General features: G+C 60.7%; 54 protein-coding genes and 4 pseudogenes (1 of these 58 running past the window's edge). 14 read left to right on the forward strand and 44 right to left on the reverse strand.

Going from position 1 to position 56,492, the window contains the following annotated elements; translation table 11 throughout:
• Positions 1-60: 60 nt before the first annotated feature.
• Together NKJ67_RS19205 and NKJ67_RS19210 are read right to left on the reverse strand one after the other, a co-directional pair.
• The gene (locus NKJ67_RS19205; protein ID WP_352582421.1) at positions 61-252 is read right to left on the reverse strand and encodes a hypothetical protein; all 192 of its coding nucleotides are present in this window, start codon (positions 250-252) and stop codon (positions 61-63) included.
• 20 nt (positions 253-272) lie between these two features.
• The gene (locus tag NKJ67_RS19210; protein ID WP_352582423.1) at positions 273-638 is read right to left on the reverse strand and encodes an ATP-dependent DNA ligase; all 366 of its coding nucleotides are present in this window, start codon (positions 636-638) and stop codon (positions 273-275) included.
• Between the two features lie 392 nt (positions 639-1,030).
• On the opposite strand from NKJ67_RS19210, the gene NKJ67_RS19215 reads away from it, so the two are divergent.
• The 3 genes from NKJ67_RS19215 to NKJ67_RS19225 all read left to right on the forward strand — a co-directional run bounded on the left by NKJ67_RS19215 (position 1,031) and on the right by NKJ67_RS19225 (position 6,906).
• Positions 1,031-1,489: a (2Fe-2S)-binding protein gene (locus NKJ67_RS19215; protein WP_023689394.1), complete on the forward strand. Its 459-nt coding sequence runs from the start codon at positions 1,031-1,033 to the stop codon at positions 1,487-1,489.
• Positions 1,490-1,492: 3 nt separating this feature from the next.
• Entirely contained in the window at positions 1,493-3,703 is a 2,211-nt protein-coding gene (locus NKJ67_RS19220) for a xanthine dehydrogenase family protein molybdopterin-binding subunit (protein ID WP_352582425.1), read from the forward strand.
• 1,139 nt (positions 3,704-4,842) lie between these two features.
• A complete protein-coding gene (locus NKJ67_RS19225) occupies positions 4,843-6,906 on the forward strand; it encodes a carbamoyltransferase family protein (protein ID WP_352582458.1) in 2,064 nt (687 codons plus the stop codon).
• 115 nt (positions 6,907-7,021) lie between these two features.
• Here the strand turns inward: NKJ67_RS19225 and NKJ67_RS19230 are convergent.
• The 3 genes and pseudogenes from NKJ67_RS19230 to NKJ67_RS19240 all read right to left on the reverse strand — a co-directional run.
• Positions 7,022-7,684: pseudogene (locus tag NKJ67_RS19230) on the reverse strand (transposase); the annotation flags it as partial.
• 798 nt (positions 7,685-8,482) lie between these two features.
• Entirely contained in the window at positions 8,483-9,121 is a 639-nt protein-coding gene (locus NKJ67_RS19235) for an FMN-binding negative transcriptional regulator (RefSeq protein WP_023783766.1), read from the reverse strand.
• Positions 9,122-9,169: 48 nt separating this feature from the next.
• Positions 9,170-9,814 carry a helix-turn-helix domain-containing protein gene (locus NKJ67_RS19240; protein WP_352582427.1) on the reverse strand — a complete coding sequence of 215 codons (645 nt, stop codon included), beginning with the start codon at positions 9,812-9,814 and terminating at the stop codon, positions 9,170-9,172.
• Positions 9,815-9,903: 89 nt separating this feature from the next.
• Here NKJ67_RS19240 and NKJ67_RS19245 point away from each other — a divergent pair, with 89 nt between their 5' ends.
• Positions 9,904-11,049 carry a trans-sulfuration enzyme family protein gene (locus NKJ67_RS19245; RefSeq protein WP_023740430.1) on the forward strand — a complete coding sequence of 382 codons (1,146 nt, stop codon included), beginning with the start codon at positions 9,904-9,906 and terminating at the stop codon, positions 11,047-11,049.
• Between the two features lie 545 nt (positions 11,050-11,594).
• A complete protein-coding gene (locus NKJ67_RS19250) occupies positions 11,595-13,241 on the forward strand; it encodes an MFS transporter (protein ID WP_023809301.1) in 1,647 nt (548 codons plus the stop codon).
• Between the two features lie 753 nt (positions 13,242-13,994).
• On the opposite strand, the gene rlxS is transcribed toward NKJ67_RS19250, so the two are convergent.
• The 9 genes from rlxS to NKJ67_RS19295 form a co-directional block, all read right to left on the reverse strand.
• Positions 13,995-15,965 (reverse strand): relaxase/mobilization nuclease RlxS, encoded by a 1,971-nt coding sequence (gene rlxS / locus NKJ67_RS19255; RefSeq protein ID WP_352582430.1) that lies wholly within the window; start codon positions 15,963-15,965, stop codon positions 13,995-13,997.
• A gap of 187 nt (positions 15,966-16,152) precedes the next feature.
• A complete protein-coding gene (locus NKJ67_RS19260; protein ID WP_352546069.1) occupies positions 16,153-16,839 on the reverse strand; it encodes a lytic transglycosylase domain-containing protein in 687 nt (228 codons plus the stop codon).
• Positions 16,827-17,375: a S26 family signal peptidase gene (locus NKJ67_RS19265; RefSeq protein WP_352582432.1), complete on the reverse strand. Its 549-nt coding sequence runs from the start codon at positions 17,373-17,375 to the stop codon at positions 16,827-16,829. Before NKJ67_RS19265 ends, NKJ67_RS19260 begins: the two co-directional genes overlap by 13 nt.
• Entirely contained in the window at positions 17,372-17,641 is a 270-nt protein-coding gene (locus tag NKJ67_RS19270; RefSeq protein WP_023735797.1) for a helix-turn-helix transcriptional regulator, read from the reverse strand. Before NKJ67_RS19270 ends, NKJ67_RS19265 begins: the two co-directional genes overlap by 4 nt.
• A 169-nt stretch (positions 17,642-17,810) precedes the next feature.
• Positions 17,811-18,134, reverse strand: a complete 324-nt coding sequence (locus NKJ67_RS19275) for a DUF736 domain-containing protein (RefSeq protein ID WP_023762782.1) — start codon at positions 18,132-18,134, stop codon at positions 17,811-17,813.
• A gap of 461 nt (positions 18,135-18,595) precedes the next feature.
• The gene (locus NKJ67_RS19280) at positions 18,596-18,880 is read right to left on the reverse strand and encodes a hypothetical protein (protein ID WP_352582434.1); all 285 of its coding nucleotides are present in this window, start codon (positions 18,878-18,880) and stop codon (positions 18,596-18,598) included.
• A 157-nt stretch (positions 18,881-19,037) separates the two neighbouring features.
• A complete protein-coding gene (locus NKJ67_RS19285; RefSeq protein ID WP_155930546.1) occupies positions 19,038-19,232 on the reverse strand; it encodes a hypothetical protein in 195 nt (64 codons plus the stop codon).
• Positions 19,229-20,191 (reverse strand): ArdC family protein, encoded by a 963-nt coding sequence (locus NKJ67_RS19290; RefSeq protein WP_023766617.1) that lies wholly within the window; start codon positions 20,189-20,191, stop codon positions 19,229-19,231. Before NKJ67_RS19290 ends, NKJ67_RS19285 begins: the two co-directional genes overlap by 4 nt.
• Positions 20,192-20,728: 537 nt before the next feature.
• Complete coding sequence (locus NKJ67_RS19295) at positions 20,729-20,962, reverse strand: helix-turn-helix domain-containing protein (protein ID WP_023735803.1); 234 nt, start codon at positions 20,960-20,962, stop codon at positions 20,729-20,731.
• A gap of 104 nt (positions 20,963-21,066) precedes the next feature.
• Here NKJ67_RS19295 and NKJ67_RS19300 point away from each other — a divergent pair, with 104 nt between their 5' ends.
• Entirely contained in the window at positions 21,067-21,348 is a 282-nt protein-coding gene (locus NKJ67_RS19300) for a DNA -binding domain-containing protein (protein ID WP_081731037.1), read from the forward strand.
• 94 nt (positions 21,349-21,442) lie between these two features.
• On the opposite strand, the gene NKJ67_RS19305 is transcribed toward NKJ67_RS19300, so the two are convergent.
• The 15 genes from NKJ67_RS19305 to NKJ67_RS19375 form a co-directional block, all read right to left on the reverse strand.
• Positions 21,443-23,353 (reverse strand): putative bifunctional diguanylate cyclase/phosphodiesterase, encoded by a 1,911-nt coding sequence (locus NKJ67_RS19305; protein WP_023694859.1) that lies wholly within the window; start codon positions 23,351-23,353, stop codon positions 21,443-21,445.
• 293 nt (positions 23,354-23,646) lie between these two features.
• Positions 23,647-24,828: a 5-demethoxyubiquinol-8 5-hydroxylase UbiM gene (gene ubiM, locus NKJ67_RS19310; RefSeq protein WP_023766616.1), complete on the reverse strand. Its 1,182-nt coding sequence runs from the start codon at positions 24,826-24,828 to the stop codon at positions 23,647-23,649.
• A 418-nt stretch (positions 24,829-25,246) separates the two neighbouring features.
• On the reverse strand, positions 25,247-25,363 hold the full coding sequence (gene ccoS / locus NKJ67_RS19315) for a cbb3-type cytochrome oxidase assembly protein CcoS (RefSeq protein ID WP_084025756.1): 117 nt from the start codon (positions 25,361-25,363) through the stop codon (positions 25,247-25,249).
• Between the two features lie 169 nt (positions 25,364-25,532).
• On the reverse strand, positions 25,533-25,691 hold the full coding sequence (locus tag NKJ67_RS19320) for a BON domain-containing protein (protein WP_245273072.1): 159 nt from the start codon (positions 25,689-25,691) through the stop codon (positions 25,533-25,535).
• A 69-nt stretch (positions 25,692-25,760) separates the two neighbouring features.
• Positions 25,761-25,928 carry a CBS domain-containing protein gene (locus NKJ67_RS19325; protein WP_348625571.1) on the reverse strand — a complete coding sequence of 56 codons (168 nt, stop codon included), beginning with the start codon at positions 25,926-25,928 and terminating at the stop codon, positions 25,761-25,763.
• Positions 25,928-26,131, reverse strand: coding sequence for a CBS domain-containing protein (locus tag NKJ67_RS19330; RefSeq protein WP_352555406.1), 204 nt, complete (start codon positions 26,129-26,131; stop codon positions 25,928-25,930). Before NKJ67_RS19330 ends, NKJ67_RS19325 begins: the two co-directional genes overlap by 1 nt.
• A 138-nt stretch (positions 26,132-26,269) precedes the next feature.
• Positions 26,270-26,440 carry a cbb3-type cytochrome oxidase assembly protein CcoS gene (gene ccoS / locus NKJ67_RS19335; RefSeq protein ID WP_023762793.1) on the reverse strand — a complete coding sequence of 57 codons (171 nt, stop codon included), beginning with the start codon at positions 26,438-26,440 and terminating at the stop codon, positions 26,270-26,272.
• On the reverse strand, positions 26,437-28,725 hold the full coding sequence (locus NKJ67_RS19340) for a heavy metal translocating P-type ATPase (protein WP_352582437.1): 2,289 nt from the start codon (positions 28,723-28,725) through the stop codon (positions 26,437-26,439). Before NKJ67_RS19340 ends, ccoS (NKJ67_RS19335) begins: the two co-directional genes overlap by 4 nt.
• Positions 28,722-29,219: a FixH family protein gene (locus NKJ67_RS19345; protein ID WP_352582439.1), complete on the reverse strand. Its 498-nt coding sequence runs from the start codon at positions 29,217-29,219 to the stop codon at positions 28,722-28,724. The genes NKJ67_RS19340 and NKJ67_RS19345 overlap by 4 nt, the downstream gene beginning before the upstream one ends.
• Positions 29,216-30,775, reverse strand: a complete 1,560-nt coding sequence (ccoG, locus tag NKJ67_RS19350) for a cytochrome c oxidase accessory protein CcoG (protein ID WP_352582441.1) — start codon at positions 30,773-30,775, stop codon at positions 29,216-29,218. The genes NKJ67_RS19345 and ccoG overlap by 4 nt, the downstream gene beginning before the upstream one ends.
• A 129-nt stretch (positions 30,776-30,904) precedes the next feature.
• A complete protein-coding gene (gene ccoP, locus NKJ67_RS19355) occupies positions 30,905-31,768 on the reverse strand; it encodes a cytochrome-c oxidase, cbb3-type subunit III (protein ID WP_352555400.1) in 864 nt (287 codons plus the stop codon).
• Between the two features lie 2 nt (positions 31,769-31,770).
• Complete coding sequence (locus NKJ67_RS19360; RefSeq protein ID WP_352555398.1) at positions 31,771-31,920, reverse strand: cbb3-type cytochrome c oxidase subunit 3; 150 nt, start codon at positions 31,918-31,920, stop codon at positions 31,771-31,773.
• A gap of 11 nt (positions 31,921-31,931) precedes the next feature.
• Positions 31,932-32,663 (reverse strand): cytochrome-c oxidase, cbb3-type subunit II, encoded by a 732-nt coding sequence (gene ccoO, locus NKJ67_RS19365; protein ID WP_352582443.1) that lies wholly within the window; start codon positions 32,661-32,663, stop codon positions 31,932-31,934.
• An 11-nt stretch (positions 32,664-32,674) separates the two neighbouring features.
• On the reverse strand, positions 32,675-34,285 hold the full coding sequence (gene ccoN, locus NKJ67_RS19370; protein ID WP_352555394.1) for a cytochrome-c oxidase, cbb3-type subunit I: 1,611 nt from the start codon (positions 34,283-34,285) through the stop codon (positions 32,675-32,677).
• Between the two features lie 543 nt (positions 34,286-34,828).
• Positions 34,829-35,575 (reverse strand): Crp/Fnr family transcriptional regulator, encoded by a 747-nt coding sequence (locus tag NKJ67_RS19375; RefSeq protein WP_023766606.1) that lies wholly within the window; start codon positions 35,573-35,575, stop codon positions 34,829-34,831.
• Positions 35,576-35,729: 154 nt separating this feature from the next.
• Here NKJ67_RS19375 and hemN point away from each other — a divergent pair, with 154 nt between their 5' ends.
• Entirely contained in the window at positions 35,730-37,079 is a 1,350-nt protein-coding gene (gene hemN / locus NKJ67_RS19380) for an oxygen-independent coproporphyrinogen III oxidase (RefSeq protein ID WP_352582445.1), read from the forward strand.
• 335 nt (positions 37,080-37,414) lie between these two features.
• On the opposite strand, the gene queE is transcribed toward hemN, so the two are convergent.
• The 3 genes from queE to queC are packed head-to-tail and all read right to left on the reverse strand — an operon-like array spanning position 37,415 to position 39,200.
• Positions 37,415-38,149 carry a 7-carboxy-7-deazaguanine synthase QueE gene (gene queE, locus NKJ67_RS19385; RefSeq protein ID WP_023735817.1) on the reverse strand — a complete coding sequence of 245 codons (735 nt, stop codon included), beginning with the start codon at positions 38,147-38,149 and terminating at the stop codon, positions 37,415-37,417.
• Positions 38,146-38,502 carry a 6-carboxytetrahydropterin synthase QueD gene (gene queD / locus NKJ67_RS19390; RefSeq protein ID WP_023735818.1) on the reverse strand — a complete coding sequence of 119 codons (357 nt, stop codon included), beginning with the start codon at positions 38,500-38,502 and terminating at the stop codon, positions 38,146-38,148. Before queD ends, queE begins: the two co-directional genes overlap by 4 nt.
• The gene (queC, locus tag NKJ67_RS19395) at positions 38,502-39,200 is read right to left on the reverse strand and encodes a 7-cyano-7-deazaguanine synthase QueC (protein ID WP_023766604.1); all 699 of its coding nucleotides are present in this window, start codon (positions 39,198-39,200) and stop codon (positions 38,502-38,504) included. Before queC ends, queD begins: the two co-directional genes overlap by 1 nt.
• A 403-nt stretch (positions 39,201-39,603) precedes the next feature.
• Between queC and NKJ67_RS19400 the strand changes: the two genes are divergently transcribed.
• On the forward strand, positions 39,604-39,993 hold the full coding sequence (locus NKJ67_RS19400; protein WP_023735820.1) for a hypothetical protein: 390 nt from the start codon (positions 39,604-39,606) through the stop codon (positions 39,991-39,993).
• Between the two features lie 928 nt (positions 39,994-40,921).
• Here the strand turns inward: NKJ67_RS19400 and NKJ67_RS19405 are convergent.
• From NKJ67_RS19405 to bluB, 5 genes and pseudogenes are all read right to left on the reverse strand, one after another.
• Positions 40,922-41,176: a helix-turn-helix domain-containing protein gene (locus NKJ67_RS19405; RefSeq protein ID WP_023735822.1), complete on the reverse strand. Its 255-nt coding sequence runs from the start codon at positions 41,174-41,176 to the stop codon at positions 40,922-40,924.
• Between the two features lie 520 nt (positions 41,177-41,696).
• The gene (glmS, locus tag NKJ67_RS19410) at positions 41,697-43,517 is read right to left on the reverse strand and encodes a glutamine--fructose-6-phosphate transaminase (isomerizing) (RefSeq protein ID WP_023766603.1); all 1,821 of its coding nucleotides are present in this window, start codon (positions 43,515-43,517) and stop codon (positions 41,697-41,699) included.
• 282 nt (positions 43,518-43,799) lie between these two features.
• Positions 43,800-43,955 carry a hypothetical protein gene (locus NKJ67_RS19415; protein WP_023766602.1) on the reverse strand — a complete coding sequence of 52 codons (156 nt, stop codon included), beginning with the start codon at positions 43,953-43,955 and terminating at the stop codon, positions 43,800-43,802.
• Positions 43,939-44,115, reverse strand: a complete 177-nt coding sequence (locus NKJ67_RS19420; protein ID WP_023762808.1) for a class I SAM-dependent methyltransferase — start codon at positions 44,113-44,115, stop codon at positions 43,939-43,941. Before NKJ67_RS19420 ends, NKJ67_RS19415 begins: the two co-directional genes overlap by 17 nt.
• 315 nt (positions 44,116-44,430) lie before the next feature.
• A pseudogene (gene bluB / locus NKJ67_RS35165) lies at positions 44,431-45,051 on the reverse strand (5,6-dimethylbenzimidazole synthase).
• 730 nt (positions 45,052-45,781) lie between these two features.
• Between bluB and NKJ67_RS19435 the strand changes: the two are divergent.
• The 3 genes from NKJ67_RS19435 (at position 45,782) to NKJ67_RS19445 (ending at position 47,911) form a co-directional block, all read left to right on the forward strand.
• Positions 45,782-46,222, forward strand: a complete 441-nt coding sequence (locus NKJ67_RS19435; RefSeq protein WP_156934443.1) for a hypothetical protein — start codon at positions 45,782-45,784, stop codon at positions 46,220-46,222.
• Positions 46,219-46,677, forward strand: coding sequence for a hypothetical protein (locus NKJ67_RS19440; RefSeq protein WP_023766598.1), 459 nt, complete (start codon positions 46,219-46,221; stop codon positions 46,675-46,677). Before NKJ67_RS19435 ends, NKJ67_RS19440 begins: the two co-directional genes overlap by 4 nt.
• Before the next feature lie 454 nt (positions 46,678-47,131).
• Positions 47,132-47,911, forward strand: a complete 780-nt coding sequence (locus tag NKJ67_RS19445) for a Crp/Fnr family transcriptional regulator (RefSeq protein WP_352582447.1) — start codon at positions 47,132-47,134, stop codon at positions 47,909-47,911.
• Between the two features lie 491 nt (positions 47,912-48,402).
• Here NKJ67_RS19445 and NKJ67_RS19450 read toward each other — a convergent pair.
• The 7 genes and pseudogenes from NKJ67_RS19450 to panB all read right to left on the reverse strand — a co-directional run bounded on the left by NKJ67_RS19450 (position 48,403) and on the right by panB (position 53,643).
• A pseudogene (locus tag NKJ67_RS19450) lies at positions 48,403-49,365 on the reverse strand (hypothetical protein).
• 155 nt (positions 49,366-49,520) lie between these two features.
• Positions 49,521-49,931 (reverse strand): DUF2285 domain-containing protein, encoded by a 411-nt coding sequence (locus NKJ67_RS19455; RefSeq protein WP_023766596.1) that lies wholly within the window; start codon positions 49,929-49,931, stop codon positions 49,521-49,523.
• A gap of 58 nt (positions 49,932-49,989) precedes the next feature.
• Complete coding sequence (locus NKJ67_RS19460; protein ID WP_350314065.1) at positions 49,990-50,364, reverse strand: transcriptional regulator domain-containing protein; 375 nt, start codon at positions 50,362-50,364, stop codon at positions 49,990-49,992.
• Between the two features lie 22 nt (positions 50,365-50,386).
• Positions 50,387-51,019: an acyl-homoserine-lactone synthase gene (locus NKJ67_RS19465; protein ID WP_023766595.1), complete on the reverse strand. Its 633-nt coding sequence runs from the start codon at positions 51,017-51,019 to the stop codon at positions 50,387-50,389.
• 93 nt (positions 51,020-51,112) lie between these two features.
• Complete coding sequence (locus NKJ67_RS19470) at positions 51,113-51,838, reverse strand: LuxR family transcriptional regulator (RefSeq protein ID WP_023766594.1); 726 nt, start codon at positions 51,836-51,838, stop codon at positions 51,113-51,115.
• Between the two features lie 92 nt (positions 51,839-51,930).
• A complete protein-coding gene (gene panC, locus NKJ67_RS19475; RefSeq protein ID WP_023766593.1) occupies positions 51,931-52,785 on the reverse strand; it encodes a pantoate--beta-alanine ligase in 855 nt (284 codons plus the stop codon).
• Positions 52,782-53,643: pseudogene (gene panB / locus NKJ67_RS19480) on the reverse strand (3-methyl-2-oxobutanoate hydroxymethyltransferase). The gene panC and the pseudogene panB overlap by 4 nt, the downstream one beginning before the upstream one ends.
• A 173-nt stretch (positions 53,644-53,816) precedes the next feature.
• Between panB and NKJ67_RS19485 the strand changes: the two are divergent.
• The 3 genes from NKJ67_RS19485 to NKJ67_RS19495 form a co-directional block, all read left to right on the forward strand.
• The gene (locus tag NKJ67_RS19485; RefSeq protein WP_023735838.1) at positions 53,817-54,785 is read left to right on the forward strand and encodes an NUDIX hydrolase; all 969 of its coding nucleotides are present in this window, start codon (positions 53,817-53,819) and stop codon (positions 54,783-54,785) included.
• 67 nt (positions 54,786-54,852) lie between these two features.
• Positions 54,853-55,827, forward strand: coding sequence for a quinolinate synthase NadA (nadA, locus tag NKJ67_RS19490; RefSeq protein ID WP_023766591.1), 975 nt, complete (start codon positions 54,853-54,855; stop codon positions 55,825-55,827).
• On the forward strand, positions 55,824-56,492 hold the 5' end (the start) of the coding sequence (locus NKJ67_RS19495) for an L-aspartate oxidase (protein ID WP_023766590.1). Its footprint extends 873 nt past the window's final position; only the first 669 of its 1,542 coding nucleotides appear in the window; it begins with the start codon at positions 55,824-55,826; its stop codon lies beyond the right edge, outside the window. Before nadA ends, NKJ67_RS19495 begins: the two co-directional genes overlap by 4 nt.

Consider the following 56,492-nt stretch of genomic DNA (forward strand, 5'->3'; position numbering starts at 1 on the left):
CAATCGACTGCGGAGGTACAGACTGCGCAGGGCACTCCGCCCATGCCGCACCGTTCGCCTTCAAACTAGGAATCGGTGTTTACCCATTTGAATGGCATCGAGCCGGCGCTTTACTTCCGGCCCGGTGCGCGCATTGAAGCCGGTGCCAATGCCGCCGGCGAACACCAGATTTCCGTCCTCGACATTCGCCAGAGCACGCTTCCCGACCGCCGTAACTGTTGCCGGGTTCGCAGCCGATGACGATGAACTCATCACTCAGCACGCATTTTGTCTCACCCATTCTTGGCGCCGGCCGGATCGATATGGACTGACACGCAGCTTGGAGACGATGCCGTCGAGGCCGAACTGGCAGACTTGCGCGAGAATGTCGCTGCCGCCGCTGATCTCTCGTCGCTCAGAACGATGCCGTTTGGGCGGCGTCTCAGCAGGTTAACTAGCGCTTTGCGCCGATCGACGAGTGGCCGATCGCGAAGACCCTCGCCGTCGATCTTGAGCAGGTCGAAGCCGGCAAGCATGGTCCTGACGTCTCCCGCCGCGGCCAAGAGCCCGCTGAAGACTGGGAATGCGCGACAAGCCTTCTGGTCAACGACGAACGCCTCACCGTCTATTATCGCGTCCGAGGCGCCGAGCTCGGCCACCGCCCGGGACGATAGTCGGAAACCTGAGGGTCCAGTCGTGGAGGTTGCGGGTCGAGGTAGGCCCCCATCGATAGTCGTCCCATTTCATTTCGTGTAGCCAATCAGGGCCCTGCCGGACGCGGCCGACCAGCGGTCGATGTTCGCGACGACCCGAATGTCCAGTCTCGTGTAACCCAGCCTAAAGCGGCCTGTCCGCCCAAAAAATGACATTCAGTTGCCTCCAGCCTTTCGACACGACCCACTTCACGATCTCGTAACTCGCCAACCTAGCGGCTTGTTACTTGAGCTGCGCGTTCCTACGGTGTGGTCGCTAGGCCTCAGCAACAAGAGCTCGGTTGCCAGGCGGGCGGAGGCTCAACGAGATAGCCAGCTCAGGACAAGGAGAGCAAGCAATGGTCGCTTTTACCCTCAATGGCGAGGCGCGAACACTCGACGTCGATCCAGAGATGCCGCTGCTCTGGGCGGTCCGTGACGTCATCGGACTCACGGGAACGAAATTCGGTTGCGGGCTTGCCCAGTGCGGCGCTTGCACGGTTCACGTTAACGGCATGCCGACGCGCTCGTGCCAGACCGCAGTCGGCGACATCGAAGGAGCCTCGATCACCACCATTGAGGGTGTGTCGGGCAAGATAGGCGAAACGGTCCAGGCCGTGTGGGCCGAGTTCGACGTACCTCAATGCGGCTATTGCCAGTCTGGCCAGATCATGTCGGCCGTGGCCCTCCTTACAGAAACGCCTAAGCCGACGGACGATGATATTGATTCGGCGATGAGCGGCAACCTCTGCCGCTGCGCCACCTATCATCGCATCCGCGCGGCCATCCACGAGACCGCCAACCGGCTGGAGACTTGAGGCATGTCGCAGTTTCTCTCGAAGCATACTGCCGTGCGGCCCACGCGCCGCTGGTTCCTCGTCGGCGCGGGCGTCACCACCGGCGGCCTCGCAGTGGGCTACCGGCCAGTGCTGGCCGCGCCCGACATCGCACAAACGACCCCTGCAAAGGTTCAGGCGAACCCCTTCCAGACCTATGTCGAGATCACAAAGGAGAACCGAATCATCATCCACTCCTCGCAGTTCGAGATGGGACAAGGCTCCTATTTCGGCATCGCCACCCTGGTTATGGAAGAGCTCGACGGCGACTGGGCGCAGGTGGACGTGGTCGGCGGATATGGCAATACCGCGTTCTACGGCAATCTCGCCTGGGGCGGGGCCGCACAGGCAACTGGTGGCTCCACGTCGATGGGCTCGTCGTGGGAACGCTACCGCAAGGCGGGTGCTGCCGCACGGGCCTTGCTGGTGGCGGCCGCGGCGCAGCGGTGGGACGTGCCAGCCGGCGAGATCAAAGTCGCTTCCGGGGTCGTGTCGCACGCCTCAGGGATGCAGGCGCGCTACGGTGACCTGGCTGAAGCCGCAGCGGGAATGCCGGTTCCCGACGACGTGCCGCTAAAGCCGCGCGACAAGTGGGCCCAGATCGGATCGGACAGCCTCAAGCGCTACGATTCCGCCGGCAAGACCAACGGCGCGCAGACCTACACGATCGACCTCATGATGGAGGGACTCCAGACGGCCGTTATGATCCATCCGCCGAAGTTCGGCGCCGAGATCGAGAGCTTCGACGCAACCAAGGCCAAGGCACTCGACGGCATTGTCGATGTCGTCCAGACGCCGCGAGGCATTGCCGTGGTTGGCAGGGACACCTGGACGGCGCTGAAGGGCCGCGACCTCGTGGAGGTGACCTGGAACGAGGAGAAGGCCGAAGAGCGCGGCACGGCCGAGATCATGGCCGAATACAACAAGGCAGCAGACGATCTGGGCGCGGCCACCGCGCGCGACGACGGTAACACTCCCGCAGCGTTCGCCAGTGCTGAGAAAATCATCGAGGGGCACTACGAATTCCCCTATCTTGTCCATGCTTCGATCGAGCCACTCAACGCGGCCGCCCGAATCAACGAAGACGGCACCATCGACGTCTGGGGCGGACACCAGATGCCCGACCTTTATCAGGCGGCTGCCGCTCAGGTAGGCGGCACCACGCCGGACAAGGTGAGGCTGCACGTGATGAAGACCGGCGGCAGTTTCGGCCGCCGCGCGGTCTTGGATGCAGATGTCATTATCGAAGCTGTTTCCACAGCGCGTGCACTGGGACGCGGCAAGCCAGTGAAGGTGCAGTGGACCCGCGAGAATGACATGCGGGGTGGGCGGTACCGGCCGGCCTATGTGCACGCAGTCAAGGCGGGGCTCGACAAGAAAGGCAATGTCGTCGCTCTCCATGACCACATCGTGGGCCAATCGGTCTTGGGCGGTTCGACCTCTGCGGCGATGATCAAGAACGGCATCGATCCAACCTCCGTAGAGGGCGCCACCAACCTGCCCTATGCGATCCCGAACCTGAAGGTCGAGCTGACCACCACGGACGTGAATATCCCGGTGCTGTGGTGGCGTTCGGTAGGCTCCACCCACACCGCTTACGCGGTGGAAACCCTGATCGATGAGCTCGCCGCCGCTGCGAACCGTGATCCGGTCGACTTCCGCTTGTCAATGCTCGGTCACCATCCACGGCATGCCGCCGTGCTTAAAGTGGCTGCTGAGAAGGCAGGCTGGGACAAGCCTCTGCCGGAAGGCCGTTTCCGCGGCGTGGCCCTGCATGAAAGCCTCTCGACCTATGTCGCCGATGTGGTGGAGATCACCCTCAACGATGAAAATGGTTTCAAGGTCGACCGCGTCGTCTGCGCGGTAGATTGCGGCACCGCGATAAATCCTGACCAGATTCGCGCTCAGATGGAGGGCGGTATCGGCTTCGGGCTAGGCGCGATCCTCCAGGAGGAGCTGACCCTGAATGGCGGTGTCGTAGACCAAGAGAACTACGATACCTATACACCGCTCAGGATCGAGCAGATGCCGCGAGTCGAGGTGCACATTGTGCCGTCCGAGGAGCCGCCCACGGGAGTTGGTGAGCCAGGTGTGCCGCCGATCGGCCCGGCCGTCGCCAACGCGCTACGGGCGGCGACGGGCAAGACTATCCGCAAGCTGCCGATTATAAAGAACATGTCAGGAATGACACCATGAAACAGCCGCGATGAAGATCGCGCCCTTTTCGAACGCCTCCTGACAGGCGCTCATTTCCATGGGTCAAATTCCGGCGGCTGCCCGCTCCAATATCCGGTTTGGAGACGGCACCCCGTGTTCTGAACGACCACAGACGGGCCTTGGCGCCGGTTCCACTGAAGAACCGCTTTCGAGACGCAAATGCGTCCACTCCATGAAGAGCACAACCGTATAGCACCAGGAAGGCTAGCTACCTCCATCGCTTCGGAGACCCAGGAACCCTCAGAAAACCGAACCTCCCGAGCTCAGAGGCGCTCGTGATCACAATCGCGCTGGTGCGTGGATCATTGTTCAAGGGTTTGTCAATAGGCAGGCGAGATGGCCGATCGACATGATCTTCGCCCGATGCCCTACAAACACAATGCCAGCCGCTGTCACGGAGTCGCGAAGACGAAGGCAATGAGGGTCGACGCCGATACTCATCGTTTGGTTGACAGAGCGCTTGGAATGCCATGCGCTTCACATCGGAGTAGCCATCCGGGAAGCCTGAAGCGCTTTGAAAACGCATGTGCTGCGGCTGTTATTCATAGCGTGGATGACTTTGATCAAAACAATCGATTTCATCACTCTTCCGGAATCGTGCATGGACAAAAAAGAGCCTCACGCACCAATCACACGCTGCTCTATCGCGTGACGAAAGCTGCCTTAGGAATAATCCAAAGGAGAAAATCTTCGATGCGCCCTGACGTGCAGTGGAGGTCGTGCCGAGAAAGTGAGTTGCAACTGGCCGACAATGTCGGGCGGTGCGACCATGGTCGCTTCGGAGAATGAAATCGGGCCAGTTCACGGGGGCGGTACTGTTATTCGTCGACGGCCGCCCTTCCCAAGACAGGCGGCATCGCAAGTTGGTTCTGCCGATGAAAACGACATCGCCGGATACATGTCAGCAGCCGCTCAGGATTGGATGATCCAGCCAAGCTCTCGGCGTGATGGCACTGTAGGCGGCACAGTCGAAGCATCTCATTGATCCTTTATGAGGCTTTCTTCGATGCCGCTGATGCCTGACGGGCGGTCGCAGCTGCAGGCGACAACACGGCCTATTTAGTTGGAAACAGTCGAGGTAAGCCAATTTGGCTTCCCGTTACTATTTGGAGAAAGAAATGCTGTGCCTAGGAATCAGCGGCGGACTTGACCAAGTCCATGAAAACCGATTCGAGCGTCAGAACGCCTTTATGCACGATGGCGCCGCGGTGCTCGTCCGAGACGGAAAGGTGATAGCCGCCGTAGAAGAGGAACGCCTCAATCGAATCAAGCACTCGAACAAGCTGCCAAGTGGTTCGATTCAATACTGTCTCTCGACGGCCGGGGTTCAGCTCAGCGACATTGATCGTGTCGCGGTCTACGCCAGCGAGCCCTATGCCAACGCCATGCTTGAAGGTATGTCCGCTTCCCAACCGGACATTCTCTCCACTCCGTTGGATGCTAAAATGTTGGTGCAGAACCTGTTAGCGCGTGAGTTCGGCACTAAGTTGGACAGTTCGCGTATTTCATTCGTAGGTCATCATCAGGCGCACGCCGTGAGCGCCTTTGCAATGTCGGGCTTCGAACAAAGTCTCATTCTAGCGATTGATGGCTGTGGTGATTTCCTGTCGGGCCTTGTGGCGGTAGGGTCTGGCACAGAAATTACGCAAATCGAGGCTTTCCCGGAGGACAATTCTCTTGGGCTGTTTTATCTCGAGACGATCCGCTGTCTCGGCTACGGCATGTTCGACGAGTATAAGGTAATGGGACTCGCGCCCTATGGCGACCCCGCTCCCTATCGCGAGCTCTTCGAGCAGTTCTACGAGCTCTCCGCCAACGGTGGCTACCGTGTTCACCTCGACCGCATCGGTCCGGCGTTGCTCCGCAACATCGAGATCAGGCGAAAGGGAATGCCTTTCACCCAGCAGCATCGAGATGTGAGTGCGTCACTGCAGGAAGCGCTTGAGCGGATCGTGTTCCACATTCTCCGGCACCACCGTGAGGCCACCGGCATGAAGCGGTTGTGTCTGGCGGGAGGGGTAGCCCACAACTGCACGATGAACGGCAAGCTGCTGTATTCAGGGCTTTTCGAAGACATCTTCGTGCAACCCGCGTCTCACGACGCTGGCTGCGCATTGGGAGCTGCGCTGATAGTCTCTAACGAGATGGGCCGCCCCGCGCCGCGTGAGCGACTGCAGGAGGTCTATTGGGGTCCTGATCTCGGGAGCGACCGCGCCGTGGAACAGGAACTGAACGCATGGTCCGGACATCTCGAGGTTGAACGCTCTTATGACGTAGCGAGCAGTGCAGCCCACTGGATCACCAACGGCGCCGTGATCGGCTGGGTGCAGGGTCGTTCGGAGTTTGGGCCACGTGCGCTGGGCAACCGCAGCATTCTTGCCGACCCTCGGCCCGCTGCAAACAAGGACCGGATCAATGCCATGGTCAAGAAGCGCGAAGGCTATAGGCCTTTCGCACCATCTGTGCTGGAAGAGGATGCGAGCGAATTTTTCGACCTCCCGGACGGTAAACACGAATTTCCATTCATGAATTTCGTCGTTCGCGTGCGTGACTCAAAGCGCGCCTTGTTGGGTGCCATTACGCACGTCGACGGTACGGCTCGGCTGCAAACAGTATCGCGCGATGCCAACCCCGCTTACTGGGAGGTCATCAATGCGTTCAAGAAGCGGACAGGCACTCCAATTCTGCTCAATACGTCCTTTAACAACAATGCTGAACCGATCGTGGATACGGTTGCAGACGCGATTGCCACATTTTTGACGACAGAGCTGGATGGACTTGTGGTCGGGCCCTTCCTGGTAAAAAAACGGGCTGCAACGCTGCAGGATTGGACTGCGCTTTCGATTTCATTGCCTCCCTCAGTCTCCCTCCATCAAACCCGTGCTTACACAGCGCGAGATCATCAGGAGACTGTCTGCGAGATTATTCCGAACCACTCCAGCATTGACAGTGTGCGAATTTCAAACGACCTGTTTAATCTGCTGATGCGGATTGAGGGCGAAGCCGTGTTAAGCGATCACCTCAATATAATTGCGCCGGATCAAGCTGAGCATGAAGCTCTGATGGAGGACCTGCGAAGACTGTGGGAGCAGCGCCTGGTTCGGCTGCATCCCTCACAAGCTGCTCGGATGGATCATGGGTCCGATCAAACGCCGGACCAGCCTAATAGGCTATCAATGTGATAGAGATGCCGCTCAAGCTCGGCCAATCAATAGTGTTCATCGACCCCGCCTGCGAGCTCACCGCTGTGATTAGGGGGGTCGAGGTCGCCCTGGTCAGTATGCTTAGGAATGCTAGGGTCTGGCCTCGATATTGAGCGGACTTCTGTGTCGAGAGGTCCAGCCCGCAGAACTTTAGAAACTGGCGATGATGACCTAAGCGGCGAAGATCGCCGGCTTCGGCAATGACGGTCAATGCCTTGATCGGTCCGATGCCCGGGATTTGTCGCAGGAGCTGGTAATCCTGGCTGTGCCGCAGCAGATCGTCGGCCTGTGCTTCGATCTCATTGCGGTGCCGGATCAGGCTGCGTGCTTCGTCAATGACCATCCGGAACATGCGAATGGCAGGCGCATCAAGTGGCAGTGGCAGTCCGATCGATGGGCGCGCCGTCTCGAAAATGTCCATCAGAATCTGTGTCTTGCTGACCTTGCGGCCGACGGCATCCCAAGCTGCTGCCACAAACTCCTCCTTCGTCAGCGCCGTGATGCTTGCTGGGGTCGGAAAGGCATGGAGGAAGGCAAAGAACCGATCGCTGCGGCTGTTCCCCCGGAAGCGATCGATCTCGGGAAAATACAGCGGCTGGTAGTGTGTCAGCATGCGGTGCTGGATCTCGGTCTTGGCCCTGGCGATCGCTTCATGTGTCTTCGACAGTTCATGCACTTCGTTGATGCCGGCTCGCAGCGGATCATGGTAGACCTGCGTCGCCTGTATCCTGAGCATGTGTAGGATCACCTGGGCATCGATCTTCTTGCCGAATATGACGCCGAAGGCCTTAAGAAGCCCAGGCATCTGTTCGCTGACGAGAAGGTCACGTGCCGACAGCAGCACCCGCACGACACAGGTGCCGTGGCTCTTGATGCGAACCTGCTTAAACCATCCGGTCCGTCCGATCTGAGCAAGGCCCGCCGCTCGTGGCGGCCCGATTTGTCCGGCATCATCGAGAGGGCGGCGCTTGACACGATCGGAAGTCCGCGCTTCCTTAACTCGTTCCAGAGCCAGATCGCAAGCGGTCACGGCTCCATGCCGATCCGCTCCGTCTCCGCAGCTCCACAGTCCCGCCCGCATCTCCCAGTCGCGCCCGGGTAGCCATTGCGCTGCAAGGCGGGTCTGATCGCTACGGCGGCGCCGCCACCATCTCCATCAGTCGGTTCGGCGACAAAGCCAATCATCTCCCGTAAGAGAAGTGCTTTCGGGCAAGTTCCGCAGGTTCAAGGAGATCGTTGACGGGGCCGCACTTGGAGCTGCGTCGAGCGCATGGTCGAGCTTGCCGCCCAAGGTACGTGGCTTCGAAACGCGTGCGATTGCGCCTCATAAACCGCTGCGCGGCTGGTCGCGGACATACGAGGGGGCGCAGGCGCCTGAAACGAACCCGTCGGTCACGACGGAGCAATCCTGCCGCCTGACCAGGCGCGTGGAAAAGTATCACAACGGTGACCACAGCGTCGCTTCAGGCCGTCAAAAGCTATTGCCGTGCGTCAAGGCGGGCTAGGTGACCCGTCGGAAGCCGGCACCAGCGGCTTTGTCGGGACAAGACACATGCTATTGGGATTTGGCCGCCGCAGCCGCGAGCATCGCTTCTCCCATCGCAATGGCCCCTTGGGCACGCAGCATTTCACCAGGGTTCTGAATGTCGCGCAAGTCTTTGTTCTGGCTGAGTTTTGATTTTCCAACCAGGCCGGTGATCTCGATCTCCAGGGCGACGATTGCCTTAACCATCGTGTCGATGAAGTCCTTCGGCGCGTCGCCCATCTTCCACGGGGCAGGCTGCGAGGCTTCTTGCATATGAGTGAGCTTCGCCACGTTACGGCGTACATATCGCTCATCATCCCGGACAGTGATGCGTCCGTGGGCGTGGACGACGAGATAGTTCCACGTCGGCACCTGCTTGTGGAGTTCGTGCTTGCTTGGATACCAGTTCGGCGAGATGTAAGCGTCGGCCGCACGGAAGATTACGAGAACCTCATCGCCATTGGCGACTTCCTCCCAGACTGGGTTCTTGCGAGCGACATGGCAATTGAGAACGCCCTTGTCTCCCTTCGAGCGGTCAAGCTCGAAGGGGAGGTGGTTCGCGTCCAGTGTGCCTTTGCTTTGGGTGACGAGGATACCAAGCGGGTGTTTCTCGATAAGCTCGAACAGGGCGTTCTGATCAGGGACGGCAAAATGAGGCGGAACGTACAACGGTTTATCTCCTGTCGCGAATGGCGGTTGCTAGTAATCGGCGGAGCCTTACGGAACGGGCTCCTGAATCTTCGCTGCCGTCGACGAGTGCCCCGGATCTCGGTGTCCACCACGCTCAAGCACCGCCATCGAGAAATGGGCGGGCACATCAGATGCCGCCGCGTATGAGTGCGGTTGGTCAGTGACAAGCCGCGCACTCTCGCCTTCGCTTAAAATTACCACATGGGCACCTACCACAACGCTCAGGGCACCCTGACTGACCGAGATCAGCTCGCGCGTATCCAGACTATGAGCGTCCGCGGAAAACACGTCGCCCGGCATCATGACCCAGCTCCACAGTTCGAACATCGTGCGTCCCGAGGTCGACGAATGCAGTTGTGCAGAGCTTCCCTTGGCGCTCGTCCAAAGCCTCCTGGTCTCTGTCCGCTCGATGGGAAGGCACACCGTGGAAAGGTGCTCGTTCAACAAATCGGCCACGGAGAGCGAAAACGCCGCCGCCAATCGGCAAAGTATGCCGATACTGGGGTTCGCCCTACCCTGCTCCAGCGCGACCACGGTTCCCTTGGACAGGCCGCTTAGTTTAGCCAGTCGATCCAGGGTCAGGTTTTGGTCACGCCTCAAGTCTCGGATTCGGGCCGCTATCGCTTTGCCAAGCACCTGCTCGGAATCCATCGCTGTCGTAAGATCGGTCATTATATTGACTTAGGACCTCGGCTCACCTATTGCGGTCAGTATAATGACCGGGGCGAAATTGCAACTGCCCGTTAGGAAGGAAATAACCGATGCGTTTTGAGACGAAGGCGATCCACTGCGGCCGAGGGGTCGACGCGTCCACGGGGGCCGTATCCATGCCGCTGCACACCAGCACGACGTTCGAACGCGGTGTCAACGGGTCATTTCCGTCCGGCTTCGAATACACAAGGGATGGAAATCCTACACGCAATGCGTTCGAGGCGGCCATGGCGACGCTTGAGGGAGGGGAAGACGGCATCGCCTTCGCTTCGGGCATGGCCGCGATCGCTGCAGTTTTCGAGAGCCATCCGTCGGCGGGTCGGATCGTTCTGCCGGATGACATGTATTTCGGCATTCGTTCGCTGATCGAAGAGACCGACATTGGGTCTCGTTTCGACTTTGCCCCAGTCGACATGCGCGATTTGGACGCTTTGCGCGCCGCGGTGACATCGAAGCGGACTGGCCTCGTCTGGATCGAGACGCCGTCAAACCCGATGATCCGCGTTGTCGATATTGCGGCCATCTGCGCAATCGCGCACGAGGCAAACGCCTTGGCGGTGGTGGACAATACGTGGGCCACCCCAGTGCTTCAACTGCCACTCGAAATCGGGGCAGACGCGGTGATGCACTCGGCGACAAAGTACATTGGCGGCCACTCGGATTTGATGGCCGGTGTCGTCATTGTCCCAAATGCGTCACCCCTCGGTCGCCCATTGCGGATGGTCCAGAAACACAAGGGCAGCGTCGCAGCGCCCTTCGACTGTTGGCTGGCGTTGCGGGGCCTGCAGACATTGCCGGTCCGCATGCGCGCCCATTGCGAAGGCGCCCAGAAAGTGGCCGAGGCCCTGGCGTCTCATCCGCGCGTCGAAAAAGTGCTCTTTCCTGGTCTGCAAACTGATCCGGGACACGATCTTGCTACGCGGCAAATGAGCCATTACGGAGCGATGCTATCCTTCATCGTCGAGGGCGGAGCCGATGCTGCAATGGCCGTGGCCGGCCGCCTGAAGATTGTTGTCCGGGCGACAAGCCTTGGCGGGACGCATTCTCTGATTGAGCATCGCGCATCCGTTGAAGGTGCGAAGTCCAAAGCGCCAGGCGGATTGCTGCGAATTTCTGTAGGGCTTGAACATCCTCAGGACATTATCGATGACCTGATGCAGGCCCTAGGCGAAACCTGCAAAGCGGGAGTGCAATGACGGGTGCAAGAACTCTGGCGCCGCTTTATGTGGCGGCTGGCGCAGCCGACGATCGGCAGAACAATGTTCCTGCTGAGTAGAACGCACGTCCTCTGGTGAACCGCTACCGCCGTGTCGCATCGACTCGGGCGTGTGGTCGCATGGGTGATGAACGTCTTCGGGTTTCTGGACGATGGCCACGCGCCCGACCGGAAGCGGAAATACCCAGATTTGCCGTTGACCTCCTGCTGCTCGACCTCGTCGGAGATCGCGGTCAACAGATGGGATGGATGTGCTGGCACTACGGCAGTTTGACAAGCCGGCCATCGGGGCGCTAGCACCGTCCAAAGCCAAGAGTCGCAGGGCAGAACTGACCGCACCAAGCGGGCTGCGGGACCCATCAGCTAACGGCCAGGTTGGTACCTCAACGCGCATCAGCACCGTGGATGCCACATCGTCCTTGTTGCGAGCGCGATCTCGGAACTTCGTTGTGACGCAGTCAGTGCACAGAGCGCACCCTGTAAGCAAATGAGCGGAAGAACGACACCCAGTGGAGGTGAGAAGTGATGCGGCGTCAAGATCCTCCGCGCTTTGCGGCAAACACACTGATCCCTCTTCACAACCCGGTCTTTCGTTCTATCTGGACAGCCACGCAGATATCCAGCCTTGGCTGGCTGGTGCAGAGCGTGGCTATAAGCTGGCTCATGGCCACGATTTCAGCCTCCGATCTGATGGTTGCGCTCGTACAGGCTGCATCGACACTGCCCGCGTTCTTCTTGTCGATCCTTGCTGGAGCCATTGCAGACAGCTTCAGCCGCCGTGGCGTGATGCTTGCCGGACACTGCCTGATCGCACTGGCATCCACGGCGCTGGCACTCTCTGTGGGACTGGGCTTTGCTAGTCCATGGCTGATCCTGGGACTGAGTTTCTTGGCCGGATGCGGCTTTGCTTTGAACGATCCAGCCTGGCACGCCTCGGTCGGCGATATCCTGGAAAAGCGCGACATACCCGCTGCAGTGACGCTGATGTCGGTGGGGTACAACGTGGTTCGGAGCATAGGACCGGCGCTGGGCGGTGTAATCTTAGCTTTGCTGGGCCCCCTTACGGCTTTCGCCCTCGCTGCGCTAAGTGACCTGGTCCCGTTGAGCGCTGTTTTGCGCTCACAGTGGCAAGTTCGCTCTTCGCCTCTTCCGCGCGAGCGGATGACTACGGCCATTCATGATGGCATGCGATTCACGGCGATATCCTCAGAGATCAGAGTGGCGATCGTGCGTGCAACCCTGTTCGGGCTATCAAGCATCTCGATCCTTGCTTTGCTCCCCCTCCTGGTTCGCGACCAGCTGGCGGGAGGGCCAATTGTGTACGGCGTGCTATTGGCCGGCTTCGGCACAGGCGCCTTCATCGCCGGCATTGGCAGCAGCTACTTGAGACGCATCACGTCCCAGAACCGATTGATCACGCTCGCGTCCGTTGCTTGCGCAACGTGCTGCCTTTTGATGGCCCTCACATCGTCGGTGGCTGTGGCGGCGATCGCGCTTGCAATCGGTGGCGCTGGCTGGGTTGTCACCTGGACCGGAACCGACGTGTGTGTGCAGTTGGCAAGCCCAAGGTGGGTCGTTGGTCGCACCCTGTCCATCTATTACGCCCTGACCTACGGCGGCATGGCAGCGGGTAGCTGGATCTGGGGTGCTGTCGCGCAGTACTATTCGCTGACGTGGGCTTTGGAAGGTGCTGCAGCGGCACTGTTGCTGGTCGCGGCTGTGGGAAAGCTATTGCCGGTGCGGCTATGGGAGGAATCGGATCAAGCGGCCGTCGACTTCAGGCCACCAGAACTGGCCCTCCCTTTGAAGCCCAGGAGCGGTCCGATAGTGATTAAGATGGAGTACTCGATACTCGAGGAGAGTATCGATGAATTTCTGAGCTGCATGCGCGAAAGGCGGCGCGTTCAGAGCCGCGCCGGTGCGCGGGACTGGACCCTCCAGCGCGACCTTCAGAAGTCGACGCTTTGGACCGAGACATTCCGCACGCCGACATGGACGGACTATCTTCGTCTAAACCATCGACTAACGGTGAATGACAGGGACATAGGCGAGCGCCTTGCCGCTCTGCACATGGGTGATTCTCCGCCTCGCATCTCACTTTCAATCGAGCGGTCGACAAGCCCCGCCCCCGGCAGCCAAGTCCAGCCTGTGCCTTTTGTATCGCGCCCGTGAGAAAACCAAGACTTGTCTGGGCTTGGACACGGAACGAGCTACTCCTTAATTTGTTGAGCCTGCCCGGATTGCAAATCGTTCCGGCCGGTTAGGCGAGCATGAGGATTCGCGTGGCAATTATGTCCATCACGGGTCCCATGTTCAGCCCGAGACCCCCCTCTCTGCCGCCAGATCGGCTTGAGCACGGATTCAGGTCGCCTGTCCTTTGCATAGCGGCGGGCAACGAATAGCAAGGGGGCGGAGGGTATCCCCGTCTGCGAAGCGGGCAGAGGAGGAATCCGCAAAGCGGGTTGCTGGGGAGACGGGCCGCGCGCCTCTTTCCGCCTAGTTTTCTCCGTTACAAAGTCCCCCGGGACGGACTGCCAGTTCACGCCAGGGCCAACAGCATGGTTGCTCGCACGGGCGACCGCCGCGTCTGCCGGTCCTGCGAGTAGAATAAGATCGGGAAGTGCGCTTCATCCTCGATGCCAGAGCTCGCGTCGCCGTACCGCGGCCGCCAGAGCCCCTTGCGCTGTCACGAGTCAGCCCACCTTTCTAGCTGGCAGCCATCGGGAGCCGATCCGCAGCACCTGTCGGCGCGCCTTCCGTGTCAACGCAGAACATGATGCATATTCCCAGCGCTTTTTGACAGAGCGAACTACAAAATGCAGAACACAGACTCTCCGCCAAATGAATGCTGCGAGCAAGCAGCAGGCGGAGGAACTCCGTCTGCTGAGTATGTGTTTCAACGCGGACAAATAAATTATAGCCAGTTCACGAAACGCCGGGCCCGCTCCTCTGGCGTCCGATCGTCCAGGAAATCCCCTCGGCGCGCACCACGCCAGACACCTCCTTGCCGATATGATGCTCAAGCACCGGCCGCCAAGGGACCAGCGTGAACTCGCGCGATTTCTCGATGACACCGTATTTTCCGCCGGCGAGCTCGACGCAGCAGCGCAGCGTACCGTCTATTCGATTGCCATGCTGCGCTTCAGAATACGAGAGCCCGAGTTCGTCCGAGAGCTGACTGGCAACACGGTTCAGCTCTCGTTGGCGCAGCATCGAAAGCATGTTGGCGCGATAGATGACCCGATCCTGCGCATCATGGGCAAGACCTTGCGCGATCAGCCACTGCTGTCGGCGGGCCTGGACCTGACGTACTTCGCGACCGAAGCCAGAGTCGCGCAAGGACTCAGGGTGGGCTGATACCAGCTCCTGGTCGATCCAGGTGGCGCCGTCGAAGCCTACTTGGCTCTCCAGCGGCATTGATGAGAGCTTGTCGACGTAAACAGGCTGGGCCCTCGCTCGCTGGCGCTCGTAATCCGCGACGCGGTTGAGATGGTCGGGCGCGACTGTCCATGTGCCGTCCGGCTCGCGCTCGACGCCACCAGTCGCACGGCGGATCGCCTCCAGTCGCCGCACGTGCGTTTCGGCAAAGCGTTCGGTGGCCGAGGGGTCATGCTTGAGATGGATATCGATGCTGTAGCGCCCGTCGTTGACCGTGGCGATGCCGGCAATTGTGCGGTCGACTTTTCTTGGCCCGGTGTCCCTCGGCCTGACCCGCACTATGCAGCCCTCTGGTGTCGGTTGGGTGGCCTCGCCTTTGCCGATATCAAAATAGTGGCTTTTGCCGTCCACGCCGTCGACGACGAGGTAATGGCGGTCAGTGATTTCGTCGGCCAGCCCGCGCCCGACGACACGTCCGACCACGGTTTGAGCCGACCCGTCGCATCGATCGTGGATAAGATGGTCGGCGGCACTGCGGACGAGCCCCTTGCCGGTCAGCTCGCGATGGATGGTCTTGACGATGTCGCCGCGCGCGCCGATGCGGCGTAGCGTGGCTTCGAGCTCATCCTCCAAGCGCCAGCGCCCGGCAGGCATCTCCTCGGCGAGGCCCAACCGCTCGAGCTTGCGCAGGCGGCCCTGGTGCAGCGTCTGGCGAAAGGTGTCTCGGCTGGCCGGTGAGACACACCCCTCATCGTCGCGCATGCGCATCAGCTGCCGGTCGATGCTGGTGAAGCGTTCCTGATCCATCTCCTGGCGCAAGCGCTGCTCGATCTCGCGGTCGGTGCGCGGGCCAAGGTCGAGGCTAACCAGTTCGGCTGCGCGCTCGCGCAAGCCAGAGGAGATGTAGTCCCGCGCTATGACGAGGTTTTCGCCGTGATCATCCCTGCCGCGCACGATGATGTGGGTGTGAGGATGGCCGGTGTTGAAATGGTCGACGGCCACCCAGTCTAGCCTGGTGCCGAGGTCTTCTTCCATTTGCGCCATGAGGCGCCGGGTGAGCGGCTTCAGGTCATCATACTCGATACCGTCTTCAGGGGCGACGATGAAGCGGAACTGATGACGGTCACCGTTCGCGCGATCGAGAAAGGCCCTGCCGTCCGCGCGGTCATTGTCGGCAGCGTAGAGCTCGCCACGCTCGCCTTCCCGGGTGACGCCGTCGCGCTGGAGGTAGCGGAGGTGCGCACGAGCGCCGTCGACTCCCTTGCCGGCCAGCTTGACGATGCGTGCCTTGACGACTGCGCGTCGCTGCCGAAACGCCGCGTGGCGGTCGCGCGGTGTAAGAACTGCGGCAGCAGCCCCGCCGCGCCCCACCCGGCTTCCGATGAAGCGGCTGCCGCGTCCGCTCCTGCCGCCTGCTCGGTTGACCGCGGCCTGCACCTGGCCAGCGTAGCGTTTGCCCGCCTTCGAGCCGCGCGACCCAATTTTGCCGAGCTTCGGCGTGAATTCGTCATCCTGCATGCGGCCTCCGATGAACGAGCAGCAATTTCAGAGGCTTGCGCGCCAGACCCTCCTGGACCCGGGGGCAACCTCCTGGGAAAACGATGTGCAGACAAACACTTGGCCGCCTCCAGGAGGCGCTGCCTTTATCTTGCCTTCCGCGCACCTGCCCCCCTGGCCCCCGCCCGGACCACGGTAGCCGCTGCCCTCACCTGCGATCCGGCCGGCCTGATCTTGCTCGCTCCGATCCGAGCGGCACCAGGAGTTGGCCATTCGGGCCGGTCACGGAAACACCGTTTCGGAGAAAAAACAGCGACTGCCCGGACGGGATTCCCGGCGCGCTTTTGGAACGGGATTTGCCGGTGAGCGCGTCCATATCGGCGGCCGAAATGCCCGCCGCCTTGATCTCTTCCAGATACGAAACCGTCTCGCTGGGCAGCGGTCGCCCGCGCTGCAAATGCTGCTCGTAGCGCTCCGGCCCGGCGTTATAGGCTGCAAACAGGCCTGGAAATCCGAAGCGGTCATACATGGCGCGCAGATAGGCAGTGCCTGCCAGAATGTTGTCGCGAGGGTCGTGCGGGACGGCTCCCAGGCCAAGCTCTGCGCGCAACTCCTCGTAGGTGGCTGGCATCACCTGCATGAGGCCAATGGCGCCGGCGCTCGACGTGACCGGCCGCCCATTGAGCGTCGTCTGCCCCCGGCTTTCGGCATCCATGACGGCATAAATCCAGGTCTGTGGAATGCTGAAACGCCGGCTTGCTTCGGCTACGAAGGGCTGCCATCTTGCAAGCTGCGGACTATAGGAGATGACGACCGGCTTCGTGTTGGTCGCGGCGGAACAGGAGCATGGTGCGAGACACGCCATGCTCAGCATAAGGAGGGTCACTCGGTCCATAGCGGCACGAGCCTCCCGATGATGTTTTCGGTCGGCACCGGCCCGAAATAGCGGCTGTCGAACGAGCGATCTTTATCGCTGCCGAGCAGGAAAACCTCGTCGGCGGCGAGTTTTCGGCATGCATTCCACCAAGGCAGCGGACGGTGCTGCGTGTCGGTTGCAAGCCGGCGCGCGGCTATCTCGCCGCCGATGATGATGGCGTCGCTAAAGGTGCAGACATGCTCGCCGGGCAGCGCCGCAAGGCGCTTGACCAGCGGCACGTTGCTGGGCAGATAGAAGCGTTCGGCGGCGAGATCGGCGACCGGTCTTGGTGGGCGGACGAGTACGAGATCACCAAGAGCGGGCGATCCAGATGCGGCGCGATAGAGGCCCACCGGCGCACTCGCCGAGGCGTTCCAGACCAGCCAGGGCGATGGTTTGCCGAAGGCGGCGAAGCCAATCAGGCCAAGGCCGATTGTGGCAACGACGATCGTCTTGCGGGCTCGAATGCGCCGCAGCTGGCTGCCGATCAGACGGATGGTGGGACGCCGGCTCATGAGCGGCCTCCCTCACCGGCCGAGCCGGATTCGTGCGCGCCATCCTCGGGCGCGGTCTCCTGCGCGTGCCCCTTCGACCAGTCGTCGAGTTCGTCGATGTGATAGCGGACATAGCGGCCGTGCTTGCGGAATTGTGGGCCACCGCCTTTGAGGCGCATCTTCTCCAGCGTGCGCTGGGACAGCCCGATATAGAAGGCCGCCTGCGCGGTGTTGAGAAACGGACTGCCCTTCTTGGCGCGGGCTGCGCGTTCGTTTTCGTCGTCCATGATGATCCTCGGTTCGTTACGGGCAAGCGAGGCGAGGATCGGCGAGCGAGATCGTTTTGGGGACGGGCGAAGAGTGGGGGGCGAGTTTTCGCCGCCCCTTCGGCGGCCTCACGGGTCCTGAGAGAGGCCCTGCGCCGGTTGGCGGCGCAGGGCTTTGCGGGTCGGCCGGTCAGTCGACCGGGTTCCAGATGATGGCGTAAGTGTCGTCGTCATCCTGGCCGGCGGCGCGGCCCAGATTGGCGTAGAGCTTTCGCGGGCCAAACTCGGGGGCCGCAATCGACAGGCTCACATAGTCCTTGCCGGAGGTCTCGCCGGTGCGGATCCAGGCTGCACCCACTTCGACCCCTTGCGTCAGCACCCGGAAGTCGGGATGGGTGTCGGCGCTCTTTGCCTGATTGGGCACGATGTCGATGTCGGCGCGGACGCTGAGCGTCTTGAGCTGGCCCTTGTAGCCGCCGTTTTCCTGTTTGGTGACGTATCCGATTGCGGTCATTTTCAGTCTCCTCTTGGTGCTCGCAGGGGACCATTCCCCTGCGATGGCGGACCGTGATGGGCGCGTCCGGACCGCCGGAACCGGCACGGCCGCAGCGATAGCGGAGGACCCGAGCGGGGAGTTTTTTTGAAGCGAAGCGGCGCGAGGAAGCCGCCGCAGGCGGCGGGGAAAAAAGCTGCCGGCGAGGGTTTCGGGCGGGCCGGATCCGCCCATAGGTCGTCAAGCCAGGCGCAGGGGAATGGTCCCTGAGACACAATGGAGACAGGTTGCGCGATCGGGGGCACAATAAGCAGGCGGCAATATGCGGGGGGCCGGCGGCGCGGGCTCTCTCGGCAATCGGATTGGCAATTGGACCCACGCGCCTAGCGCCTCAGCAAGCAATCCGGGGCGGTGCGGGCTGCCGAAATGGGGGCGAATTGGCGTTGGAATTTATCGCACGCGGCACTGGCTCGGCAAGACGATCAATCGGAGCCGGCGCGGCCCGGAGCGGCGCGCGCGTCCTTAGCGGCAGTACTCGAGAAAACGCCGCTCGGGCCCTGATCGACTATTCGCCACGAACAGCGACTGCTTCCTTGCGCACAGATCGGCGAATAGGAAGGCCTCGCGGCTGGGTAGCTTTCGGCCGGGAATTTCACCCAGCGCGGCAGCCAGGCCTCAAGCTGAGGCGGCTTCTCGATGTTCTTGCCGCCGATCTCGGTGAGCATCGAATCGGCGATTTCCTCGTCGCGCAAGCGATCGAAAGGCATCGTCCGGTTGCCACCATATGCCCACGACGCGCACGAGATTATCGTCGCCGAGCGCCCACCTTGCGCGCGAACATGCCGGCGGCAGCAAGGGGTCGCGATTGCCGCTGGCCACCACCGGGCAGGCCAATAGCTTGTGCCGCATTTGCCGAATGCGGCGTCAGCCTTGCAGCCGGCAAGGATGGCAGTCACCGTCTCGTTGGCTGCGCGCTGCGACCCGGGGCGCACCTTGGCGATGCAGATCGGCATAGTTCTGCATCGGGGCGGGTGAGTCCCGGGCGCCGTCGGGAATGGGCATCTCCTCGCTATCCGGCGTCGGCTCGGTCGTGGCCAGTTGAGCATCGGGCATCGTCATGCCGCAGTCCCTTCTTGCGCCTCGCCTTCCGCATCGGCCTGAAGGCCAAGCAGGAAATCGGCGGCCTTCGAAGCGAGGCTGGCGGCACGGAAAATGGCGCGGTTGTCCTCGCGCAGCACCTTCAGCCATGAGCCGATGTAATCGGCGTGACGCACGGTCGGCTCGATGCCGAGATTGCTGCAGACGAAGGCGGCAGTGATTTCGGCGACCAATTCTTCACGCGCGTAAGCCTTGGAGCCGAAGGAGCCGGAGAGGTCGCGAGCAAGCCGCGTCGGGTGGCCGGTCCAGTGGCCAAGCTCGTGAAAGCAGGTCCGGTAATAGTCGATCTGCTGATGGAACGCCGGCTGCGGCGGCACCTGAATGTGGTCGCTGCCCGGCATGTAGAAAGCGCGATCGCCGCCGACCCTGAAATCCGCACCACTGGCGCGAATCAGCGTTTCGGCCTGCGGCGCGATCTCGCACTGAGGCAGCGGCTCGGCGGGGGCATGGAGGTGTTCCGGAAGATTGTCGCACTGCGCGACATTAAAGACGGTAAAGCGCTTCAGAAAAGGCACGGCCTGTGGTGCATCGCCCTCGTGGCGTGCGCGCTCCTTCTCGTCCTTGGGGACAAAGCGGTCGGCATGCACGATGGTCGTGCCGCGCTCGCCTTTCCTGACATTGCCGCCCAGGGCAAGCGCCTGCCGGAAGGTCAGCCAATTCTGGCTGGGATAGCTGCGCTCGATGACGGCGCCCCACAGGATGAGGATATTGATGCCGGAATAGCTGCGCCCCGTGGACGCATTCCTCGGCAGGCCGAGGCCTGCTTTTGCGCTGCCCCATGGCTTGACCCATGGCACGGTACCGCGCTCCAGCTCGGCAATGATGCGGTCGGTGATCTCCTGATAGAGGCTGGCGCCCGGGCGCCTGCCCTTGCCTGCGCCAGCCTCTCCGCTGGTGGTACGCTTGCTGTTTGCACGCATGTGTTATCCTCCGCTCACCAATCGCCGCGCCTTTCCCCGGAAGCGGGGTGGGCGGCGAGTCGCGACCGGAAGGGCCCGCCCAGTAGGCGGACCGCATCCGAAGGACCGGAACGAAGAGGAGGACCCTGAGCGGCACGCGAAGGGTTGCGGGCTGCCGCAGCGGGTCTAGAAGGGAGTGCCGCCCCCCCCGCGCCACCGGGAAAGGCCAACAGACAAACCGCGCCGCCCGCAAGGGCGGCGGCCGTCACAGCCCGAAGGGCTGCCCACGCCAAGGGGCGAAGCCGAATGGCCGAGACCGCCTGAGCTTGCCGAAGAAAAGCGGGCTCGGTTCACGAGCACCTGGTGCGCGTCGTCAGGCGCGCGGGCGCGCGCCAAGTTTTTTCGCACATGGTCAGGCGGCGCAGTTACGTCGAGAACCCAAAGGCACCGCCGCCGTGCGCGCGGCTTCCTCCGAAAACCAGCGCTCGCCTTTCAACAAATTGAGGCATTGTCCTAGACAATATTCCTGTCCGGATCATGATAGATGCGGCGCGCCCGCTAGGACCGGAGGCTGGACAGAATCTCGCACGGATCAGCGTCAATGGCCGCAGTTATGTCGAGAAACTCGATGACGTCGAGACGCCGCTCTGCGCCCTCGTACTTGGCCACGAAGGATTGGGGACGACCAAGCTTGTCAGCCAGCTGCTCCTGGGTCAGGCCTTTGGCCTTGCGCAGCGAAACCAGCTGGGCCAGAAACCGCTGGTGGCGGGGCGATCGAAGGGATTTGGGCATGGAGGCGAACCGGTCGGGTAAAGACCGGATCAGCGACTAATCCCGGTTTCGGATTATCCCATTTTGGGATATGCTGCGTGCGCTCACAGGCGAGGTTCGCAGGCATGAATGGACCAATGGGAACAGATGAGACTCGAAGCTCAACTTTGAGCGATGAAGTCCCCTGGTCGGAGAACCTCACGAGCTACGACAGGGAGCATTTCACAATCTACCTGCGGATCCTGGATGCCTGCGCCGACAATGCCAGCGAAAAGGAGATGGCCGAGCGCATTCTCGGCATCGACCCGTCCATTGACCCGGTCCGCGCCCGCAAAGCTCTTCGCAGCCATATCGACCGTGCGAACTGGATGGTGACGACCGGCTACAAGGAACTGTTCGCCGGCTGATGCACAACGCCCACTGCCACGTGTTTCGAGCAGGCAAGTCTCTGTAGCCAAATTCGGCAGCGCACGGCCGCGACGGCCGGCGCGGCGGGAGCGGTCACAACTGGTTCGCGTGCTGTTTGACTGCCACTTCCAGTGCTTGCATCAAAGGCACAGCCTTGGAGAAGAGGAAGCCTTGAGCGGTTCGGCAGCCAAGCTTGTGCAGGGTTTGCCGATCCGCCTCTGTTTCGACGCCCTCGGCCATGACCTCGATCCCGAGCATGTCACCGAGTTCGATGACCGATTTGACAAGCAGTCGGTCCTCTCGGGACTTGGCCAGGCCGCGAATGAAGCCCTGGTCTATTTTCACCTTGCGTATCCGACGGTCCTTGAGAGATGCCAAGGTAGAAAAGCCGGTGCCGAAGTCATCGAGCGCGATGGAAATACCGGCATGTGAAAGCCGTCCGAGCTTTTCATCCACTCTGTCCGGGTCCACCGGCGATTCTTCGGTAATCTCGATTTCGAACATCGTCGCAGGCAGGCCTCTTGCCGCCAGACCATCCAGAACCATGTCGTCGATATCGCCGGCTTCCAGTTCGCGAGGGGAAACATTCATCGCCACACGAATGTCACGACAGTCAGCTTTCACCAAGCCGTCGATAAAAGCACAACAGTCGGCGAATACGGTTTGCGTCAGCAGCTGAAGCATTCCGGTTTCGCGTGCGGCCGTGATGATTTCGGGTGGAGAGATGGCACCATGCGTCGGATGGGACCATCTCAGCAAGGCTTCAAAACCGACCACGGTCTCGGTTTCGAGTTTCACGATCGGCTGGAACCAAGGTTGCAATCTTCCCGTCTTTATCGCCGAATGAAGATCCCGTTCGATCGACTGGCGACGTTGCAGTTCCCTGTCGAGTTCGGCATCGAACAGGCAAAATTCGTTCCTGCCATGGCGCTTGGCCGTATACAGGGCGATATCCGCCCGCAACAACATTTCAGTCAGGCTCGGCGTCTGCGCCAAGTATATCCCTATCGATGCCCCGACCCGAACGGACGCGACCTCGATATAGGGGCGAGCAATTTTGGCTATGATATTGGAGGCGAGATCACTGGCAGAAAGCGAAGCTCTCGTTGAGGGAAAAACCAGCACGAATTCATCGCCGCCGATACGAGCGAGCGTTGAGCCTTCGGGTGCTTCCTGCTCTATGCGGCGGGCGATCATGACAAGCAGTTCATCACCGGTCCTGTGACCGTAGGTGTCGTTGACAGATTTGAAGCCGTCCAGATCAATCAGCATTGCCACGAAGGGGCCATCCGCGGTCTTGAACCGACCGATGGCGTGTTCAAGGCCCCGCCTGTTGAGAAGGGCGGTCAGATGGTCCTCCCTGGAGTTGCGCTCCATTTCCGACGCAAATCGCTCTGCCTCATGTCTCAGGCGGCTTGCTTCGCGGAAGCGCGCCTGCCCAACAAACGAAGCTCGGACCAAGCCGCCCATGAAGAGCAGAACGGTGAAAGCCAGAATGTAGCGTTCAAAATTGCCTTTCGCCAAAAGGCACGCCACCGTGATGAGGAGTGGAGGTGTGATGAAGCTGGTCGCCGCCGCGGCATACGAACTGCCATATGTAACCGCACCAGCTGAAATGCCCGCCAGTATGACCAGATGCATCGGTGCTTGTGGTGTTGTGTATCCAACAGTCAGCACGGCCGGGAAGGACCAGGCAAACCCTGCCAGAAGGGCAAGGACGCCAAACATGCGAAGGCGCGGCAAAACGCCAAGCAAATCCTGATGGCGCCCCGTTTCCTTTAGCTGAAAACGGGCGAGTGCAAGCCGGGCGGCATTTAGCGCATTGACGACCAGGAACCAGCTTGCAGCGGCAAAGCCGCCGCCAGAAAGGGCCTGCACCGCGCAAATCAGGCCTGACAGGATCGCGCTTATCGGCATCGACACGAAGAGCCCGGCCCTCAGGTCAGCAAGCTGATCCTGACGGATTTTGGCCTCCAGCGATTCTTCTTCCTTTAGGGGTGCCATGAATGGACCAGCTTGCTTGCGTCGTTGTTCGCGAGGACCAAACCTATGCAAGCCCACTGAAGGACGGGTTAACTACCCAGCGAGGGTAACCAGTGCGCTCACCATGCTGCGGGTCACACCTTTGGCTTAGCATTGCCGAATCATCAAGGCTTCGCCCGCGCGCGTGCCTTGATCCGAATCATGCCATGATCGGCAACGTCACCAGGAAGCAGCCGTGCCCGCGACGACGCGCGCCAGCAAGACAAGGAAGCCTCGCCGAGACAGCGTTCCAGAGCGGCAGCGCTCTGTGCGATTCACCGCCTGAGCATGGCCGAAATGCCATGGCGGACAAAGGGAAGATGTTGGGCAAAGCGGAGCGCAGCATGTCTTGCAAGCCGTGCCGCCGGGTGCTCGCTTGAGTAGAGACCGACAAGCATGTTGGTGGCATGATAGAGCGGCCCCGCCGACAGCCGCAGCCGGCTTTCGTATCTGCCGAGCATGTCGGGATCGGCAATGTCGCGGCGGGCGCGACATGCTGTCAGTATTTTATGAGCGAGTTGCTTCTGGCCGCTGAGGCCGATGTTAAAGCCATGCGCGGTCACCGGGTGCATGCCGATGGCAGCATCGCCGATCAGTGCCGCACTCGGAGCCGAGAACTTGTGCGCCCAGGTCGTGACCAGCGGATAGGCATGGCGGGTGCTTGCCAGGGTCATCTGCCCGAGGCGTCCTCGACACCTGTTCATCAATTCCATGCGGAACAATTCGTCATCGAGAGCAGACAGTCTGTCGGCCTCGCTTGAGCGCAAAGTCAGAAGCAGCGACGACACGCCTTCCATGAGCGGCAACATCGCTATGGTCTGATGGTGGTCGAACCATTCGACCGCGATCTGGTGATGGACGCGCTCGTGCCTCACTCGGCAAATCAGCATGGAGTGGCCAAGCGGATGGATGTTGGCGCCAATGCCGAGCAGGTCGCGCATCGGGGACAAACGCGAATCCGCTGCTACGAGCAGCCGAGCGGCCAATTGCCTGCCATCAGAAAGCGTTATGACCGCCTCGTCTTCGCTATTTGTTGCATTGACGACCGAGTTGCCGCACAGGAGCCGGGCATGATCCTGGAAGTGGACAATTTTGAACAGGGCATCGCGGATCCGACAATTTGGGACCAGAAATCCGAGTGGTTCCCCAGATCCGCTGGGAGCATCGAAGCTCAGGGCGAAAGGGCTGGATCCGTTGAGCACGCGCGCGCCATGAAGCGGTGATTTGTCCGATGCGGGGATGGCATCCCAGGCGCCGAGCTCGCGAAGGATTCTCACTGATGCGTGGGTCAGCGCGATCTCGCGACCGTCGAAAGCCGGATTCGCCAGGCTGTCGAGCGACTGCCGTTCAACCACTGCCACCTTGAGTCGGCTCCAGGCGAGCGATGCTGCGAAGGCAAGTCCGACCGGCCCAGCTCCGACGACAATGATGTCGAATTTGTCGACATAGCCGGCCATCAGCGTGCCGCCATAGCGGCTATCTTCGATACGAAGCGCTCTTGAAGCATCGCAATCACCCACGGTTTGCCGCTCATCTCCCCAACTCGATAGACATGCGTTCTCCGTTGGAAGCCTGGTCAATGAAACCATGCCGATGAAGAGATAACGCTGATCTGAATCAACCAGGCTCGACAAACCCGGCAGCGGCGGGTTCACGGTCGAGTGGTCGATTGCCGTGAAAACGTCTGCATGTCTGGGCATTCTGAATGGTCGGCTTCCCAATCGCGTGCCCCTCCTGGCCAAAGGTTCGGCAACGCATTGTGGCTGATCCGTTCTTCGCACGCGCGCCGATATCGTCATGACGCGGGCAATCGCCAGCAAAGATTCGGTCGACTGACGACCAGCATCCGCACAGTCGTTGGCGCCGCCAACCGGTTCAGCCTCGCGGCTCTTCCCGATCGATAAGGACCCGCTCGGCGGAGCCGTCGAGATCTTCGTATTGGCCGCTCTTCAAGATCCACAGGAAGCCCCGGTCCAAGCCCCACCAAAACAGGCAGCGGCCATCGCATTTCCGTCAGGACGGGCGTCTTGCTGCCGACAGCGTGCTCTCCGACCATAACGCGCTAGACGCCGAAGGAACTCGCCGACGGCCTCATGTCCAAATGATGTGGGAAGGGAGCAAACCAAAGGGACTCTGCTTGGCGTCCCCGCTTTTTTCGCAGCTATGAAACCATCACTGAGAACGGATCCGTACTGAGGAGGAGGCGGTCCTTGACTTGCCCGACGCCGGCAACCTTCTCAGCCGCAACGATCGCTGCCTTCCGCTGACGCTCGTCGACAATCGCCCCCTTCAGTTCGACAAGGCCGTCGCTGACCCTCACATCGATCAAGTCCCACCGCTCCAGGTTTGTGGCTGCAGTTCGGCAAGGATAGCCTTGCGGATCAGTTCGTCATCGGGTGGCGTGGTTCCCTGTTTCGGCATGGCGGATCAGGACAAGCAGCAAATCAGTTCGCGTGATGATGCCGACGACCCTTTCCCGATCGACAATCGGGACATTGTTGATGCGGTGTTGCATCATGAGGTCGACAGGAGGCGCCGAGATGAGGTGTGTGGTCATCACCTGATGGATGATCCGTCCATTCGAGCGCACACATAGTCATTGGCGGTTGTGCCCGGGCCAAGATCAAGCTCCAGCCATCGCGGACGCACACGCTGGGTTCCGAGTTCCTCTCGGCGCAAGAAGTCGCTTTTGCTTACAATGCCAACCAAGGTGCCGTCGCTGGTCGTTACCGGCAGGCAGCTGACTTTGCTTGAAAGCATGACCGCTTAGGCGATCGTCGCGTTCGCATGCGTCGTGATGACTGGCTTTGTCATTAAGGATTCGGCTTGCATCCTCACCCTCCTGATCTTTCGTCGGACGACGATAGGACATCCCGACCCGCGGCGCGTTGATCTGAGTCACTTGGAACGAGTGGCATTCTCCGCGCCGTCGTCGCTGTCGATGAGAATGCGCTCCGCCGCGCCATCGAGATCCTCGTACTGGCCGCTTCTCAACGCCCAAAGGAAGCCGGACAGGCCGAGTGCGCCAAGGAATAGCGCTACGGGGATGAGGTAGACGAGCGTCGTCATGACGATTGAGCCATGGCGCCGGCGCGCGCGGGCCTGTCTTGCCGCGCAATTGCGGACGACGCACCCGTTGCGAAGCCTTGCAGACGCATGGCATTTCCAACCACGAGCAATGACGAGGCTGACATGGCAATCGCGGCGATAAGAGGCGTGACATGCCCCAGTATGGCGATCGGCACGGCGATGGCATTGTAGACGATCGCGATCACGATGTTCTGGCGAATCAGGCTTCCCGCCTTGCGCGAGACATCCAGCGCGAGAGGCACTGCCAGAAGGCTTTCGCGCAGGAATACGAAATCGGCCGCGTTGCGGCCAATGTCGGCGGCGGTGGCAGGAGCGATCGAGACATGCGCAGCGCTCAGCGCAGGCGTGTCGTTGAGACCGTCGCCAACCATCAGAACCCTGTGTCCGTCTTTCGCCGCCGTCTCAATGCGTTCGACCTTGCCGGACGGCAGCAGGCACGGAATAAAATTGTCGATACCCAGCATTTTTGCAACTTCGCCGCAGGCGCCCGCGGTATCGCCCGACAGCATTTCCACCGACACCCCAGCATGGGTCAATTGCCCGATCGCCGCCCTGGCGTCGGCGCGCAGCGCGTCCTCAAAATCGAAGGTCGCGACAATGAACCCGTCTTTTGTCAGCACCGTTCCGCCATAGCCATGTCTGCCTTCGCCGCCGGTCCGGGCCTTCCATCCAGCCCATCCGCGCCGGCCCAGCCGCCAGGTGCTACCTGTCGCTGTGGCTTCGATCCCGAAACCCGGGTGCTCGGTGACGGCATCGAATTTGTGCTGCCCGCCAAGGCGGGCAAAACCGGCTATGGCCTTCGAAAACGGGTGACGCGAGTGCGCAGCCATGTCTCCCGCGATTGCCAGCATGGCCGGATCAATCGAGTCCGCATTGACCAGCCGGGGCTGGCCGAGGGTGAGCGTTCCGGTCTTGTCGAACACCGCTCTATCAATCGTCGCCAGGCGCTCCATGGCCGAACCGTCCTTGACCATGATGCCGTTCTCGAACAGGCGCCGCGCCGCGACCACCTGGACGATCGGTACGGCGAGGCCGAGCGCGCACGGGCATGTGATGATCAGAACGGCAATGGCGATGGTTATCGCCCGGTGCCAGTCACCGGTCGCCGCCATCCAGCCAAGGAACGTCGCGAAGGCTGTGAGATGAACCACCGGGGCATAGAGCGCTGAAACACGATCGGCGATCCGGCGATAATGCGCGCGGCCGCCCTCTGCGGACTCCATCAGCCGAACCATTTCCGCCAGAAACGAATCTTTCGCGGCGGCGGTCGCCTCGATCGTCAGCGGGCCGGTTAGGTTGAGGACACCGGCCTGCACGGCTTCGCCTGCCGCTACGTTTCGAGGCGTGCTCTCGCCGGAAACCAACGAGCAGTCCAGATCCGAGGCCCCTTGAATGATCTTGCCGTCGACGGGGATTCTCTCGCCGGCAGCGATCAACAGCAGCATGCCAAGTTCGATCTCGCCAACCGGCAGATAGTCGCGTGCACCATCGCCGCGCAGCACCAGGGCGCCACGTGCGGCCAACTGGGACAGGCCTTTCACGGCGGTCCGGGCACGTTCGCGCATGACGTGATCCAACGTGCGGCCGATCAGGAGGAAGAACAGCAGCGACACCGATGCGTCGAAATAGGCGTGGTCGCCATGGGTGATCGTCTCATAGAGGCTCATGGCGTATGCCAGCGACACCCCGACCGCGATCGGCACGTCCATGTTCATGCGACCGTGGCGCAACGCATTCCAGGCCGAGCGGAAGAAGATGCCGCCGGCGAAGGCTAGTGCAGGGATGGCGATAAGCGCCGAGACCCAGTGGAACAGGTCGCGGGTAGCGCCTTCAGCACCGGACCAGACAGAGACCGAAAGCAGCATGATGTTGCCCGCCGCAAAGCCGGCGACAGCAACGGCGCGGATCAGCTCCGAAAGCGTCTTGTCCTTGTTGTCGACCTCGGGGTCGAACAGATGCGCCTCGTACCCCAGCCGTCCCAGCGCGGCGACGAATGGTGGTACCTGGTTTCCACGCCAGCGGACCGCGACCCGCTTCGTCGACAGGTTGACACGAGCGCTCTCCACTTGATCGAGCTTTCCCAGTGCTGTCTCGATCGCCTGGATGCAGGCCGCGCAATGAACCGTGGGGACCGAAAGATCGGTCTGGCGGAGATCATCGCCAAGCGATCGGCTCGCCAGCCTGATCTCCTGGCTGGACGGCAGGACCGATCCGGCGTTGACCAGATCAAGCGCCATTTCGGCGCCCGGTGCACAACAACTCATTGCAGCGCTCCATTGGAAATCATGATCCTGCGGACGTCGCGATACGGTTTATCCAGGCCGGCATCGGCGTCGACTTCGACGATCCAGACACCATCCTTCGGCAAATGCTGGGCGGCGAATTCCTGACCCGAGGCGAGGACGAGCTTGATGGATTCATCCTCTTTTTCGTATGCGGGATGGCGAAACAGCACCTTGACGCCGTGCAAGGGAACCGGCTTGCCGGCGGCGTCGGTGAGGCCGTAGCGGACTTCGCCCCATGCAATGGTCAGCTTGCCGGTCCAGCCAAGGGCTGCCTGCGCGCGCCCCTCCTCGGCCTGCTTGTTGAATTGCTGGCTCGCCACATAGGTGTTTTCGACGACAAGGCCGGTCCAACTTGTGTTGGCGAGCGTGGCCATGGTCAGATTGACCGCGATGACCACACCGAAGAAGGCAAGGATGGTGAACAGCATGTGCCTGCCGGTGAATTCGCGGGTTTTTTGTGTTCTGGCGCTCATCTGGCAGTCTCCGGCGCGTTGAAGGTGGCGGTGTATTCGTCCGACTCGAAGCTCGCCTTGTCCTCGACACGGAACGTGAAGGTCTGCGCTGTGTCCTGGATTTGACCCGCTGGCTGGCGCACGAAGACCTTCAGCATTTTCAGGCGGTCGGGTTCGACCGGAATGGCGACAGAACGGCCTGCCGGGATGTCGTCGCCGACGACGCTCATCTCGGCGCCCTGCAAGCCCTGCATAGTGACAACAATGGTCCGCGGTTCGGGAATCATGTTGAGCAGCTTGACGGTGTAGCCGTTGCGGATCGAGCCGTCGGAGAGCGTGACGAATTGCGGATTGCGGTCGTGCAGCACGTTGACTTCGAGCCGATCGCGCGTCAGCAGCGAATAGAGCAGGCCGAGACCGATCAGCGACCACAAACCCATGTAGACATAAGTGCGTGGCCGGAAGATCTTGCTGACATGGAAATGCGCCACCTTGTCGGAGAACAGGCCACCAGCAGTCCTGACCAGCGACGGGTTGACTGAACTGGAGCCGCCCGCGGTCGCCAGCATCATGTTGGCGTTGTAATCGGAGAGCGTCGCGTAGGAAATCAGCCCACGCTCCCTGCCGAGCTTGTCCATGACGCCGTCGCAGGCGTCGATGCAGAGCGCGCAGGTGATGCATTCGAGCTGCTGGCCGTCGCGAATGTCGATCCCCATCGGGCAGACCGCGACACAGGCATTGCAGTCGACGCAGTCGCCGACGGACTGCCCTGCAGCTTGCACCTTCTTCGCATGACGCGAACGCGGTTCGCCGCGCCAGTCATTGTAGGTGACGGTGAGCGAACTTTCGTCGAGCATCGCTGCCTGGATGCGCGGCCATGGGCACATATAGGTGCAGACCTGCTCGCGCATCAGCCCGCCGAACGTGTAGGTCGTTGCCGTCAGCACGGCGACGGTGATGTAGGCGACGGGGGCTGCCGTGCCGGTGAAGAGTTCGCCAAGCAGGCTGGGCGCGTCACCGAAATAAAAGATCCACGCGCCGCCCGTCAGCGCGCCTATGATCAGCCAGATGGCGTGTTTCGACACCCGCAGCACGAGTTTGCGGCTGGTCCAGGGACCGGCGTCGAGCTTGATGCGCGCATTGCGGTCACCCTCGATGGCCCGCTCGACGACCAGGAACAGATCGACCCATACGGTCTGCGGGCACGTATAGCCGCACCAGGCACGGCCAACAGTCGACGTGATCAGGAAAAGACCGACGCCGGCCATGACCAGAAGGCCTGCCACATAATAGAATTCCTGCGGCCATATCTCGATGAAGAAGAAGTAGAAACGCCGGTTGGCGACATCGAGCAGCACGGCCTGGTCCGGCGCAAACGGGCCACGGTCCCAGCGCAGCCACGGGGTCAGATAGTAGATGCCGAGCGTGACCGCCATCACCAGCCATTTGAACTGGCGAAAGCTGCCCGAGGCCCGCTTCGGGAAGATCTTCTTGCGCGCAGCGTACATTGGCTGACGCACCTTGGCGGAGTTGGCCGGCGTGGGTTCGATCCTTTCTATTTGCGTGTTATCAAGCACGAGAAGCTCCAGTCACCAGCGACGATTTCGCCGGAAACCGACTCATCGGTTCTGGATGATGCCGAGGCCCGGCTTGCGCCGGGCCTCGTCGCTTGGCGGGAGGGGGAGGACGAGAATAGGCTTCTGCTCCTATTCTCCGCCGCCAAGCGAATGGATGTAGACCGACAGTTCCTTGACCTTGGTCTCGCCGAGGCGCGCGCCCCAGGCCGGCATCACGCCCTGTTTCGGCGCGGTGACCTGGGCGGTGATGGCCGCTTCGCCTGACCCGTAGAGCCAGATGGCGTCGGTCAGATCTGGAGCGCCGAGTTCCTTGTTGCCTTTTGCATTGTCGCCGTGACAGGCCACGCAATTTTCGGCAAAGACCTTGGCGCCGGGCGCGACCAACGATTGATCGCCGACAGTGCCGGACAGGCTGGCAACGTAGGTGCTGACCTGTTTGATCTGATCGGCGGTGATGATGTCGCCAAAGGCCGGCATTTCCGACAGGCGCGTAGCCGGGTCGGAGGCGAAGCGGATGCCATGAGCGATCGTCTGCTGGATCTGGTCCACCTCGCCGCCCCACAGCCAGTCGTCGTCATTTAGGTTCGGAAAGCCCTTGGACCCCTGGGCGCCGGAACCGTGGCACTGCACGCAATTGACCTTGAACGCGGCGGCGCCGGCAGCGACGGCGAATTCGCGCAGCGTGTCATCCGCAGCAATCTCCGAAACACTTTTCGACTCTATTGCGGCGACATATTTGCCCTTTGCCGCTTCGGCCGCGGACAACTCGTTCTTGACTTCGTTGCGGCTGGAATAGCCAAGTACGCCCTTTGTCGCGGAGTGCAACAGCGGCCATGCCGGGTAGGCAATTGTGTAACCGATCGCCCAGACGATGGTGATGTAGAAGGTGATGACCCACCAGTGCGGGAGCGGGTTGTTGAGCTCGCGAATGCCGTCCCACTCATGACCGGTCGTCGAGATGCCGGAAACCTCGTCAATGTGATCGCTGCTCATGATCAGTCCTCCTTCAGAGGAATTTGAGCTGCTTCGCCGGCTTGCCCGCGGCTGCCGGGACGAAGTGCAAAGGCAACGGATCCGATGAAGAAAAGAGCCATGGCAAGCAGGCCCCAGCTGTCGGCAAACTCCCGCATGAAATTGTACGTCATCGCCATTGTCCTCAGCGGTAGCCCGCGGTCTCATCGTAGTTCTTGAAATCGACAAGCGTGCCGAGCATCTGGAGATAGGAAACCAGGGCGTCCATTTCGGTGACTTGCTGCGGATCACCGTCGAAATCGCCGATCTTGGCCTTGGGGTAGCGGGCCTCGAGGCCGGATGTGTCGGCGTTGGGATCAGCCTGCGTCATCAAATCGGCATTGGCGTTAACGACCATGTCGTCGGAGTAGGGGACGCCGACGCGCCTGTTGGCAACCAGATGCGTCGAGAAATCCTTCACCGCGATCGGCCTATCCTTCAGAAAGCCATAGCTCGGCATGATGGATTCCGGCACCACGGAACGAGGGTCCGTGAGGTGCTCGACATGCCAAAGATTGGAGTAGCGATCGCCAACCCGAGCGAGGTCCGGTCCGGTGCGCTTCGATCCCCACTGGAAGGGATGATCATACATCGACTCGGCCGCCAGGCTGTAATGGCCGTAGCGCTCAACCTCGTCGCGGAACGGCCTGATCATCTGGCTATGGCAGAGATAGCATCCCTCACGCACATAGATGTTGCGCCCGACCAGTTCGAGCGGCGAGTAGGGCCGCATGCCTTCGACCTTCTCGATCGTGTTGTCGAGATAGAACAGCGGCGCGATCTCGACGATGCCGCCGATTGTCACGACCAGCAGCGACCCGAGGAGAAGAAGTGTAGCGTTCTTCTCGATGACCGCGTGTCTGTTCATCAACCTCATTTGCTGTCTCATCATCGCGCAAGCTGGAGGGCGGGAACGGAGCCGGGCATCGGATCCTCCTCGCGCCGGTAGCCAAGGATGGTCATGGCGATGTTCCAGGCCATGATCAGGGCGCCGGAAAGGTACATGGCTCCGCCGATGGCGCGCATCACATAGTAGGGGTGCATGGCGGCGACGGTTTCGGCGAAGGAATAGACGAGGAAGCCCTGCTCGTCGTATTCGCGCCACATCAGGCCCTGCATGATGCCCGATACCCACATCACCGACGCGTAGACAACGATGCCGAGCGTCGCCAGCCAGAAGTGCCAGGTCACGAGCCTGAGTGAATAGAGCCGTTCACGATTCCACAGCTTCGGCACCATGAAGTAGATTGCGCCGAACGAGATCATGCCAACCCAGCCGAGCGCGCCGGAATGGACGTGGCCAATGGTCCAGTCGGTGTAGTGCGACAGCGAGTTGACCGTCTTGATCGACATCATCGGACCCTCGAAGGTGGACATGCCGTAGAAGGCGATGGCCATCACCATCATGCGGATGATCGGATCGGTGCGGAGCTTGTCCCAGGCGCCCGACAGCGTCATCAGGCCATTGATCATGCCGCCCCATGACGGCATCCACAGCATGATCGAGAACACCATGCCGAGCGTCTGCGCCCAATCGGGCAAGGCGGTGTAGTGCAAATGATGGGGTCCAGCCCAGATGTAGAGAAAGATGATTGCCCAGAAATGGACGATCGACAGCCGGTAGGAATAGACCGGCCGGTTCGCCTGCTTGGGTACGAAATAATACATCATGCCGAGAAAGCCGGCGGTCAGAAAGAAACCCACGGCGTTGTGGCCATACCACCATTGCGTCAGAGCGTCCTGGACCCCGGAGAAAGCCGAATAGCTCTTCGAGCCCAGGAAGGAGGCGGGCATGGAGAGGTTGTTGACCACATGCAGCATCGCGATGGTGACGATGAAGGACAGGTAGAACCAGTTAGCGACGTAGATGTGGGGTTCCTTGCGCTTCAGGATCGTGCCGAGGAACAGGATGAGATAGGCGACCCAGACAATGGTCAGCCAGATGTCCACATACCATTCGGGCTCGGCGTATTCGCGGCTCTCGGTGATGCCGAGCAGGTAGCCAGTCGCTGCCATGACGATGAAGAGCTGGTAGCCCCAGAACACGAACCAGCCGAGATCGCCGCCGAACAGCCGGGCGCGGCAGGTGCGTTGCACGACATAGAGAGACGTGCAAAGCAGCGCGTTGCCGCCGAAGGCGAAGACGACTCCCGACGTATGCAGTGGCCGCAAACGGCCAAAGTTGAACCATGGCTGGATGTTGAGATCGGGATAGGCAAGCTGCAGCGCGATGACCACGCCGACAAGCATGCCGATGACACCCCAGAACATGGTGGCGATGGCGCCATAGCGGATTGGCCCGTCCATGTAAGCGGACGGGTCGATCGGCGCGGCAGGCTTGAACTCAGTGTTGCGCAACAGGATCGCAGTGAAGCCAGCCAAGGCGAAGAACAAGACCCACATATGCTGGCGAAAGGGTTCATCCATCCCAGCGCCAGCGGCCACCAAAGCCGCGAATGCGAACAGGCTTAGAAGCACGATTTCTTTGCCGAATTTCATCGCAAGCCCCGATTTCCAATTCCGGCGGATGCCAAACCGCGGTGCCTTATTGCGCAGCCGTCGCCTGCTCGCCCTGATCCATGTCAGAGCCGCACCATTTTGCTTCGAGCAGCATCGAGTTCGTTGCGATCAGACTGTGTCGAATGTGGAAGTGCAGCACCGGCCGACGGTTTATGGACAGGCCCGGCGTCCCCAGTCGGGGCCCGGGTAGGAGGCGACCGCGGGCGTGTGGGGAAGCGCACCTTGACGCTGGTAAGCAGGCCGATGCCTTACCGAACGTCGATCGTTTCAATGCCTTGGAACAGCCAGCGCCAGCGTTGCGCTGCCTTCGCGACATTTATAGTTTGGACGGCGATTTTCGCCTGCGTATGAGGCATATTGACTTCGGCCAAGTGTGGATGCTTCGCCGACGAGCCCAAACGCAACTGGCGTATACGATCGGAATTAGAACGGGCTGTCGCTACGCGATGTCTTCTGAGCCCAACGCGAGCATGCCCTGCCCCGAATGAAGTAAGTGGCGTGGGCCATGCAGCTTCGTGTCATTCAAACGGCTATTGCGCCTCGGCCGCCGCAGCGCCGTTCCAGCCGGCTCATGCTGTCCACGGTGACGCGGCGGTTGTTCTCGATCCGAATCACGCCGTCCATTCTCAGGCTGGTCAGCTGACGGCTCACGGTCTCGTTAGTGATTCCAAGGAAATCAGAGATGTCGGCACGCGTCATCGGCAGCTCGAAGCACGCCGACCTAGCCGCCGGGTCAACATTGGAGTCGATGTTCCGGGCAATCATGAGGAGAAAGCTCGCCACCTTCTCTGGTGCGGTCTTGCGCCCCAGAGTCACCATCCATTCGCGGGCCTCGTCGAGTTCGTTCAGCGCCTGCTTGAGCAGGCGATGCACAAATTCGGGTGACTGCTTCATCATCCGTTCGATGGCCGCTCTCGGAAACGAGCATAGCGAGACAGCTGTTGCCGCTTCCGCATTGATCGCACTTTTCATCTTGAAGGGCCGTCCCAGAAAATCCGGCGCGAACTGGAGACCGACGATCTGCTGGCGGCCGTCCGAAAGGCTCTTCGTGAGCTTCACCACGCCTGAAAGCACGTTTGAATAACAGTCGACCGCCTCGGCGTCGCCGATCAGTTCGACCCCCGGCTCGATATTGTGCCGCGACGACGTCTTGGCGAGCTGAGCCAAATCGTCTGGCTCGAGCGCGCCACAGACACCGCGGCGCCGTGCCTCGCAAGGCAAGCAAAGAACGGGAATGCCGGAACTGTGAATATCCTGCCGTAATGTCATTCGATCGCTCTACCGGTCCAGTGCGGGCAGGATAGCAATCCACGGTAGAAAAATCCTTGCGGCAGTTTGTCCGTGCTGAAGGTTGATCGAAATCAGGGCTTAGGCTCATCCAAGCATCCACAGTTCGGGCGACGCAAACACGGTGGACCACGACATGCGACAAAAGCTAGCTGCCAGACTTGGCGAGAACGTCCCGCGCTATACCAGTTATCCGACTGCGCCCCATTTCCATGCGGGCGTCGATGCCGTCGTTTACCGAGGCTGGTTGGAGGCGCTCGAAGGTGGTGACGAGATATCGCTTTACCTGCATATTCCCTATTGCGACAGGCTCTGCTGGTTCTGCGCGTGCAATACCAAACAGACCCGCCACTACGAGCCGGTGGCCGCTTATCTGCGCTCGCTGTATGCGGAGATCGCCACGGTTGGCGGCCTTGTTACCGGCAAGGGCCGAGTTCGCGCGGTTCATTTCGGCGGCGGTTCCCCGACGATGCTGGAACCTGAGGATATTGTGGCGCTGGGAAGCGTCCTGCGCAACAGCTTCGCCTTTCTTCCCGGCGCCAAGATCAGCGTTGAAATCGAACCCAATGATATGGACGATGCCCGCCTCGATGCGCTTGCCGAAATCGGCACGACCCGTGCGAGCCTCGGCGTCCAGGACTTCGATCCGAAGGTTCAGAAGGCAATCAACCGCGAGCAGAGCTTTTTGCAGACCAAAGCGGTAGTCGACGGTGTTCGTTCGCGCGGCGTCGAATCGGTCAATCTAGACCTGCTCTACGGCTTGCCGCACCAGACGAGGGAGAGCGTCTCCTCCACCGTCGCGCAGGCGCTGACCTTGGAACCCGACAGGATAGCGCTTTTTGGCTACGCCCATGTGCCGTGGTTCAAGAAACATCAGACCATGATAGACGAGGCATGGCTGCCCGGTCCCGCGGAGAGATTTGCTCAATTGCAACTGGCGGCGCGGGCGATCGTGGACCAGGGGTACGAAGCAATCGGCCTCGACCATTTCGCCAAACCCGGCGATGCCCTGGCCCTTGCCGCCCGCGCCGGAACACTGCACCGGAACTTTCAGGGTTACACCGACGATTGCTGCGAAACCTTGATTGGGCTAGGCCCATCGTCCATCAGCCAGTTTCGGCAGGGCTATGCGCAGAATATGCCTTCGACCAGCGAATATCGATGCACGGTTGATGACGGCGGGCTGGCCGCTGTTCGGGGTATCGCACTTTCCAACGACGACCGCGTTCGCGGCTGGATCATCGAACGTTTGATGTGCGACTTCGCCTTCTCGGCCATCGATCTGGTGGAACGCTTCGGCGAGGCCGGCCAGAGGCTCCTCCTTCAGTCAAGTTCCATGGCCCTCCACGATCCGGTTCGATTGCTTGAACTTGATGGCGACAGATTCGTTGTGCCGGCTGAAAGTCGCCCTTTCGTCCGAAGCATCGCGGCCAGGTTCGACAAATATTTCGAAACTGGAACGGCCAGGCACTCGGCGGCAGTCTGAGCACCGCAGAGGAACGGTCATGGCTCTCACTCGATCGTGAACCGATTGCGATCGTTTTCCACTGTTGACCGGCGACCGTCGGCCGAGACGGTTCGAAGCGGACCAGACGCGTCTTGGCATAGCGACGATATCGCCCGCTCATGCCCTGCCTGTCAGATCATGGTTGTCGGCGACAGCTCCCTTCGACCTTGCAAGGAGAATGCAAGGTGCCGTGCAAGCGGCTGACAACACTTGGGCCGGTGGCAGAAGTCCGCAAGCACCCCGGCAGCGCGGTCAACGTTGAACCACCCGTTCAGCCGAATATGCCGGTGCAGTTCCGGTGGAAAGGGCCTGGCCTAGACGGCTCTCTTGTTACCCCAGAGCATAACGTGCAGCTGCGGTAGCACGCGGGCTTCGAACCATTTGTCGCGGGTCACGCTGTCAACCAGCCACTCCATGCGCTTCAATATTCCGTCAAGGTCGACGGGCGCGTCATCATTTGCCGGGTGTGGCGGCGTGTGATTGCCGGGTTGCAGATAGATCGGAAGTTGCGGAAATTGCGCAGCGGCGTCTTTCGCGTAGGCGTAGTCCCTTTCGTCGAAAACAATGAGCTTGAGCACGATTTGGGGCTTGCCTTGTGCCGCCTGGAGGCACGCCTCGACAGCGGCCCAATCTGTCGTCATTTGGCTTGACGGCGGCTTTGGGCTGAGGATCAGCACGTCAAGGTGCGCAAACCAGTCCCTGGCAAGCGAACCTTGGGTTTCCAGCGCAAAACGGTAACCGTCACCATGGCCTCGGTCGATGAGCGCGCCGAGCGGCTGGATGGCCGGATTGCCGCCTGACAGTGACACCATAAGCGGGCGGCCACCGGAAAGCGCAAGCACATTTTTCCACACCGCGCCGACGGACATCATCTCCCATTCATGGCGGAATTGATTGTCCACAGCATGCAGGCTGTCGCACCAGGAACAGCGAAAGTCACACCCGCCGGTTCTGACGAAGATCGTCGGCAAACCTATGAGCACGCCCTCGCCCTGGATCGTCGGCCCGAAAATCTCGCTAACGCGGATTGCGGGATGCGTATTGGTCATGGCCGGTATTCCGCCCAGGTTTTCGGCGTTTCGCTCACCCGCACGGCCGCGGTTTCGCTCAGGCGTGCCTTGCACCAGTCGTAGAAATGTCTGGCCAGATATTCCGCCGTGACTTGCTCGTGTCCCAGCACGTCGTTGAGATGTCGGTGGTCGAAGCTCTCGTCGATGTAGCGTTTGAATGGCGCCAAATCGTGGTAGTCGCGCACGAAGCCGTGATCGTCCAGTCCATTCGCTGAAAGCTCCACTTCGACGATGTAGTTATGTCCGTGCAGGCGCGCGCATTGGTGATCGGGTGGCAATGAGGTGAGCTGATGCGAGGCTGAGAAGTGGAATTCCTTGGTGATGCGGAACATTACGCGGTGGTCCTTCGCAGCGCTCCGAGCCAGAAGTCGGAGTCCTCGTACTCGGTTGGGTCCGGGTGCCCAGCGATGTGAAACGCCTCACGCCGCTCGACGCAGGTCCCGCACCTCCCGCAATGACGCTCGGCGCCCTTGTAACAGGACCAGGTCTGCGCAAACGGCGTGCCGTATGTGGCTCCATCCCTAACAATGTCCGCCTTCGTCAGGTTCACATAGGGTGCATAAAGGCGAATCTGCGCGTAGCCGTCGAGCGCGTGGTCCTGCATCATCTGGAAAGCATCGATGAAGGCCGGACGGCAATCGGGATAGACAATATGATCCCCACCATGCACGGCCGTCGCCACCGCGTCAGCGTCTTGCGCTGCGGCGAGGCCGAAGGCAATGGCCAACATGATGGCGTTCCGGTTGGGCACCACCGTTACCTTCATCGTATCTTCGGCATAGTGCCCATCGGGCACGTCCACATTGTCGGTCAGCGCGGAGCCGGAAAGGCCGCCGCCGATCTCGTGGATGTCGATGATTCGCTGCGGGACGCCCAGGCGCTCCGCGCAAAGGGTGGCGAAGCCCAATTCCTTCCTATGCCGTTGGCCGTAATCGAACGATAGCAGGCCGGTAAGCTGGTGCTCCGCTGCCACCTTGTGAGCAAGAGTAACGGAATCCAATCCGCCGGAGCAGACGACGAGAGTCTTCATCGTTGGGTCCTTGTTTTAACCGGGTAGGCTGCGACCGGAGATTTCTCTGCGCTCCAGTACTTCAGGAAAACCATTTTGTGAAGTGAACGGAGACCAGTTTCGTGCGCTTGCGTGCGGTGCGCAAAACGCCCTCGCGGTGAGCTGGAAGGACACGGACTGGTGAGACGTCACGCTTCAGCGGAATGCTCAAGCGAACGCTGCTCGCGGACAAAGTTCTCGACGAGCAGAGCCTGGCGGTTCCGAGCGCCGAGGGACGCCACTGCAACGGTTGCAGGGTACAAGGAGCCCGGATGGCTTGCCGCAAAGATGACCGGCAAACCCTGAATAACCGGTGATGAGCCGACATCTGTGAACAAGCGGTGTGGTCGATTGCAATCACCCATGTCTTGCGCACAGGTACCTTATGTCAGTGGATGAACTGAACTTGATGGTTTTACAGATGGCAGTCGAAAGCGTCCGCTCGCTCTCGTTGAGCTTCGCTGAAAAAGCCGCCGAGATAGCCACCAGGAGCCGCGGCATCCTGCTTTTCGACGTGCGGATCGACGGTGACGCGCAGGTCCAGCGGGTCGCTGCCATCCGATATCACGGCGGCCAATTCGGCGTGCTGGCGTTGGATGTACACGGCCTAGTTACCCACTATTGCATCGTTAACGGTATGTTCTCACATTACATTGCGTCCTTGGAGAGCTGGCACAGGATGCCCCTGTCGATGCAGGCCAAGATGGATGCCAACGGCAATGCCCGTCTCTTCGTAGCCGCGTTGCGGGATGCCGGACATATGCTGGGCACCTAGCATTGGGCGAGAATGCATCTGTGAATTTTGCATGTGCGTCACTGCGATGGCGCCGGCATGATCGTCATGCTCCAAAACGGCTGCGGCCCCCCGCGAAGCGGTCGCCGCGATGATGGTGATCAACGGCGTTGCATCGATGCGAGCGTTTAGACAGAGGTCTCCTCCTGGCATCGAGCGCATGCAAGGAGCTACGCAAGCGCAACTGCATCAAGTATTTTGAAGGGACGACCTCGTGCATGGAGCTTGCGCTGCATACGGGCGGCGCGAGCCGCGTTGCCATCCAGCAGAGAGGGTGCTTGCGGTACTCTCAATGACCCGAGATCGCAAATGGACGTGGGTAAGCACCAGAACTGGCAACACCCATGGTGGTCCGCTGGACTCGCTGGAGGAAGCACAAGGTGTCGGCGGGCAGAGCGCAGCGAGTGCCTACCTCGATCTTTCTAGAAGCGCGCCGGCAGCCTGGGCGGGGGGGCTTGGGGTTAGACTGCCGGCGCACGCCACTCACGAAGAGCGGCCCCTTTTCGTGGTTCGAACACCCATAGTCAACCCGGAAACGTCAGGATGCCCGCCATGTTATTTTCAGAGCGGCGCGATGCCGGCCATGTTGGCCGATTCAGCCTAGGAGTAGCCACTCTCGTAGGCCGAGTTGATGCTCAAGCGCCAGCATCGCCTCGCCGAACTACCAAGAGTTCGCCGTTACAATCCTTCGTCGCGAGCCGATGCCCTCGTGCACGTTTCGTAGCACTCCGGGCGGCTACATCGCCTTGTTGTTCGCGAGCCCATGTGAAGGGTTCCTGCATCGGAAAGTTGACGAGATTCTCTTGGCGGTACTGCGCCAGAGGCATCCCAACGGAATCAGCGTCTACAATCAGCCGCAAGCTTCACATCACAAGAGCGGTAGTCCACCCATTGCGGATCATCCGACTGATCAGGCGGCGTCCGAAATGTGCGACTCTGCCTCAAGGATTCCCACAGGTATGGAAAGCGATCTCGCTATCCGATCCCGATATCCCTTGTTGTACCTCAGACCTCGCTCGATGTTTTGAATTTCCTCAGCGGCAAGCCCGCTCGCGACCGTCAGGTCCTCGATCGAATACCCAAGGTGCTCACGATAAGCGCGGACGATGTGGGTCCCCTGCGACATAGCCGTCAAGACTGGTTCGGGAATGCGCGAATCGTTCATAAACATCTCCAAGAACATGGGAGCTCCCTCGGGAGATACCCCCCCGGCGGCGCAGACCAAGCAAATCAAAAAATGGACGTCCATTCAGCCGGACCGGCTTCATCCATGGAATGGGCCGCCTGAATTAGGAGCTGGATCGGAATATGGCGGCTCACCTCCTTCTAATCAAGAAAGCCAACGGCGAGAATTATTCGCGAAGGATCGCAGGTCGGATGCGCTACAGCCGATCAGGCCATCTCAGGAGGGGGCCCTGGAACTCTGAACACCAACTCGAACTCCCGGTACGGACACTGCTTCCTTCGGCCAATCTCCACCGGCGGGGGAGCGAAAGACCCACTCTTGAAAGCCCCCGGCTGCGTGCTGACGTCGGCTCTAGGAAGCTCGATCGCCCTGTGCCCCGATCGACCGGCCGAAAAAAGGGATTCCAAATTCCAGCAAACACTGGTCATCTGGTTTTCATCCGGATCCAGACAAAGGGTAGCTTTCCATCGAGAGCTTCGCCATCTGTACAGGTTCACAATCATTCGACCGTGACCGATTTTGCGAGATTGCGCGGCTGGTCTACATCTGTCCCCATGAAGAGCGCCGTGTGGTAGGCAAGAAGCTGTATCGGCAGCGAGAAGATCATTGGCGCGATAATCTCGTCGACTACCGGCAGCACGAGCGTGTGCATGGTGTCGAGTTTCGATGCGGCTGCCCCATTTTTATCGGTGATGAGGATAATCCGCCCTCCACGGGCAGCCACTTCCTGCATGTTGGAGACGGTCTTGTCGAAAAAGCGGTCATGGGGCGCGATGACGATCACCGGCATGTTCTCGTCTATCAATGCGATTGGCCCGTGCTTCAATTCACCCGCTGCATAGCCTTCGGCATGGATGTAGGAAATCTCCTTGAGCTTCAGCGCTCCTTCCATCGCTAGCGGGAAACTGGTGCCACGGCCGAGATACAGGACGTCACGATACTTTGACAGTTCGCGCGACAAGAACTCGATCTCCGGCTGGATGCTGTTGAGTACCTGGCCCATGACGCGCGGCAATTCGGCGAGGCTCCTGACGAGCGCCTGCAGCTCGCCTTCGGGGACGGTCCCGCGGGCTCTGGCGGCGCTGATGGCGAGTGCGGCTAGAACGGCAAGCTGGCAGGTAAAAGCCTTGGTAGAGGCGACGCCGATCTCCGGTCCGGCAAGGATCGGGAAGACCGTATCGGCCTCCCGAGCGATGGTCGATTCGCAGGCATTGACGATAGCGCCAATTTTCAGCCCACGCTCCTTGCAGTACCTCAACGATGCAAGCGTATCGGCGGTTTCGCCGGATTGCGAAATGAAAAGAGCCGCGGACTGCGGCGGCAAAGGGATCTCGCGGTAACGGAATTCAGACGCAACGTCGATTTCAACCGTCAGGCGCGCATAGCGCTCGAACCAGTATTTTCCGATCAGTCCGGCGAGATAGGCGGTCCCGCAGGCAGAGATCGCCAAGCTCGGAACCTTGGCGAAATCGATGCCAGGAACCATGTCGCGACCCTCTATGATTTTGATGTAATGACGAAGAGCATGGGCGATGACCTCGGGCTGCTCGTATATTTCCTTCTCCATGAAGTGGCGATGGCTGCCCTTGTTGGCCAGATCGGCCGCGGCCGTGGAGATATGGCACGGACGCTCGACGGGATGGCCGTCGATATCGAAGATATGGGCGCCCGAATTGCCGACAATGGCCCAGTCGCCGTCCATGAGATAGGTAATTTCATTGGTGAAGGGCGCAAGAGCGATCGCGTCGGAGCCCAGGAACATCTCGCCGTCGCCGTGACCGATCGCCAGCGGTGGTCCGTTGCGCGCCGCCGTGATGGTCGACGGTTCATCTTCGAAGAGGATGGCAAGCGCATAGGCGCCCCTGACGCGTTTCAGCATGGCACGCGTGGCCTCTTGCGGCCTCATGCCCTCGCGGCGGTATCTTGCCAAGAGATGCCCAACGACCTCGGTGTCAGTGTCGGTCTGGAACTCGGCGCCATCCGCCGCCAATTCCTCCTTCAGCTCGGTGAAATTCTCGATGATGCCGTTATGGACGACGGCGACACCGTCGGTAAAGTGCGGGTGCGCATTGCGTTCCGTCGAGGCCCCGTGGGTTGCCCAACGCGTGTGGCCGATGCCGACTTTGCCGCTCAGCGGCTCTTCCTTCAGTCGCCTCTCGAGATTGACGAGCTTGCCCTCGGCGCGCCGGCGGTGCAAGGCACCGTCGATGATCGTCGCAACGCCGGCGGAATCATAGCCGCGATATTCCAAACCCTTCAACGCGCCGATCAACCGATCCGACACCGGCTGTTGCCCAACGATGCCAACAATCCCGCACATGTTCGTCTCCGCATTTTTGCGGGCAGCATCAGCCCACGCGAGACGGATACCCATCCGGCCGCTTTAAGTGGCGGCCTTGTAGTAGTATTCCATGATATTGGTACAATTGATTGTAGTGATCACTACCATCCGCCCCATGGATAGGTCGGCTGCTGTGGGGACCTAAAGTTCTATTCGCGCCTGACGCTCTTATGACAATCGCAGACTCACCCGCGGCAGGATCACGGCCTCAGAAACGGCCAGCAGGCCTTGGACAGTGGACGGACGACCGGCCTGCGAGCCCTAGTCAGGCGGTCCGGCATGTAGAAGCATTGTGCCGCCGACTTCGGCATCGGCGATGGTCTGTCTCGGCGACAGCCTGAGTTCGCTTCGCGGGCCGCGCGGCTCGCCCAGGACCGTCGTCGTCTGCGCGGCGCCGGTGTCAGTTGACGATGGCATAATGCCCGCCGGGGGCGAGCGCCTCGCGCACGGCACGTGCCAGCCGCGGTCGGTCCGGGACGCCATGGAAAGCGTTGGCCATGAAGACGAGGTCGACGGGGCGTGACACCAGAGTAGCGAGTTCATAGGCGTCGCCGGCGACGAATTCGCAATTGGTCACGCCGGCGCCGGTAGCGGCGCTGCGTGGCCTCCAGCTGGTCGGCGTCGATGTCTATGGCGACGACATGGCGGGCGACCGTGGCGATCGGCACAGCCGTCGCCGCAGCAGAGGTCGACCACCTCCATGCCCGGCTTCAGCCCGGTTGCCGCCAGCGCCATCTTCGCTGCGGTCCGGTTTGTCAGTGCTCTTTCCTGGCCTTGGCAAGAACACGAACTTCGGCTTCGGTCCGGAATGGCAATGTACCCCGATGGCGAAGGGCGACCCGATCTGCGTCAAGCTCATCGCCAGGGAAGAGACGAAGTGATGGGCACCCCCCTACCGCTGATTACCACCGGCGGCCGCCTCGCGTTCCAAGGTGGGCATGTCGTGCTCCTCGCAGGCTAGCCGAGGCAGAAATAACCGATCAGCGTCCACTCGGGCGGCGTGTCGAGAATCTCGGCCATCTCGGTCACATCGAGGATCGACACCCAGCCCATGCCGATGCCTTCCGCCCGCGCCGCTAGCCACAGTGTGTGCACCGCCATGACGGCCGAATAGTCGATGGTCGCCGGCATGGTTATGCGACCGAGCCCAAGGCCTTGTCCGGTCGTGCGGTCGGCGAAAACCGCGAACTGACAGGGCGCCTCGTTGAGACCGGCAAGCTTCAGCCGGGCATAGAGTGCAGCGCGCTCTCCCGAAAAGCACGTGAGCGCCTCGGCATTGCAGCGTTCGAAGCAGTCTCTCACCGGCGGTGCGCCGCTCGAGGCTGTCGACCACTACGAAGCGCAAGGGCTGGCTGAGGCCAACGCAGGGCGCAATGCTGGCGAGCTCGAGCAGCCGTTCCAGCTTGCCCTCCGGCAGAGCCGTCGGCTCGAAGCGCCGCACATCCCTGCGCCAGCGCAGCAGCGTGATCAGCCCGGCCCGAAAATCGTCGGCGAAATCGGGAGGTGACGGCATGGCGGTCTCGTTCGGGGCTAGGGATTGCAGTAGGGAGTACGGTGTGGATTGCCAGCTGCCTATTGCCCAAGCTGGCTTGTTGCGTCCGACAAGCGCGCCATGCGGCCCTAACCGCAAACGATAAAAAAATGTTTCCTGGTGGGCGGCGCTATTACGATGCAATCCAGCAAACCAGTTTCGATCAGCTCGCATGGCGGTGAATCATGTGCCAGGGCCTTTGCTAAATGCGCCATTGACACTCAGGCGCACCCGTATCGCTCACCAAGCCTCGGAATGCGGAGAACGTCGGCCTAGAACGCGGCGACGGCGACAGGCGTCTCAGCTTGCATATACTCGTTCCTGCCGCACCGCCTGTAACTCATTTTGCTTCCGACCACGTCGGCCTCGATGTCCCCGAAGGTTCCCCAGGTCATTCGGCAGATACCATCGTCTGACGTCATAGCGCCGGACCAGCACCAGCTGCCCAATTTCATGGGCATTGCTGAGCTTCCAGTCGCCCGCAGTTTCGCCTTCCACCAGTGTCAGGCATCACCCAATTGGGACTCATCCCTCTCACAGTCAATTCGCGGTTGACTTATTTGTCTCCGGCGAAGTGCGACAGCTGCTCGTATCCAGCAGCGTGAGCGATAGTTGATCAAATGCTGCCAATGAGTTTTGATACTGCAATCTTTAGACAGCCGCCTACCATGAATGTGCCATCGCGTTTCGGCGATCGAAGGAGCGAAGCCGGGTGTCCAGTCGTCACTACATATTCCCGGAGAACAGCGAACCTCTGCGGCTATCGCGGCGGCTTGTAGAGGGAATGATCTTCGGAAAGGACGCTCTCCCGCAATACGCCGGCACACGCCAGCGGGTCGTCTCGGTGATAGTTGAGAACGAAGGCACCGCGCCGAATCGGATTCTAGATGCCCAAGGAGCCTATTGGGTTTTCGATGCTGCGGGCGATATCCGAAAGGGCCTCACACGGTCGACTAGCGACATTATGAGCGCCACCTTCAATGATTCCGACAACAAGGGAACGGTGGTGGCACTTCAGCCAAAGCTCTCCAAGAAGAGGGCTGAGGAGGAGCACCGCTGGGTAGTGGGCAAGGCCGAACTCGACAGGATTGCCGCAGACATCTGGCCGAAGGTGAAGTCGGACAAGATGAGATCCGCGCAGGGGGTTCGGTGAAGCGACCGCCGCTTACCTATGATGCTCGGCACGCACTCGACGAGGCTACCGCAAATCTGTGGAAGATTTCGCACGCAGTAGCTGAACTTAAGGAGCCTAGCCTGAAGGGCTTTGCCCATGAGGCTCGTTCGAGAGGTGCCGACCGCCCGGAGCACGAACTTCTCTACCAAGCCATCGCCCAATTGGCAGATCAGCGACTCGAAATTCTGCGACGTCGCAGGACCGGGAAAGGCGTCTGGTATGCCATAGTGGGCGTAATAAAATGGAACGGCGACCACGTAGGCCAGAGCGTAGCCAGGTTCCACGAGAAGTGCGAAGGAAAGCGTTCAGCGGTCGTCGCGGCGAGAAAGCTTCTCGCCGAACATGCCGGTGAATTCGCGGAAAACATGACTGTGGAGGCCGAAGTGCTGACTGACCTTGAATGGCAGGGCAGGCTCCCTGAAGTAGAAGATTGAGGGTCGCGCCATGGCGGGCTACTTGATTTCGGTGTCGCAGATGCGTGGCCAAAGACCGACACATGCTGCCAGGCATATGCATCTGCGGCGGGTTTGACTTTTGATATTGGGATAGGCAGGAAGGCCGCTTGCTGTACAGACGAGCTTATCGGCGAGGTCGAGAATCCTAGTACCGGTCAATGGTAGTGCATCCACAGCAGTCTGATTTCGACAGCCGTCGTCGAGCCGGAGTGCGCACCGCCCTGTGCGGTGAGGCCTCCGTAAGGTCTGGGTATCTGAATGCCGTGTTAGCGCGGGCGCGCCAAACCTTGGCTCGCGCCGGTCAAGGCAGTTAATCAAAAAAATGGGACATCCGGGGTTCGCAGGCATACAGTGTGCCATCGACGGCAACTCTAAGGGCGTCCGTCGGCTGTGAGCGATCAACATGCTTCCGCCCCAATAGGGAGAGGGAGCTATGACAGACTCCAGTTCACAAACTCACACTGCCGCGCAACGCGACACCCGCCAAAATTCCATCTATCGCAATTCGCTGCTGCTTCGAATGTGCTCGGCAGATTTGGCATTGCTGCAACCTCACTTGGAAAGCGTCTCCCTTGGACTGAAGACGCATCTCGAAGTGGCGGGGTCACCAATCAGAACCGTGTACTTCTTCGAGAGCGGTCTCGGGTCAGTGGTGGGCGAACTGCGGCCTGGTATTGAAGCTGAGATCGGAATCATTGGTTGTGAGGGCATGACCGGCTCAGCGCTTATCATGGGCGATGACCAATCAACGCACGATTGTTACGTGCAATTAGAAGCCCGCGCCTTTGTTATCGACGCGGGCCTCTTCACCAAGGCGCTTTTGACAAGCCCAACCCTGCGAACTTTTCTGCTCCGCTACGTTCACTACTTTCACCTCCAGGCAAGCTTCACCGCGCTCAGCAATGCCCGGATGAACATCGTCGATAGGCTCTCAAGATGGCTGGTGATGTGTGATGATCGCGTCGACGGAAACCGCTTGGCGATTACGCACGAGTTCTTATCAGTCATGCTCGGTGTCAGGCGGCCCGGCGTCACCATAGCGCTGCAAATGTTAGAGGGGCAAGGTCTGATACGATCGATGCGAGGAGAGGTCGTTATCCTTGATCGCACGCGTCTGATTGCGCTGGCTGACGGGTCGTATGGCAGGGCTGAAGCCGAATACGCTCGGCTAATCAGCCAACTGCCTTGGCCGCAGGCGCCTGATCGCCAATGAATGTGCTCGAACAGGGAGATGGCCGATCTCCTGCATTGAGGCCATGTCCGGGTAAGCCGCCTAAACAGAGCCTTCACCGCCGACGTTGTCGAGCATCAGATCCAAGACGAAGCTGTCATGCCGGCACCGCTGCATGCGCCGCCCCAGGGAAACCGCCCCTCGCATCCATTCAGGATTCCGAAGCACGATACGGCTGTGCACCACCTTCCGGCCACTGCAAAGGGGACCCGAGATGACTCGGTCCGTAAAGGAGGTTTTCGAAGAGCATCTGAGGCGATATCGAGGAGGATCTTGGGGCGCACTGCCGTCTAACCTCGATTAAGCAGGCATTCATGCGCTGGTTGGAGCAATGGCGAGACTCATTGCACCAGCCCAGTTCAAGGCATGTGCGGACAACCGCTTTGGGCGCCGAACAGATCGATTGGCGGCATAGCCTTATCTTGCCTCACAAGACTTGTGGTCCGGGAAGGCTGTTTCGGGACTTTTCGAAATCAGCGGATCACAGGCTCGCCATGGAAGCGGCGGCGTGATGGAGGAGAAACCCCGAAGCCAACTTCCATCATCAGCCGTGGCCTGTGCGCCGGCACGGTGCCCATATGGAACCCGAACGGATCCTCGACGAAACCGAAACCGGCCTCGCCGGTCAGCGTGACCGGGCTCTGCTTGCCGTACACGTCCAGAATCTCTTGCGCGGGATGGCCGACGACAAGCGTAAGTTGGTGCTTGAGGGCGCGGCGATCATGGCTGCCGCGGACATAGACATGCGGGCCGGTCCCCTCGTCGACGGGCACCAGATAGAAAGAGAACTTCAGCATCCGCCAGTCGTCCAGATCGAAGTGGTATTTGCCGAGCGAAGCCAGGTTCTTGTCGGCGTCCGACGCCTGGCCGGTCGGGAAGCTCCACCAGACGCGCGTTGTGATCAGCGTCGCCTGGCCGCCGAGATAGTGCGCGGCAATATCCATGAGCAGCGGATCGTTTTGGATGGCAACGGCCAAGTTACAGCCCAGAATGCGCTCGAAATAATGAATGACCGCTGAGCAACGGACGGCCAAACCGCGCCTCAGCCACCGCATGCTCCGCCGGCATGAATTCGTGCCGAAACAAGGTGTGCACCTGGCGAATGCGGCTACATCTTCAGCCACCATTGTTGGCAGGACGAGGCCGGGAAAAAGCCCATCCATTCGCAGCGCGTCGACAACATCCTGGCAATTGATACCGGCAAACATCGTGTCCTGGGCTCTTTGCGACCTTCGGACCGGCTTTGCACCACGCCAGTGCATTCTCCGTGCCGGCATGGTGCGCGCCAACATGAACATGGGCAGCCACGCCGGGTTCTCGCGAATATCCGACAGGTAGGTCGGAATGCGTACGGCTATGCGACGCAGCATGCTGCCGTTTCGCGCGATCGTCTCAAGGCTTGCCGCGCCGGCTTTGTCGGGGTTCATAACGGTCATCGGGATCCTCAAGGCATGAATGCACTCATCGACGAAGGTTGGGTCCCAGTGCTTCGCCGCGGAAGAACTAGGCGCTTGCCACGTTTTGTGCAACGCACAATTGCACTCAGAAATGGAGGTTGCGCGTTCGAATAAGACAATCGCAACCGCCCCAATTACCTCAGGAACTGTCTGTAGCCGCCGCCCATCAGGTAGCGGCCACGTTGGATGGCGCGACGTACCTGATCGCGAAGATGGCCACCTGGATGACGCCAATCTTCTTCGACGCGGCGTGTCCCGAACAAGGCAATGGCGACCTCCTGATGAGATGCTCCGGCAAGCGAGCCATCCAAAGCCTGGAGTACGATACGCAGACGCGCTCCGCGGTGTTCCGGCGGAAAGCAAGCAGCTGACAGGCGGGCGCAACCATTGACGTGGTTCAAGAACTGAAGGGCAGCGACATGGAACTTGAGGTGCTGCGGCTGAACGATCGCGTCGACATATAGCCGCAACGGGCGGAGGACGGACGCACCGGAAACGGCGATCTGCAGACTCCGGCAGTTCTCCCTCAGCAGCACGTGCTGCACGCCCGCAGCTGTCAGCAGGATGTCCTTGCAGCATGAGAGCGAAGAAAGGTGAAGCGGTTCAAAATCGTGGTCGAGCCCAAGCGGCTCCGCGGCCGCTCGTAGAATACAGGCGCAATCGCGCGGATCCCAAAAGACCCTCGCCGATGTAGCGTCCGAAAGTGGCGCGTCGGCGAAAAAGAAGGCTCCATTGTCTTAGGAGAGCTGATCCTGTCGTCAACTCGATTATCTGCATGTCGCCTTGGGGTCCGACAATGCAGGCGGACGGTGCCATTTTGGCGTGGTCGCGCTGGAATTGTGGATTGCGCCGAAGAAACTCCCAGGCCCAGCCAGTGCGTGGCAATCGTCTGGCATAGTGGTAAGCGTCGTGGCGACGCCAGTCCGGCCAGCATACAAGGCCGACCGTCGCTTCCTTGGACAGACCAGCATCCTTCATGGCTCAGGTGTCCACTATAGCGCTATGCCGACGGGCCTAGAACCGGTTGCCACAGTACCGGTCCAATCAGACGTCCCCTGCTGCGGATGCGCAAAAGGCTCGCGTGGGAAATCTCGAGAAACCCAGCCACCGCCTCCGTTTTGCCGACGCATTTGGGTTCTCCGATGCGCGACAATGGCCACGTAGCCAGGCGGAGGATCCGCTCCATGCGCGTATCCGTCACCGTTACTATCCGGGTCAGATCCTTGGCCAAGCCGAACTCGATCATGCCCGCGAAGAGCTCGTAGGTCGCCTGGGCCAGCCCGCCCGCAGCCTTGGGCGCCGACGGAGGAAGATCGAGCGCGAAACGACTGCTCTCCCATATGTCGGTGGTCGAGGGCACGACGTCAGCACCCAGCAGCACCGGGAAGGTGTCGCGCAACATTGTGGGTCCGGTGCTGGGCAGAAGACGCACGCAACCGCGAATTCGCCAGTCGGATCCTTTGAGGAGCAGATAGACGGGCTTCAGAGCATCAAACGAATCGGATTCCATCTGGTCTTCGGTATCAACTTCCCAATCGAGCCTTTCCTTGAACACCCGAAACCTGAGCCCGTGCATCTCTTTGAGTTCGCCTGCAAACTCGTTGTAAAAGTCTGGTGTTATCAGTTGCATCATGGTCGCCTCCATGTGGGATGTGTTCCCGCCATCGAAGGGCAAAGCTGACAGCGATGCAGCCTGTAGAGGTTTACAGGTATCGTGGCTGAAGAATCAGGATCTCGTCTGGCCGGAGGCAGCCATGCGTGCAACGGCCTGGTTGATCGTTCGAACGCCAAACTTTGCCTTGGCGTTTTCCAAGTGAAAAGTCACGGTGCGCTTTGAGACGCCGAGAAGCTGGCTGATATCCCAAGCCGACTTGCCGCGCGCCGCCCATTTCAGGCACTCGAACTCCCGCGGGGTGAGCGTTACACCATCCACCACGCGATCATCGGCGAGCCTGCGCCGGACGTGGATATGAAAGTTGATGGCCACCAGCTGCAATGCTTTTTCGTAACGTGCCAGTGACCGCAACAGAAGCGGACGGGACTCGTCGGAAGCAAAGGTCAGGGCAGCAAACCGGCCGAGATGATCATGCATGGACATCGTCAGGCCGCCGCAGATGCCAAACTCAGCCGCACTCTCCAGAATTTGTTGCTGCGAATTCGGCAGACAGTGTCGAGCGCGGTCCACACCCCAATCGAATGTATCCCAGCCTTGCAGCCCGCGCAGGATGACCGGATCAAACCTGTGGTACCGCTGTTGCAGATAACGTGATGTCCAGGATGAAGGATAGTTTGAAATCAATTGGGGGGCGTCGCCGGAGGCCGACGGGTAAGTGAAATAGGCGAATAGCGGGAAGTCGAAGCCGGCTGCAGCGGAGGCCATTGCCTCACAGAGATCGGCAGCATCAACACTTGCAGACAGTTGCTCGACGAAGTTCTCAAACACGCGATGCATTTGCCCTGTGCGTAACCTCCGTTCGCTCAATGCCAGGCAGAGACCTTGTTTTAAACGATCCCGGACGGATACAGCGCGTGCCGAGAACGTGGCTAATCTGTTGAACCAATCCGAAATAGTCTGACGTTGTCTATGAGACGTGTGCCGCCGAGCCAGGCCGCGGCAAGCAACCGTGCCGGTCGATCAAGGCTTGGCATCGGGTGCAGATCTGCCTCTTCGCGAAGTTCCAGGTATTCGACCTCGCGAGCCAGAATTGCTGCGCGAGATTCTGCAAGCGTTGGCAGGACGGGTGAGCCGCGCCCAAGCCGCTCAGCCGTCTTGAGCAGGACCGATGATAGCTTGGGAGCAACAGCGCGTTGCGCTGGCGAGAGCCGCACATTGCGCGATGATAGCGCAAGACCGTCGGCTTCACGGACTGTCGGACAGGCAACAATGGTGATTGGAATATCCAAATCCCGGGCCATGCGCCTGACCAGGTGAATTTGCTGAAAGTCCTTTTCGCCAAAGAAGCCGAAGTCAGCGCTGGTCTGCAGGAAGAGCTTGGTGACGACGGTCGCCACGCCATCGAAATGTCCCGGCCGGAAGGCACCGCACAGGCCCTCGCTGACACCGGACACCGAAACGGTGGTGGCGAAGCCCGCCGGATACATCTCCTCTGCATCTGGCGCATAAAGCAGGTGCGCGCCAAGCGGTGCCAGTTTGGCGGCATCCTCGTCCTCGGTGCGCGGATACGCGGCAAGATCGGCCTGGCTGTTGAATTGCTTCGGGTTTACGAAGAGCGTCACGATCACACGGTCTGCCTTCTCGAGTGCAGCGCGCACCAGGCTGAGATGGCCCTCATGCAGGACGCCCATCGTTGGCACCACGGCAATCCTCACGCCCTCGCGGCGCCATGCGGCGACGATTTCGCGAAGCTGGTCAGCGCTCCTGACGATCGGCACGCTCACGCTGCTTCTCCGCTTTTGGTGGCTTGCGTGTCGGCGGGCGTGGGCGCATCGGCAAACACGTGCTCGGCGGCCGGAAACTGGCGCTCCTTCACCTCGTGCGCATAGGAAGCGATCGCAGCCGCAGCCGCCTCCCCCAGTTCAGCATAGCGCTTGACGAATTTGGGTCGGAAGTCGCCGAAGAGGCCCAGCATGTCGTCGACGACGAGAATCTGGCCGTCACAGGCTGCCGAGGCACCGATGCCAATGGTCGGGGCCGCCACCTCCCCCGTGATCCGGCGGGCGAGCGCCTCAGGAACCTTCTCCAGGACGATCGCAAAGGCGCCCGCTTCGCTCACGGCAAGTGCGTCGCGCCTGATGCGCTCGGCATCCCCGCCCCTGCCCTGCACGCGGTAGCCACCGATGGTGTTGATGGCCTGCGGCGTCAAGCCGACATGAGCCATGACCGGCACGCCGCGTGCGGCGAGGAAGCCGATCGTCTCTGCCATCGTTTCGCCGCCTTCGAGCTTGACGGCCGTGCAGCCGGTCTCCGCCATGACGCGCGCAGCATTTCGGAAAGCCTGCTCTGGGCTTTCTTCGAAGGAAACCGAACGGCAGGTCGACGACCATCAGCGCCTGCTTGATGCCACGGCGAACCGCCTGGCCATGCGTGATCATCATCTCCAGCGTGACACCGAGCGTCGAGGGCAGACCGTGGAGAACCATGCCGACGCTGTCGCCGACGAGCACCACATCACAATGGGGATCGACAAGCCGCGCGACTGGGGTGGTATAGGCGGTAAGGCAGACGAGCGGCGTCCCACCTTTGCGCGAACGAATATCCGGCGGTGTGATCGCCTTGGTATCACCAAACGCGCTCAATGGATCCTCCTTCCCCTACGTTACCAACCGCGGGTGTCGCCTTTCGCACATTTTTGTGCAGGTGCGAAGAGCAAAAAAATGGCCGTGCAGCTGTGGGGTGTTGACGTGCCGACAGGCGCGCTTACACTAAATCGATTAAGTGCCCCCCCGAGCTGGCAAACCAATTCGCGAACATGGACGATCAGGCAATACGACTCAGGAAAGACAGAGCCGCCGTGAATGCCGACGACGTCAAAGTGGACCTGATCGCCTTTGTGGTCGCCGTAAACGACAGTGAACCCTGTGTCCTCACCATCGGCCAGGCGGACACCTTGCCCTCCGGTCCCTTTGCGCTTGAGCACCGATCGCTGCAATCCGGCTTGAGGGGGTGGGTCGAGCAGCAGACCGGCCATCGGCTGGGGTACATTGAGCAACTCTACACGTTCGCTGATCGGGATCGCATCGGCGCCGAGCGCCAGCAGCGCGTCATCTCCATCAGCTATCTTGCATTGACCCGCAAGGAACAGGCAGCGGGCCCGCCCAAGTGCGGATGGCAGAGTTGGTATGAATATTTTCCATGGGAGGACCATCGCTCCGGCACGCCTCCGGTCGTGCTGGATGTTCTGCGACCACGCCTGATTGAATGGGCAAACGGCGTCCGCGATGCGGCCACGCGACGTGAACGCTGGCAGCGGGCGACGATAGCCTTTGGCTTCGACGACCGCCTTTGGAACGAGGAACTCACGCTGCAACGCTATGAGTTAGTTTACGAAGCAGGCTTGGTCCAAGAGGCCGTAAGAGGGCGGGACGGGGCGCCCCCTCCGCTGGTGCCCAGCAAGTCCATGGTCGCCGATCATCGCCGCATCGTGGCGACCGGCATTGCGCGGCTGCGCTCCAAGATCAAATACCGGCCGGTCGTCTTTGAGCTGATGCCGACGGTCTTCACGCTTTTGCAGCTGCAGCGAACCGTGGAGGCGCTCGCCGGCAGGCTCATCCACAAGCCGAACTTTCGCCGACTGATCGAACAGCAGGAACTGGTCGAGGAGACCGGAGAGGCCACTACTGAGACCGGCGGCCGGCCAGCGAAGCTTTTCCGTTTCCGCCACGCCGTTCTCGACGATAGGCTCATCGCCGGGACAAAATTGCCGCTGGCGCGGGGTTGACATCCCTTATACTCACAGCAAGTATATGCTGGTTATTTTCAATTAGAGTATAAGCGGGAGAGGGTTGATGAGCGCCATGCTGCCTGCGGCCGCGTTGCTCTACGAGCGCGTCCGGCGAGTGATCCCGCCGATCGAATGGCCGGCTTTCGTCGACGATATCGAGGCGATCCTTGCACTGAAGCGCGAGCGCAACGCCATCATCCTGGCGCACAACTATCAGACGCCCGAGATTTTCCATTGCGTGGCCGACATCGTCGGCGACAGCTTGGCATTAGCCCGCACGGCTGCGACGATCGAGGCGCAAGTCATCGTGCTGGCCGGCGTCCATTTCATGGCCGAAACGGCCAAGCTCCTTAATCCGGACAAGACCGTGCTCATTCCGGATCTCAGCGCCGGTTGCTCGTTGGCGGAATCAATCACGGCAGAAGACGTGCGCTTGATGCGCCAGCGTTATCCCGGCGTTCCGATCATTACTTATGTAAACACGTCGGCCGAAGTGAAAGCCGAGTCGGATATCTGCTGTACATCCGGCAACGCCAAGGCGGTCGTCGAATCCCTTGGGGTTCTCCGGGTGATCATGCTGCCGGACGAATATCTGGCCCAGAATATCGCCGCCCAGACCGATGTACAGATCATCGCCTGGAAAGGGCATTGCGAGGTGCATGAGCGCTTTACACCGGCCGACATCCGCGAGTTGCGCGAAAGCCATCCCGGCGTGGTCGTGCTCGCCCATCCCGAATGCCCGCCCGACGTCGTGGCTGAAGCAGATTTTTCCGGCTCGACGGCTGCCATGTCCGACTATGTCGAAGGGCAAAGGCCGCCACGTGTCGTGCTGATGACGGAATGCTCGATGAGCGACAACGTCGCGTTAGCGCACCCAGAGGTCGAGTTCATCCGGCCCTGCAATTTGTGCCCGCACATGAAGCGGATCACGCTTGCCAACATCCGCACGGCGCTCGAGCAGAACCAACATGTCGTAACCATCGAACCCGGGATCGCCGGGCGCGCGCGGCTTGCGGTCGAACGGATGCTGGCAGTTTGAGCGCCGACCTCCGCAGCTTCTTCGGGCGTCCCATCATCATCGGCGGCGGCATCGCCGGACTGATGACCGCGCTTCAACTGTCGCCGGAGCCGGTGCTTCTTCTGTCAAGGTCGCTGCTGGGAGCTGACAATTCGAGCACCTGGGCACAGGGGGGTCTGGCTGCAAGTTTCGGCGAAGACGACGAGCCGGCAATGCACCTGGCCGATACGCTTGCTGCCGGGGATGGTCTCTGCGACAGAGACGTGGCGAGCCGCATCCTCCAAGCCGCGCCCAAGGCGATAGAGGGGCTTGCGGCCTTTGGGGTTCCCTTTGACCGCACGCCGAAAGGATCACTGTGCCTCGGATTGGAGGCCGCACACAGCCGACGTCGCATCGTTCATGCGCATGGGGACGGCACCGGGCGTGAGATCATGCGTGCCCTGATCGCGGCTGTGCGTTCCACTCCGTCGATAGTTGTCGTGGAGGGCGTGGAAGCGCGCCGGCTGGCCGTGCGAGAGAATGCGATCCGGGGCGTCTGGGCGAGCTGTTCGATCGGACCTTTCTTCTTCGGCTCACGGCGGGTCGTCCTCGCCACCGGTGGCATCGGGGGACTGTTTCTCGACACCACGAACCCTTGGGGAAGTTGCGGACAAGGCCTTGCACTTGCGGCCCGCGCTGGAGCTGTC

The organism is Mesorhizobium sp. M0088 (assembly GCF_040322895.1).
GTDB lineage: Bacteria > Pseudomonadota > Alphaproteobacteria > Rhizobiales > Rhizobiaceae > Mesorhizobium.

What these genes read in the sequence shown, in the direction of transcription:
- NKJ67_RS19205 (WP_352582421.1), bottom strand. Translation starts at nt 252, where the DNA reads ATGAGTTCATCGTCATCGGCTGCGAACCCGGCAACAGTTACGGCGGTC.
- NKJ67_RS19215 (WP_023689394.1), top strand. Translation starts at nt 1,031, where the DNA reads ATGGTCGCTTTTACCCTCAATGGCGAGGCGCGAACACTCGACGTCGAT.
- NKJ67_RS19220 (WP_352582425.1), top strand. Translation starts at nt 1,493, where the DNA reads ATGTCGCAGTTTCTCTCGAAGCATACTGCCGTGCGGCCCACGCGCCGC.
- NKJ67_RS19225 (WP_352582458.1), top strand. Translation starts at nt 4,843, where the DNA reads ATGCTGTGCCTAGGAATCAGCGGCGGACTTGACCAAGTCCATGAAAAC.
- NKJ67_RS19240 (WP_352582427.1), bottom strand. Translation starts at nt 9,814, where the DNA reads ATGACCGATCTTACGACAGCGATGGATTCCGAGCAGGTGCTTGGCAAA.
- NKJ67_RS19245 (WP_023740430.1), top strand. Translation starts at nt 9,904, where the DNA reads ATGCGTTTTGAGACGAAGGCGATCCACTGCGGCCGAGGGGTCGACGCG.
- NKJ67_RS19250 (WP_023809301.1), top strand. Translation starts at nt 11,595, where the DNA reads ATGCGGCGTCAAGATCCTCCGCGCTTTGCGGCAAACACACTGATCCCT.
- rlxS (WP_352582430.1), bottom strand. Translation starts at nt 15,965, where the DNA reads ATGCAGGATGACGAATTCACGCCGAAGCTCGGCAAAATTGGGTCGCGC.
- NKJ67_RS19260 (WP_352546069.1), bottom strand. Translation starts at nt 16,839, where the DNA reads ATGGACCGAGTGACCCTCCTTATGCTGAGCATGGCGTGTCTCGCACCA.
- NKJ67_RS19265 (WP_352582432.1), bottom strand. Translation starts at nt 17,375, where the DNA reads ATGAGCCGGCGTCCCACCATCCGTCTGATCGGCAGCCAGCTGCGGCGC.
- NKJ67_RS19270 (WP_023735797.1), bottom strand. Translation starts at nt 17,641, where the DNA reads ATGGACGACGAAAACGAACGCGCAGCCCGCGCCAAGAAGGGCAGTCCG.
- NKJ67_RS19275 (WP_023762782.1), bottom strand. Translation starts at nt 18,134, where the DNA reads ATGACCGCAATCGGATACGTCACCAAACAGGAAAACGGCGGCTACAAG.
- NKJ67_RS19280 (WP_352582434.1), bottom strand. Translation starts at nt 18,880, where the DNA reads ATGCCTTTCGATCGCTTGCGCGACGAGGAAATCGCCGATTCGATGCTC.
- NKJ67_RS19285 (WP_155930546.1), bottom strand. Translation starts at nt 19,232, where the DNA reads ATGACGATGCCCGATGCTCAACTGGCCACGACCGAGCCGACGCCGGAT.
- NKJ67_RS19290 (WP_023766617.1), bottom strand. Translation starts at nt 20,191, where the DNA reads ATGCGTGCAAACAGCAAGCGTACCACCAGCGGAGAGGCTGGCGCAGGC.
- NKJ67_RS19295 (WP_023735803.1), bottom strand. Translation starts at nt 20,962, where the DNA reads ATGCCCAAATCCCTTCGATCGCCCCGCCACCAGCGGTTTCTGGCCCAG.
- NKJ67_RS19300 (WP_081731037.1), top strand. Translation starts at nt 21,067, where the DNA reads ATGAATGGACCAATGGGAACAGATGAGACTCGAAGCTCAACTTTGAGC.
- NKJ67_RS19305 (WP_023694859.1), bottom strand. Translation starts at nt 23,353, where the DNA reads ATGGCACCCCTAAAGGAAGAAGAATCGCTGGAGGCCAAAATCCGTCAG.
- ubiM (WP_023766616.1), bottom strand. Translation starts at nt 24,828, where the DNA reads ATGGCCGGCTATGTCGACAAATTCGACATCATTGTCGTCGGAGCTGGG.
- NKJ67_RS19325 (WP_348625571.1), bottom strand. Translation starts at nt 25,928, where the DNA reads ATGACCACACACCTCATCTCGGCGCCTCCTGTCGACCTCATGATGCAA.
- NKJ67_RS19330 (WP_352555406.1), bottom strand. Translation starts at nt 26,131, where the DNA reads ATGCTTTCAAGCAAAGTCAGCTGCCTGCCGGTAACGACCAGCGACGGC.
- ccoS (WP_023762793.1), bottom strand. Translation starts at nt 26,440, where the DNA reads ATGACGACGCTCGTCTACCTCATCCCCGTAGCGCTATTCCTTGGCGCA.
- NKJ67_RS19340 (WP_352582437.1), bottom strand. Translation starts at nt 28,725, where the DNA reads ATGAGTTGTTGTGCACCGGGCGCCGAAATGGCGCTTGATCTGGTCAAC.
- NKJ67_RS19345 (WP_352582439.1), bottom strand. Translation starts at nt 29,219, where the DNA reads ATGAGCGCCAGAACACAAAAAACCCGCGAATTCACCGGCAGGCACATG.
- ccoP (WP_352555400.1), bottom strand. Translation starts at nt 31,768, where the DNA reads ATGAGCAGCGATCACATTGACGAGGTTTCCGGCATCTCGACGACCGGT.
- NKJ67_RS19360 (WP_352555398.1), bottom strand. Translation starts at nt 31,920, where the DNA reads ATGACGTACAATTTCATGCGGGAGTTTGCCGACAGCTGGGGCCTGCTT.
- ccoO (WP_352582443.1), bottom strand. Translation starts at nt 32,663, where the DNA reads ATGAGGTTGATGAACAGACACGCGGTCATCGAGAAGAACGCTACACTT.
- ccoN (WP_352555394.1), bottom strand. Translation starts at nt 34,285, where the DNA reads ATGAAATTCGGCAAAGAAATCGTGCTTCTAAGCCTGTTCGCATTCGCG.
- NKJ67_RS19375 (WP_023766606.1), bottom strand. Translation starts at nt 35,575, where the DNA reads ATGACATTACGGCAGGATATTCACAGTTCCGGCATTCCCGTTCTTTGC.
- hemN (WP_352582445.1), top strand. Translation starts at nt 35,730, where the DNA reads ATGCGACAAAAGCTAGCTGCCAGACTTGGCGAGAACGTCCCGCGCTAT.
- queE (WP_023735817.1), bottom strand. Translation starts at nt 38,149, where the DNA reads ATGACCAATACGCATCCCGCAATCCGCGTTAGCGAGATTTTCGGGCCG.
- queD (WP_023735818.1), bottom strand. Translation starts at nt 38,502, where the DNA reads ATGTTCCGCATCACCAAGGAATTCCACTTCTCAGCCTCGCATCAGCTC.
- queC (WP_023766604.1), bottom strand. Translation starts at nt 39,200, where the DNA reads ATGAAGACTCTCGTCGTCTGCTCCGGCGGATTGGATTCCGTTACTCTT.
- NKJ67_RS19400 (WP_023735820.1), top strand. Translation starts at nt 39,604, where the DNA reads ATGTCAGTGGATGAACTGAACTTGATGGTTTTACAGATGGCAGTCGAA.
- NKJ67_RS19405 (WP_023735822.1), bottom strand. Translation starts at nt 41,176, where the DNA reads ATGAACGATTCGCGCATTCCCGAACCAGTCTTGACGGCTATGTCGCAG.
- glmS (WP_023766603.1), bottom strand. Translation starts at nt 43,517, where the DNA reads ATGTGCGGGATTGTTGGCATCGTTGGGCAACAGCCGGTGTCGGATCGG.
- NKJ67_RS19415 (WP_023766602.1), bottom strand. Translation starts at nt 43,955, where the DNA reads ATGCCATCGTCAACTGACACCGGCGCCGCGCAGACGACGACGGTCCTG.
- NKJ67_RS19445 (WP_352582447.1), top strand. Translation starts at nt 47,132, where the DNA reads ATGACAGACTCCAGTTCACAAACTCACACTGCCGCGCAACGCGACACC.
- NKJ67_RS19460 (WP_350314065.1), bottom strand. Translation starts at nt 50,364, where the DNA reads ATGAAGGATGCTGGTCTGTCCAAGGAAGCGACGGTCGGCCTTGTATGC.
- NKJ67_RS19465 (WP_023766595.1), bottom strand. Translation starts at nt 51,019, where the DNA reads ATGATGCAACTGATAACACCAGACTTTTACAACGAGTTTGCAGGCGAA.
- NKJ67_RS19470 (WP_023766594.1), bottom strand. Translation starts at nt 51,838, where the DNA reads ATGCATCGCGTGTTTGAGAACTTCGTCGAGCAACTGTCTGCAAGTGTT.
- NKJ67_RS19485 (WP_023735838.1), top strand. Translation starts at nt 53,817, where the DNA reads ATGGACGATCAGGCAATACGACTCAGGAAAGACAGAGCCGCCGTGAAT.
- nadA (WP_023766591.1), top strand. Translation starts at nt 54,853, where the DNA reads ATGAGCGCCATGCTGCCTGCGGCCGCGTTGCTCTACGAGCGCGTCCGG.